The organism is Methylobacterium aquaticum, from assembly GCF_001043915.1.
Classification (GTDB): Bacteria; Pseudomonadota; Alphaproteobacteria; order Rhizobiales; family Beijerinckiaceae; genus Methylobacterium; species Methylobacterium aquaticum.
The window spans coordinates 1-55,409 of record NZ_LABX01000154.1 but is presented as its reverse complement, the minus strand read 5'-3'; the positions used below and the strand labels follow the sequence as shown (position 1 = coordinate 55,409).

The following is a 55,409-nucleotide window of genomic DNA, read 5'->3' as shown; positions in this document are numbered from 1 at the left end:
GGTCTGGACCAGGGTCTGGACCAGGGTCTGGACCACTTGGCCGACCCGCAGGTCCTCGACCCGGGCCGGGCGCCCGTCGATCATCACCGGCACGTCGGGTGGGTAGGCGATGCGCAGGTCGTTGACGATGATGCTGCCGAAGCCCCGGATGGTGCCGACGACGCCGGTGCCGCCGATGCCGCGGTCGCCCTCCTCGTCGGGCCCCGGCCGGATGCCGGTCCCGCCGATGCCCTGATCGAGGACCTTGTCGCCGGTAGACCGTGCGGGCCCCGTGACCGCGAGCCCGCTCGCACCGAAGAGGAGGCGCAGCAGACCGCGCCGGGTGACGGAGGAGGCGCGTGGCATCGGCCGTTCCCTCACGCCTTCGGCGCGGGGCGGGAGGCGTCCTCGGCATAGATGTAGATGCCGAAGTTCCAGCGCGCCTCGCCGCCCGGATCGGTCTGGCAGGCGGCATGCGCCTCGCGGTTGGCCTGCTGCAACGCCTCCATGGCGATCTCCCGCGCCCGCGTCTCCAGCCGCCGCGCCAGCTCGGGCGACAGCCCGTCGTAATGCACGGCCCGTTCGAGGAAGCGCGGCTTCTCCTCCAGGATATTGGTGACCGCGGCGGCGATGTGGTCGTGGAGGTTGCGGCCGAAATAATAGAGCTGCTGGCTGCCGCCGCCGCTCGGCACGAAGGCCGCCTCGGCCAGCACGATGCGCTCCTGGTCGTCGAGGGTGACGAGGCCGCGGTCGAGCCACTCGTCCAGCACCGCCCGCGGGCGCAGGTCCCGGGTCACCGAGGCGACCAGGCTCTCGAAGGACGGGCCGCTCTCCGCCACCCTTGGCAGGGCTATGGGCCGGCCGTCGGCATCCGTGAAGTCCGGCGCGGCGACCCAGCGGGCGATGATCCGGCTGGTGCGCGAGACCGAGGCCGGCACCGCACTCACCGGCGCGCCGGCGCCGCGCAGGCGCCGCACTTCCTTGCGGTGGATGCCGGTGAGCAGGCTCACCCGGCTGTCGGTCTGGTCCTTGCCGGGCAGGGCGAAGTCGTACTCGGCGACGTTCACGTAAAGCTCGCGCAACAGGTCGGTCAGCGCCGGGAAGGTGATCCCGCTGCGCACGAACAAGCGCACCAGCGGGCGCAGCAGCCGGGCGAGGGGGGCCTGCAACGCGCCCGCATCCGGCGGCACTCTCGGGGACGGCTCTGACATCCGGGTCGTTGTAGCCCAGGCGCCGTGGGACACAATCCCACGACCACCCGACGCACGACGATTTTCGATTGACGTGGGAATTTTGCCCACATAGACATCGGGGCGTGGTCAGATTTCCCACACCGCCAGCTGCCGCAGGACCCACCGATGGCCAGACCTCTCCCCCTTCCTCTCGTCTGCCGGTCCGCCGAGCCGCTCCGGATCGCGCTGGCTTCCCCCGCAGCCGCCGCCCGGCGCCGGTCCGTGGCGCGGCTGCCCCTCGCGATGCTGATGCGCGGCCTCGCGGTCATGGCCGGTTTGGGAGTGCCGGTGGCGGCGGCGACGCTGGCTGGCCCCGTCCATCCCATGCCGTTCGTGTCCACCCGCTGACCAAGGAGTTCGCCCCCATGCTCGAAGCCCTGCGCCGCGACCGGCCCCGTTCCGCCCGCATCGGCCGGGCCGTCCCGGCCCCGGCGATCCGGGGCCCCCGCCTTGCCGACTCCCGTCGCTCCCGGAGCGAGCCGACGGATGGCGGCGAAGCCCTGATCGTCGTCGCCCTCTGCCTCGTCATCGGCGGCGCCATCCTGCTGGTCGCCCTCCAGGCGATCGTCATTGTCCAGAACCTCTGAAGTCCGGTCCGGACGGCGATCGGCGTCAGGTCGGCCGACACCCGACGGCGCGGCCTGCCCCATGCCGGACCCCGCAAGGGCCGGACTCTTCAAGGCCGGCCTCCTCAAGAGACTCGCACGAAACGGTATCCCGATGACCAGACTGACCGACACGCTCGGCCTTGCCGGCACGCTCGCCCTCACGGTGGCCCTCGCCGTCCCGGCCGCCGCCGCCGACCTGCCGCGCCGGGTTGCCGCGCCGCAGGCTTTCACCCCCGTCGCGGTCTTCACCTGGACCGGCTTCTATGCCGGCGTGACGGCAGGCGCCGGATTCGGCGGCGGCGGCTCCTTCACCGACGCCACCTACGGCACCGTGACCCCTGGCAGCCGCGACGCCGCCTTCGTGGGAGGTGGCCAGATCGGCTACAACTATCAGTTTACACCGGGCTCCGGCCTCGTGATCGGCGCCGAGGCCGACATCCAGGGCACGACCTTCGGGCACGCGCCCAGCGGCCTCGTCGGCACCACGACGTTCACCGATGTCGGCCCCAGCCTCGACTGGTTCGGGACGGTGCGCGGGCGGATCGGCTATGCCTTCGACCGCTTCCTGGTCTACGGCACCGGCGGTTTCGCGTATGGCGGCGGAAGTCGCCCTGCGACCGCTTCCGTCTACACCGGCACCCTGCCCGGGACCTTCCGCACCGGTTGGACCGCGGGAGGGGGCATCGACTACGCCATCACCGAGCGCCTGAGCGCCCGGATCGAGGCGCTCTACGTCGGCCTCGACCGCAATGGCGGCAGCGGCGGCCTCGTCTACGACGCCGGGACCAACGCCTATGTCGGCCTTGGCAAGCCCAAGGCAGAGTTCGGCGTGGTACGCGCCGGCCTGAACTACCGGTTCTCGACGGACTGATATCCCCCCGAGCGTCAGGACGTTCGAGAGGTGAGCCAAGACGCAAAGTTCCGGTTTAGGCGCGAAGTTCCGCCCTGGGACGTGAAGGATACCAACGAGGCCGCCTCCAAAACAGGGGCGGTCTTGTTGCCGTTCGTGCGATTACATCGATCGCTGAGAACGTTCGGGGGCCTGCCGAACCCACGCAGTCGCGCCTTTTCCCCTGTTCCGGGGCTATCTCAGTGTCGGGGACTCGCCGCGGTCTTGCGCCTCGGTGATCGTGCGTCATCCCCTCGACGACCTTTCCGTCCACCCCGTCCGGCAGGGCGATCTGGCTCATGCCGGCGGTGGGACGGGTCCCGTGCCTGTGCTTCGTGCCGGGCGGGATGCACACCACGTCGCCGGGGTGATCTCCTGGACCGGGCCACCCCATCGCTCCACCCGTCCGGCCCCGGCCGTGACGATCAGCGTCTGCCCGAGCGGGTGCGTGTGCCAGGCCGTGCGGGCCTCGGGCTCGAAGGTGACCAGCCCGCCCGACATTCGGGAACGCTCGGTCTCCCTCAGCATCGAGTCGACCCGGACCGAGCCGGTGGACCCCTCCGGCGAGCCCTTGGTCGAGGGCTGGGAGCCGCTCCGCTGGACGGTCACCGGCTTGTCCGTGGGGCTGGCGCACAAGGGTAGGCCCACTCCGCCAGCGAGGATCACGGTCGGGGCGAGCGAGGACGCCCCGACCGGGATGTACATGGTCCTGCTCCCTTCAGGGTGCTCAGGCCGCGTCGGGCATGCGGTCGAGGAGCTTGTCGAGCGTGATCGGGTAGTTCCGCACGCGGATGCCTGTGGCGTTGTAGACCGCGTTCGCCACCGCCGCGCCGACCCCGCAGATGCCGAGTTCGCCCACGCCCTTCGCCTTCATCGGCGAGGACATCGTGTCGACCTCGTCGAGGAAGACCACCTCCTGGTGCGGGATGTCGGCGTGGACCGGCACCTCGTACCCGGCGAGGTCGTGGTTGGCGAAGAAGCCGCGCGTGGTGTCGACCGCGAGCTCCTCCATCAGGGCAGCGCCGGTGCCCATCACCATCCCGCCAATGACCTGGCTGCGGGCGGACTTCGGGTTGAGGATGCGCCCAGCCGCACAGACCGCCAACATCCGCCGGACCCGGATCTCCGCCGTGTCGGCGTCGACACCGACCTCGACGAAATGCGCCCCGAAGGTCGATTGCTGCTGCTTCTTCGAAATGTCGCCGAACTCGATGGTATCCTGGGCCGAGAGTTCGCCCTTGCTCGCCGCCTCGCCGAGCGGCACCGCGCGGTTGCCGGCCCGCACCTGCCCGTCAACGAAGACGGCGTCGGCGGAGTTGATGCCGAGACGCTGCGCCACGGCTTCGCGCAGCTTCACGCAGGCGGCGTAGACGCCGGCCGTCGAGGAGTTGCCGCCGAACTGCCCACCGGAACCCGAGGAAGCCGGAAACGCGGAGTCGCCCAGACGCACCACGACCCGGTCGAGCGGCACACCCATCATCTCGGCCGCCGTCTGGGCGATGATGGTGTAGCTGCCGGTACCGATGTCGGTCATGTCGGTCTCTACCGTGACCGTGCCGGACCCATCCAGCCGCACCCGCGCGCCGGACTTCATCACCATGTTGTTGCGGAACGCCGCCGCCATGCCGAGGCCGACGAGCCATTGCCCGTCGCGGACCTGGCCTGGCTTCGCGTTGCGCTTGGACCAGCCGAACTTCTCGGCGCCGCGCGTGAGGCAGCCCACGAGGTCGCGGTGCGAGAAGGGCCTCTTCGGATCCGACGGGTCGACCTGGGTGTCGTTGCGGATGCGGAACTCGACCGGGTCGAGCCCGAGCTTCTCCGCCATCTCGTCCATGGCGACCTCCAGGACCATCAGGCCGGGGGCCTCGCCTGGGGCGCGCATGGCGTTGCCCTCGGGCAGGTCGAGATGGGCGAGCTTCAGGGCGGTCAGGCGGTTCGCCCCTGCATAGAGCAGCTTCGTCTGGTTCACCGCCGTCTCGGGATCGCCGTCGGGCAGGTTCCCCGAGGTGCTCTCGTGCGCGATGGCCGTGATGGTGCCGTCCTTCGTCGCGCCGATCCGCACCCGCTGGATCGTGGCGGGCCGGTGCGTGGTGTTGTTCATGACGAGCGGACGGGTCAGCGCCACCTTCACGGGACGCCTGGCCGCCTTGGCCCCGAGCGCCGCCAGCACCGCGTCGGCGCGCACGAACAGCTTCCCGCCGAACCCGCCACCGACATAGGGGGAATCGAGCCGGACGTTCTCCTTCGGCACGCCGAGGATCTTGGCGAGGCTGCCATGGCCCCAGGCGATCATCTGGTTCGAGGTCCAGAGGGTGACCTTGTCGCCGTCCCACGCCGCGATGGTCGCGTGCGGCTCCATCATCGCGTGGCTCTCGTCGGCGGTGGAGTAGGTCTCGTCGAACTGCACCGGAGCTTGGGCGAAGGCGCCCTCGAAGTCGCCGACACGCTCCTCGCCATTGCCGCCGCTGCCCTCGCCGCTATCGCCCGGCACGGGCTTGGCGCGTTTCGCCTCCGCGGCGAGGTCGAACTGACCGGATACAGGGGCGTAGTCGATCGTCACCAGGAAGGCCGCGGCCCGGGCCTGCTCGAAGGTCTCGGCCACCACCACGGCGATGGCCTGATGGTAATGCTGCACCTCGTCGCCGCCGAACAGGTACGCAGCGTTCATCTTGCCCCGCTCCATGCGGGGATGCTCAAGGGTCGTCACGATGGCGAGGACGCCGGGCGCCCGCTTGGCCGCCGACGTGTCGATGCGGCGCACGCGCCCCTTGGCGATGCCGGCGCCGACGACGTAGCCGTAGGCCTGGTTCGCCGCCACGTCGTGGCGCTCGTAGGCGTAGGGCGCCGTGCCGGTGGTCTTGTACTTGCCATCGATGCGGTCGGTCGGCTTGCCCACGACCTTGAGTTGGTCGATGGGGTTCTGGCCCGCCGGGGTGTCGAACTTCATGGCTCAGGCCCTCGCTTGGTTGAGCGCCGCCGCGAGCGTGCGCTCGGCGAGCTTCAGCTTGTAGGCGTTGTCCTCGGTCGGCTTGGCGCCGGCGAAGACCTTGTCGGTGACCGCCTTGGCGCCGCGCGGCAGGTCGGCCTCGGCCGCCTCGACCCGCCAGGGTTTGTGCGCGACGCCGCCGAAGGCGACGTGCCCGCTGCCGTCCTTGCCGAGGATGGCCGCCACCGAGACCAGCGCGTAGGCGTAGGAAGCCCGGTCGCGGACCTTGCGGTAGATGTGCGTGCCGGCGACCGGCTTCGGCAGCGTCACCGCCGTGATGAGCTCGCCGGGCTTCAGCGTCGTGTCGATCTCGGGCTTGTCCCCGGGCAGGCGATGGAAGTCGGCGATGGCGATCTTCCGCTCGGCCCCCTTGGCGTCGACCGTCTCGACGGTGGCATCGAGCACCCGCATGGCCACAGCCATGTCGCCCGGATGGGTCGCGATGCAGGCATCGCTGGAGCCGATGACGGCGAGCGACCGGCTCACGCCGTCGAGCGCCGAGCAACCCGAGCCCGGCTGGCGCTTGTTGCAGGCCTGGGCGGTGTCGTAGAAGTACGGGCAGCGGGTCCGCTGGAGCAGGTTGCCGGCGGTGGTCGCCTTGTTGCGCAGCTGGCCGGAGGCTCCGGCAAGCAGCGCCCGGCTCAGAACCCCGTAATCCTTCCGGACCCGCGCGTCGGCGGCGAGGTCGGTGTTGCGCACCAGGGCGCCGATGCGCAGGCCGCCCTCCGGCGTCGTCTCGACCTGGTCGAGGCCCAGACCATTCACGTCGACGAGGTGCGTCGGCGTCTCGATCTGGAGCTTCATCAGGTCGAGCAGGTTGGTTCCGCCGGCGATGAACTTGGCGTTCGGCGTGCGCGCGACCGCGGCCGCCGCCTCGGCCGGGTTCGACGGGCGCTCGTAGGTGAAGGACTTCATGCGGGCCTCCCGGCGACCTCGGTCATCGCCTCGACGATGTTGGAGTAGGCGCCGCAGCGGCAGATGTTGCCGCTCATGCGCTCGCGGATCTCGGCCTCGGTGACCTGCATCGGCGCGGTAAGGTCGGCGGTGACGTGGCTGGGGATGCCGGCCTTGATCTCGGCGAGCACCGCCACGCCGGAGCAGATCTGGCCCGGCGTGCAGTAGCCGCACTGGTAGCCGTCGTGCTTCACGAACGCCGCCTGCATCGGGTGCAGGGCGTCGGGCTGGCCCAGCCCCTCGATGGTGGTGATGTCCGAGCCCTGGTGCATGACCGCAAGCGTCAGGCAGGCGTTGATGCGCCGCCCGTCGACGATCATCGTGCAGGCGCCGCACTGGCCGTGGTCGCAGCCCTTCTTCGAACCGGTCAGGTGCAGGTGCTCGCGCGCCGCGTCGAGCAGGCTGGTGCGGGTATCGAGCTCAAGCTCCCGGCGCTGCCCGTTCACGGTGAGCGACACTTTCGCCATCACGGGCTTGTCGGTGCCGGCGGCGGCCGCGTTGGCGCGGGCGCCGGCTGGCGTGGCGGCCAGGACCGCCGCGGCGGATGCTCCGACCATCAGGTCTCTCCGATTCAATGAGATGTCTCCGGGACGACCCATGATGGCCTCCGAGCTTGCGGGGGATGACCGACCGAAGGTCGTGCATCGTTCAGGGGATGCCCGGGCAACCCGGCGAGCTTGGATAGGCTCCAAGGTACGGCACTTGGCCGCAACGATGAGCTTCCGTTTCTACGTCGACTTATGAGCGTGGCTTATGGATCCGCGCGTCGTCGTGTGGGGCCAGGGACGACGGGCTCGGCCGGGGATGGGCGATGGCGAGACAGGATAGGCCCGACCTGCTCTCCTTCGCGACCGTGGCGAGTGAGGGCCGCTTTACCCGCGCCGCCGAGCGCCTCGGCGTCACGCAGTCGGCGCTGAGCCACGCCAAGACCGGGTTGGAGACGCGGGTCGGGATGCGCCTGCAAGAGCATGTTCCGACGAAGTGGATACCGGTTCGTCGTAGAAAATGCGGCAAAATCAAAGAGCTGGAGTAGGTTCGTGATTGCACCGCGATCGTGAACCGCTCTCGGCGGCGTCGCCCCCCGGTTCTCGCCAAGCGAGGTCGAACTCAGCGCGGTGATGGAGTTCCGGGACACGCCTGCGGGGAGTGGGCTTGCCCCTTCTGTGGTTCCTGCCGCCTGACCTTCGCGAAGTGAGCAAGAACCACAAGAACGGGGCGAGCCCGTTACCAGAGGAGCGGGTGCCGGAAGACCTCCACCCGGTCTCCCTCCATCACGCCCGTCACCGCCTCCGGCAGCTCGGCGAGCCCGTCGCTGCCGGTGAGCGAGGACAGGATTCCGGCCCCGTCGCGGGGGAACTTCACCGCCTCGACCGCCCCGTCGGCCCCGCGCCGGAGCGAGACGCGGACATATTCCCGCCGCCCGGCCTTCTTGGCGTAGCGGAAGGCGGCCCGGGCGGGCTGGCTCGGGGAGGGTTCGAGCAGGGCGCCGCCGAGGCGGGCGAGCAGCGGGCGGACCACGACGAGCAGCGTGACGTAGACCGCGACCGGATTGCCCGGCAGGCCGACGAAGGCGGCGTCGCCGACGAGCCCCATCGCGACCGGGCGGCCGGGCTTGATCGCGAGGCGCCAGAACACCAGCCGGCCCGCGGCCTCCACCGCCGCCTTGACGTGATCCTCCTCCCCGGTCGAGACGCCGCCGGAGGTGAGGATCAGATCGTGGCCGGCCGCGGCTCCCCGCAGGCGGTCGGGCAGGATGGCGGGATCGTCGCGCAGGATGCCGAGATCGCTCACCGCGGCCCCGAGGCGGCGCAGCAGCGCGACGAGCAGCACCCGGTTCGAATCGTGGATCGCGCCCGGCCGCAGCGGCGCCCCCGGCTCGGCGAGCTCGTCGCCGGTCGAGAACACCGCGACCCGCAGGCGGCGGCGCACCGCGATCCGGTCGTGGCCGGTAGCGGCGGCAAGCGCCAGATCGGGCGGGGTCAGGCGGCGGCCGGCCGGAATCACCAGGCCGCCCCGGGCGACGTCCTCCCCGGCACGGCGCCGGTTGGCGCCGGGTTTCAGCCCGGCGGGCAGCGCGACCGCATCGCCCTGGCGCCGCACATCCTCTTGCATGAACACGGTGTCGGCGCCGGGCGGCATCGGCGCCCCGGTGAAGATCCGCATCGCGGACCCCGCGACGCCCACCGCCCCGGGAGCGGCGCCGGCCGGCAGGCGCCCGCGCACCGGCAGCACGGTCTCGGACCCGGCGGCGAGATCGGCGAAGCGCACCGCGTAGCCGTCGACGGCGGAATTGTCGAAGGGCGGCAGGTCGAGGCCGGCAAGAACGTCGGCGGCGGCGATCCGCCCGTCGGCCTCCGGCAGCGGCACGGTCTCGATCCCGGCGAGCACCGGCAGCCGCTGGCCGATGATCGCCGCGGCATCCTCGACCGAGAGCAGCGGGCCACCGAAGGCGAAGCAGTCGTCAGTCAGCTGCGCCATGAGGGGTCCCCTTCCGGGCTTCCAGCCTCTCCAGGATTGCGGCGAGGGGCTCCGACCGCGCCAGCACGATATCGGCGACCGCCTCCACCGCGTCGAGGGGGACGATGGGCCGGCCGGCCTCCGGGAAAGGATGGTCGCTCGCCACCGCGACGATGCGGGGATCGTCCGGATGGAGCGGCGGGCGGCCATTGGCGTGGCGGTAGACTTCGAGCTTGGGATGAGCCTCGCGCTTGAAGCCCTCGATCACCACGAGGTCGCAGGGCCCGAACCGGCGCAGCAGATCGGGCAGGCGCGCCTCCTCGGCGACCTCGCGGATCTGCACGACCCGGCGGCGCGACGAGACGATCACCTCGCCGGCGCCGGCCTCCCGGTGGCGGAAGGAATCCTTGCCCGGCTGGTCGACGTCGAAGGCGTGATGGGCGTGCTTGAGCGTCGCCACGCGCAGGCCCCGGGCGCGCAAGGCCGGGATCAGCCGGACGAGGAGCGTCGTCTTGCCGGCGCCGGACCAGCCGGCGAGGCCGATGACCCGCACCGCTACCGTCCCGCCCGGGTGAAGCCGAGGCCGGCGAGGTCGGCGGCGAGAGCCTCGTCGTCGAGGAGGGCCAGGAAGGCCGCCAGGGCCGGCGCGTCGCGGCGCTCCGCCCGGTAGGCGAAGTCGTAATGCTCCTCGGTGAGGGCCGAGAAGCCGAGGCCGTAATCCCGCGCCACCGTCGCGATCGCCACGCCCCAATCGGCCCGTCCCTGCGCCACCGCCGCCGCGACGGCGTTGTGGGAGCGCGGCTGGTTCCAGTAGCCGGCGGGCCGGGCGCCGTTCAGGAGCCCGTCGACCAGGGCCCGGGTGCCGGCGCCGGTGTTGCGGTTGACCATCACGGCCCCCTCGTCGGCGACCAGCGCGGACACGGCAGCTTGCGCCGAGGCGCCCTCGAAGCGGGGATCGCCCGGGCGAAACACCACCCCTTGCAGCCGGCGCCACCCTGGGGCCAGGGCGAGGCCGGGGGTGAGGTAGGGCGCGTTGTAGCGGCCCGTCTCGGGATCGAGCAGGTGCATCGCGGCAAGGTCGCATTCGCCGCGGCGCAAGGCGGCGAGCCCTCCGGCGGAGCCGACCCAGAGGGTGCGGGCCGAGACGCCGCGGGCGGCAAGATGCCCGACCAGCCGGTCGAGCCCGAGGCAGTGGCTGCCGACGATCGTCAGGTCCGGCGGGCGCGTCGCCCGGCCGATCCGGGACACGCGCACGGTCTCGCTGGCCTCGATCCCGGCCCGGTTCGCCGGCACCGCGAAGAACCCGTCGGCCTGCGAGAACGCCGTGACGGCGCCCGAGCCCTTGGCGAGCGGCAGAGCCACGAGACCCTCCGCCCCCCGCGAGAGCGCCGCCATCACGTATTCGGTGCGGCCCAGCTCGGAGCTGAAGCGCTGCGGCAGGCGCGCCTCGACGCTCTCCTCCTCCCGCGCGGGAAGGGCGGCCAGCGCCCGGATCAGCGGCACCACGAATTCGTGGAAGGTGAACATCGCCGAGGTCGGAAAGCCCGGCAGCACCACCACCGGCACGTCGCCGGCCCGCGCCAGGCAGAGCGGCTTGCCGGGCTTCAGCGCCACGCCGTGGACCAGGATGCCGGGCTCCCCGAGCCGCGACAGGATCCGGTGCGAGACGTCGCCGGCCCCCTTCGAGGTCCCGCCCGACAGGACGACGAGGTCGGCGGTCGCGAGGGCCGTCCGCAGCGCCGATTCGAGCGCCGCCTCGTCGTCCGGGACGATGCCGCCCGGCAGCGCAAGGCCGCCATTCTCGGTCACGCTCGCCGCCACGATGGCGCCGTTCGAATCGTAGAGCCGGGCCGGAGCCAGGGGGCGGCCCGGCGCCACCAGCTCGTCGCCGGTGGAGAGCACCGCGACGCGGGGGCGGCGCACGACCGCGACGTCGGCGAGGCCACAGGCCGCCAGCATCCCGATTTCCCGGGCGGTGACCAGGGTGCCGCGGCGCAGGACCGTCTCGCCCCGCGCCATGTCGGCGCCGGCATAGCCGACGAACCGGCCGGGCCCTGCCGGCTGCGCGAGGGCGATCGCCGGCTCGGGCCCGTCCTCGAACTCCGTCGCCTCGATCATCACCACCGCGTCGGCCCCGCGGGGCAGCACGCCGCCGGTGGCGATCGGCGTCGCGGTGCCGGGGCCGACGAGGAGGGATGGCGCGACCCCGCAGGCGAGGATCTCGGCGTTCAGGACGAGGCGGCGCGGCTCCGCCGGGCTCGCTCCCTCGGTGTCGGCGCTGCGCAGCGCGAACCCGTCCACCAGGGCGCGGTCGAAGGGCGGCACGTCGATCGGCGAGGCGATGTCGGCGGCAAGCACCCGGCCCAGCGCCTCCCGCAGGGGCACGGTCTCGGGCGGCAGGGGAGCATGCGGCACGGCCTCGCGCCAGCGTGCCATCGCCTCGTCCCGGCTCACCACCGCCAGGAACTGCTCCTGGCGGGAGGCGGCGGCGAGGCGCGCGAGGAAGGGATCGGCGGGAGGCAGGGTCACAGCGGCAGCACCTCGACGGGGGTCCCGGCCGGATAGCCCTCATGCGCCGGCGGCACCAGCAGGGCGACATCGGCCCGGGCCAGGCGGTGAAGCGGGATCTCGGCACCGCCGAGGGGCTCGGCCCCCGCCGGGACGCGGCGCAGGAACACCACCTCGGTCAGGCCGATGGCGGAGGCGACCTTGCGGGTGAGCGGCAGGCGCACCGGGACATCCGGCGCGGCGCCCGCGAGGGCGTCGAGCAGCGGCCGGCCGAGGGCGAGCCAGGCCGCCAGGGCGGCATCCGGCCGGCCCGGCAGCAGCAGCACCGGCCGCCCCGCCGCCTCGCCGAAGCCGGCGGTCTCGCCGGGCCGCAGGGCGATGCCGTGGGCGTGCAGGCGCCCGGCCTGCGCGAGCGCCGCCGCGCTCCCGTCGCGCCGCCCGGGCCCGGTGCCGCCGATCACCACCAGAGCGTCGGCCCCCGGCGCCCGCATGGCTGCCGCAAGGGTGTCAATCTCCGCCGGCCGCGCCCCGCTCTCGGCGCTGCCCCCCCGGGCGTTGATCCAGGCGTGCAGGACCGGGGACAGGGTGTCGGGCGTCGCGGCGAGGAGCCGCCAATGCGGGCGGCGCACGGCCACGCGGCCGAAGCCCGCCGCCAGGGCGAGGCCATGGAGCGCGCCGACCCGTTCGCCCGCGGCGAGGATCCGGGTGCCGGCCGGGATCTCGGCGCCGGGGGCCCGCGTGCCCTCACCCGCAGCGGCCTCGGTCTCGATCTCGCGCGGGTCGGCGCCGAGCGCCGCCGTCATCCGCGGGTCGGCGCCAAGCGCCGCCATCATCCGCGGGTCGGCGCCAAGCGCCTCGGGCGGCAGCAGCGCGTCGGTGCCCGGAGGAAGCGTCTCGCCGGACTCGACCCAGAGGGGTGGTGCCACGAGCCGGACCGGCGCAGAGGGCGAGGCGCCGACGCTGTCCGCCGCCCGCACCGCCCAGCCGTCGCGCAACGCGGTCCGGTCCTCTGGTTGTCCGGCCTCGACCGTAAGGTCCCCGGCCACCACGGCGCCGAGGGCCGCGGCCGGGCCCAGCGACACCGGCGCGACCGGCCGCGCCAAGGCGACGAGCGCCGCCGCCGCGTCGGCGACAGGCATCAGCGCGGTCGTGGACGCCCGGGGGATCACCGGCGGGCGCCCGGAGGCGAGGGCGAGGCCATGCGGCTGTCCTGGTCCCGGAACGGAGGGTTGAGCCGATGCGGCAAGCGCCGGCCAGGATCAAGGTTTCGGCACCCGGCGAAGAACCCGGCGGAGAAAATGTCGCGGACGGGCGACCCCGGCCCGGTGCCCGCCCGGAGCGCACGGCTGTGCGGGGACAAGGAAAGACGCGGGTTCCCCGAACGGCCCCGCAAGGGATGCCGGCACAGGCAGGTGGCCGGGGGGTTACGGCGACGCCTCCCGCTCCGCCACCCCGATATCCGCATCGGTCACGGCCTCGATCGGCTTGCCGATCTTGAGCGCCCGGGTCGGCTGCCCGGCGCGCATCAGCAGGATCACGGTCTCGGTGTCCGGGCAGCCGGGATCGGCGCAGGCGATCTCGTTCACCGAGACCGCATCCTCCTGCGCGAGCGCCAGGACCCGGCGGACCTGCTCCGTCAGGGATTGGCGCGCCGAGGCCCGTTCCCGGGCCCGGGCGCGCAAGGTCTTGAGGCTCGGGAACACGGCCAGGTCAGGCCGCGCCCGCGCCCCAGGCCGGGAACGGGTCCGGCAGGGCCCGATCCGCTCGCACCGGGCCGTCCTCCGTGCCGACGAGGCAGTCATCGAGGGCGCGGCGGATCGCCGCCTCGTCGAAGCCGGTGCCGATGAACACCAGTTCCTGGCGCCGGTCGCCCCATACGTCGCTCCAGTTTCGCGCGAGCATCTCTCGCGATTCCTGATGCTCGGGCCAGCGCGACCGCGGCACCGCGGCCCACCACCGGCCGAGCGGCGTCACCCGCGCGGCGGCGCCGGCGAGCGAGAGTTCCCCGACCCAGTCGGGCCGGGTCGCGAGCCAGAAGTGGCCCTTGGCCCGGATCAGGCCCGGCCAGGTCTCCTTCGTGAAGGCGTCGAAACGCGCCGGATGGAACGGCCGGCGCGCCCGGTAGACGAAGGAGGCGATGCCGTATTCCTCGGTCTCGGGCACGTGCTCGGCGGCGCCATAGAGTTCCCGGTACCAGAGCGGGTGGGTCTGCGCCCGCTCCTCGCTGAACAGCCCGGTCTCCAGCACGGCACCGAGCGGGACCTGGCCGAACCCGGCCTCGACGATCCGGGCATCGCCGTTGAGGCCGCGCACGACCTTGCGCACGAGATCGCGCTGCTCCGCCGAGACGTCGCCGGCCTTGTTGATGACCACCACGTCGGCGAACTCGATCTGCTCGACCAGCAGGTCGACCAGGGTGCGCGTATCCTCCTCGCCGGCGGTCTCGCCACGGTCGCGCAGGAAGTCATGCGAGCCGTAATCGCGCAGGAGGTTCACGGCGTCCACCACCGTCACCATCGCGTCGAGGCGGGCGATGTCCGACAGCGACTGGCCGTCCTCGTCGCGGAACGAGAAGGTGCTGGCGACCGGCAGCGGCTCCGAGATGCCGGTGCTCTCGATCAGGAGGGCGTCGAAACGGCCCTCCTCGGCCAGCCGGCGCACCTCGCGCATCAGGTCGTCGCGCAGGGTGCAGCAGATGCAGCCATTGGTCAGCTCGACCAGGCGCTCGTCGGTCCGCGACAGGCCGGCCTCGCCGGCCCGGACCAGATCGGCATCGATGTTCACCTCGCTCATGTCGTTGACGATCACCGCGACCCGCCGCCCCTCGCGGTTGGCCAGGACGTGGTTGAGCAGGGTCGTCTTGCCGGCGCCGAGGAAGCCGGACAGGACGGTGACGGGCAGGCGGGCATCGCTCATGGGAACCTCCGGGTGTTGTAACAATATAACATCACCCGTTCTGTCAAGGCGTCCGATGCCGGGGCGGTCCCCGTGGCGTTCCGGCGCCTTCCCGGCGCGGGGGCCGGCGCGTAGACCCGGCCTGCTCCGCCGGGACCCTGCCGCATGCCGATCGCGCGCCGCCTCGCCCTCGCCACCCTGGCGTGCTGCCTCGCCGTCACCGCCCGCGCCGAGGCGCCGATGCGCGGCCATGGCGGTCCGGTCCGGGCGCTCGCCGTGACGGCGGACGGGACCCGGGCGCTCTCCGGCAGCTTCGACGCCTCGGCGATCCTGTGGTCGGTCGAGGACGGGGCGGCGCTGCGGGTGCTGCGCTCCCATGACGGGGCGGTGAACGCGGTGGCGCTCCTGCCCGATGGCGGGCTCGTCACCGGGGGCGAGGATGGGCGGATCGCCCTCTGGCGCGACGGTTCGGAGCCGGAGCGGATCGTCGTCACCCATGCCGGCCCGGTCTCGGGCGTCGCGGTGGCGCCGGACGGGCGGCGGATCGCGTCGTCGTCCTGGGACGGCACCGCCCGGATCACGCCCCTCGACGGCGGTCCCGCCCTGGTGCGTACCGGCCACCAGGGCAACGTGAATGGGGTCGCTTTCCTGCCCGACGGGCGCCTCGTCACCGCGGGCTACGACGCGACGGTGCGGATCTGGCCGGAGGTGGGGCCGGCGGTCACGGTGCCGTTCGACACGCCGGTCAACGCCGTGGTCGCCGCCCCCGACGGCGAGATCGCGGCGGCCGGCGCCGACGGGACGCTGTCCCTGCTGCGGCCGGATGGCGGCCTTCGGGCGCGCCTCGAGGTCGGCCCCCGGCCGGTGGTGGCCCTGGCGCTCTCGCCCGATGGGCGGACCCTCGCCGCCGCCACGGTCGGCGGGGCGGTCGCGATCGTCGACCGTGCCGGGGCGCAGGTGCGGCTCACCCTGGTCGGGCCCGGCCTGCCGGTCTGGTCGCTCGCCTTCCGCGGCGACGACGAACTCGTCACCGGCGGCGGCGACCGGCTGGTGCGGCTTTGGAACCTCCGCACCGGCGAGCCGATCGGTCCGCTCGCCATGGCCCGCCCGGCGGACGCGCTGGCGGCTTACGCGGGCGACCGGGGCGCCGAGGTGTTTCGCGCCTGCGAAGCCTGCCACACCCTGACGCCGGAGGGTGGCAACCGCGCCGGACCGACCCTGCACGGCGTGTTCGGCCGCCGGATCGCGACGGTGCCCGACTACCCCTATTCCCCGGCCTTCCGGCGGCTCGACATCGTGTGGACGCCCGAGACCGTGGCCCGCCTGTTCGAGATCGGCCCCGCCCGCTTCACCCCCGGCACCAAGATGCCGGAACAGACGATCACGACGGCGGAGGACCGGGCGGCCCTGGTGCGGTTCCTGGAGCGGGCGACGCGGTGAGGCTCAGCCCTGCCGCGCCCGGATGTAATCCTCCGAGGTCCGCGGCCGGTTTTCTTCCGCCGCGTGCGGGTCGAAGCCTGCGGTGAGAACGTGCGAGACCCGGCAGGTGTCGCACATCATCAGCGCCTTGATCCGCTCCTCGCCGGCCTGGCCGGCGAACATCCAGTGGCGGTCGCGCAGGCGGCCGACCACGCGCTCGATGGTGCTGCGGGTGCCGAACGCCTTGCCGCAGGCGATGCAGTCGAACGGCTCCTCCTCCTTGAGGACCCGGCGGGGCGCGGCCCAGGCGGCGAAGTCGAGCTGCGGTACGAGGCCGATCGCGTCCTCCGGGCAGGTCGCGGCGCACAGCCCGCATTGCACGCAGGCGCTCTCGGCGAAGGTCAGGCGCGGGCGGTCGGGATCGTCGGCGAGCGCCCCCGTCGGGCAGGCGCCGACGCAGGCGTGGCAGAGGGTGCAAGCGTCGGTCTTGAAGGCGAGGCCGCCGAAGGGCGCGCCGGCATCGAGCGGCACCCGGTCGACGGGTCGCGGCGCGGCATGGTGCAGCTCCGAGACCGCGAAGCGCAGGACGCTCCGCACATCGCCATCCGGCATGAAGCGCGACGGGACGGGGGCGGGCGTGCCGCGCGCGCCCAGCGCCAGGGCGTCGCCCAAGGCATCCGGGTCGTCGGTCTCGATCAGCGAGACCACGCGGCCGCCCGCCTCCGGGCCATAGCCCAGGGCCTCGGCCACCGCGTCGAAGCGGGAGGCATTGCGGACGAGGGCCGCGATGTCGTGATGCGGCTTGTCCCGGACGAGGAAGCGCACCGCGCTCGCGCCATACGCGAAGGCGGCCGCGATCGTCTCGGGGCCGACCTGGGTCACCTCGTTGACCGGGAACGGCAGCACGTCGGCCGGCAGCCCGTCACCGAAGCGGGCGAGCGCGTCGATCAGGGGGGCGCCGTGCGCCTCGTCGTGGACCAGCAGCACCGGGGCGGTGCCGCCCGCCTTGTGGAAGGCGGTGAGCAGGGTGCGCAGGCGCCGCATCAGTGCGTCGGCGGGCGGCAGGGCATAGGCGGCGGCCCCGGTCGGGCAGACGGCGGCGCAGGAGCCGCAGCCGGCGCAGATATGCGGGTCGATCGCCACGTGATCGCCCGCAGGCTGGATGGCGCCGGTCGGGCAGACGTCGAGGCAGCGGGTGCAGCCGGTGACGCGTGAGCGCGAATGGGCACAGAGATCGGCGTGAAAGTCGACGAAGCGGGTCTTGTCGAATGTCCCGACGAGGTGGGACGCCTCGAACAGCACCCGCTCCACCGCCGCCGGATCGCGCGGATCGGCGCGCAGATAGCCGCTGCGCAAGCCGTCGGCCGGGAAGAGTGGCGGGCCGCCGGTAAGGTCGATGACGCTATCGCAGGTCGAGGTCGCCCCGTCCCGGCTCGGCCCGAATTCGAGCCTGCGGCGCGAGGAGGGCAGCGGCAGGGCGGTGTCGTCGACCCGCAACGAGAAGGCGCCGAGATGGCCGGTCGCCGCCCGCACGGTCCCCTTCAGCACCGGGATCTCGCCGGAGCGGGGCGGCGCCACGTCGCCGGGGCGGGAGAGCAGAACCGTCACATCGAGATGGTCGGCGAGCCGCAATCCGGCCTCGATCGCGACCTCGTCGCGGCCATAGACGAGCGCCACGCCCCGGCTCTCGAAGGTCACGTTCGCGGGCGCCGGCATCGGCTCGGCGGCGGCGGCCAGCAGAGCCGCCATCTTGGGGCCCGCCCGGTCTCCTTGCGCCGACCAGCCGGCATTCTCGCGGAGATTGGCGAAGACGACCCGGTCCTCGGCGCCCAGCTCCTCCGCCACCTCGCGGAAGAGCGGCGCCTTGAGGGTGCAGGAGACGGTGACGGGCGCGCCGGACGCCAGCGCCGCCCGCACCCGTTCCAGCTCGCGACCGCAGAGCTGGTCGCCCGTCTCCAACCGTCCGCCGCAGGCCCTGCCGATCGCCGCCGTGTCGAGCGGCATGCTGCCCTCGCAGGAACAGGCGATCACGATCCGATCCGACACCACGCGCGTCTCCGAGCAGGCACGGCCCCCGGGTCCCGGGTCTCGGCTCCCCTGGGGCGTCATGCCTCTTGTTCACAGGTCAAGCGCTATATACGAGCCGTTCAAAAGAACGAACCGACACGTGCGCGCAGGCAACGCCATCTCCCTCATGACCCCCGTGGATCCGCCCGGCCTGATGCTCCCCCCGGCCTTCCGGCTGATGCGCCTGCCGGCGTTGCCCGAGACGGCGCATGACCAGGCCTGCGCGCTCGCCGAACGGGACGATGAGGCCGCCGGGACCCTGGTGGTCGGCATCCGGTCCGGCCTCGTCGAGGCGGCGGTGGTGCTGGCGCCGGAGGAGCCGCTGTCGATCGCCCGCCATGCCGGGCTCGTTGGCCTGACGGCTTTGGCGGAGACGGTCGGCAGCCACGCACCGCCCGACAAGCCGCTGACGCTCGATGCGGGCGGCACCCTGTTCTTCGACCGCGCCCGCCTCGGCGGCGGGCGCCTTGCCTGGCCGCCTGCCTGTCCCGACGCGGCCGTCCCGGACTGGATGGTCTTCTCCTGGATGCTGATCGCCTCGAAGCGCGAGGCGGGCGATCCCGGCCACACCCCCGACTCGACCTCGCTGGAGGAGGAGGGCTTCGAGGCCGGTGCCGAGGCGCTGGTCGAGAGCTTCGCCCGCCACCTGCTGCGCGGGCTCTCGCTCTGGGCCGAGGACGGTCCTGCGGCGGCTGTCGCACGGGCCCGGGATGTCCTCGACGCCGATCCCACGGCGCTGCGCCTCGACGGCGCCGGCTGGTTCGATCCGGCCCGGGGAGGCCCGCGCCTGTGAGCCTCAAGCTGCCCCGCACCCTGCGGCTCGACCCCTCCGACACCCTGGTCTTCCCGCACGCCGCCCCGCCCGGCGAATGGGCGGTGACCGGCAGCTTCCTGTTCCTCGACGGGGATCCGGCGGTGCTGGCCGGCAAGGAGCGGGCGGCGTTCCGGGCCGGCTTCCTCGGCATCGATTCCTTCGGCTTCTCGACCCTGGTGGTGGTGAGCGCGGCGAGCGAGGCCGAGCGCGATGCGGCGGCCGAGGCGCTGGCGGCCCAGTTCGAGGCCCGCCTCGGCGCACCGGACCGGGCGAGCGCCCGCGCCGCCGCCCGCGAGGAGATCGCCGTGGCCGAATCGCTCTGCGGCCCGCCGGTCGGCACGGTGCTGGCCTTGCACCGGACGCTGGAGGACGGCGAGATCCGCGAGCGCTTCCGGGCGCTGCGCCCGCGGGAGGGCGCCGTGCCCGGCAGCGACCGGCGCCACGCCTATGCCCGTGCCTTCGACTTCTACGAGACCGACGAGCCGCCCGAGGAGCGGCTCGACCTCGCGGGCCTGCTCACCGGCAAGCCGCACGACGATCCGCCATGACGGTCGTCCCGACGCCCGTCTCCCCGACGTCCAAGAAGGGGCGCGAGCGGGAGACGGTGCCTCGTCACCCATCGTCATGAGACGCCCCCCACTCAAACCGGCTCTGGAAACCCGCCATGCCTGAATTCTGGGTCTCGAGCGGCCATCACCTCACCCGGCGGGACGCGGGCGGCGGCCTCGTCGTCACCGACGAATTGCTGCTGGCCTATCTCGCCCGGCCCGAACTGGTGCCGCCGGCGGATGCCTGCCCGGCCGAACGCGCGCTCCATGCCGCCTTGCTCGGCGATCCCCGCCGCCCGGTGACGGCGGCGGAGGTCGCGGCCCTGGCCGATGCCGATGCCCGCGAGAACTGGGGGGTGATCCTCGCCTTCCGTGATCGCCTGCTCGCCGCCCCCACCGTCGAGGCAGCCTATCTCGATCTCGTGCGGCGGGGGACGGCTGGCACGCCGCCGCTCTTCCTCAACCAGCTCGTCCACCTGATCCTGCGCAACGCGCTCGACGGCTGCGACGCCCCCCATACCCTGCGCGCGGCCGAGCTGTTCTTCCGCCCGCAGCGGGCTGCGGTCAGCGACGGCGCGCTGCTGCTGGCCGATGCCGAGCTGGTCGACGAGGCCGAGGGTGCGCGCGGGCGATCGCCCCTCGTGGCGATGCTCGGGCGTGAGCCGGTCTCCGAACTCGACGTGCTCACCTCGGACAATGCCTGGACCTATTGGAGCCGGTCCGACGCCTTCAGCATGGCACTCAACCTCGGCGCGGATCCGAGGAGCCGCGACGGGCTCGCGCGGGCGATCGAGGCGTTCGTCCACCACCTGCTGGCGGTCGAGGTCGCGGTCGCGCCGATCCCCGCGATCGAGGACAGGGACTGGCGCTGGTTCGTCGGGCTCGACGCCGAAGCGACGCGGATCGGCAATGCCCTGTGGCGCGGCGAGCCGGTCGAGGCCGCCACGGGCGAGCGGGTGATCGCCCTGTTCCGGCTCACGATCCGCGATCCGGCGCGGGCCGACCCGCGGGTCGGCGACCGCCCGGTCTACCTGATGCTCGCCATGAATCCGGACCGGATCGTGACGATGAAGCCGCAGAACCTGATCGCCGGCCTGCCGGTTGTCGCGACGGGAGGGGCCTGATGAGCACGCAACTGATCGCCGTCGGGGTCGTCGTCGCCAGGCGCACGCTGAAAGGGCCTTGGGCGAGCCATGCCTGGCTGCCGGTGGCGGTGCTGCCGGGGCAGCCCGGCACCGCGCCCTGGACCCGCCTGTCGGTCTCCGACGACGAGGAGACCTTCTACGCCGGGTCCTATGAGATCGAGCTGCACCCGGCCGAGACGGCGCATTACGGCGACAACCTCGCGGCGGCCCGGCCCTCGCTCTGGGTCGCCTTGCGCGAGACGGGGCCTGAAACCTACGCGGTCGCGACCGTGACCGCCGATCCCTACGAGGGCGAAGCGCTGGCGGAGGGCATCGGCGAGATCGTCGAGGCGGTGCCGATGCCGCCCGAGATCCAGGCGGAGGTCGGCGCCTTCTACCGGGCGTTCCACGTCGAGCGGGTGTTTCACAAGCGCAAGCGCGACCGGGCCGATCCGGAGGCGCTCGCGCGCCAGGGGACGAATCAGGGCGGCGGCGTGCGGCGTCGGCCGGAGGAGCCATGAGCGACGGCTTCCTCGCCCGCTGGTCGCGGCGCAAGCGCGACGAGGCGCGTCGGGTCCCGGAGCCCCCGACGGCCGCGCCCGATTCCGCATCGCCGGTCGCGGTGCCGGCCGAGCAGGAAGGCTCCCTGAGCCCCGAGGAGCTGGCCCGGCTCCCCTCCCTCGATGCGCTGACCGCGGCGACCGACCTCGCGCCCTTCCTGCGCGCCGGGGTGCCGCGGGCTCTGCGCAATGCGGCGTTGCGCCGGATGTGGTCGCTCGATCCGACGATCCGGGACTTCGTCAGCGAGGCGCGGGAATACGCCTATGACTGGAACACCCCCGGCGGGGTGCCGGGCACCGGCGGCGCGATCTCGGCCGAGGACGTGCGGGTGATGGTCGACACGGTGTTCGGGGGTGGGGCGGAGACAGCGCCCGCGGCCGATGCCAAAGAAGCAAGCGCTCCCGCAGATGGCGCCTCTTTCCCCTCTTCCCGCGGGCGGGGAGAGGGCTCTGTCGACCCTGTCCTCGACGGAGCGAGCCCAAAGGGCGAGGACGAGGGGGGGAGTCCGGATGACGCGCGTCCGGCACGTCCTCGCTCCGACTGCGCCGGCGCTCCTTTCGCCCCCGACGAGGAGGGAAAAAGCCTCTCCCAGCCCGCCGGGAGAGGAGAGGTCCCGCTCGTTTCCCGTTCCCCGGACAGCCTTCCGTTTGCGGGGGACCGTGAACCGAGCCGCGCGCCAGAGTTCTCCTCGAGAGAGGGACGCCCCCGTCTCGCGTCGGATCGCGCCGACTCCCCCTCCCCGTCCCGCCTGCGACGCCATGGCGGGGCGCTCCCGATTTGAAGCGTTAGAAAGTCGAATTGCGCTCGATCGGGTTCCCGCTATGGTGCGGACAATGGGACGTTGCATCCTCCACATGAAGGAGGAGCGCGACAGCCGGCAGGCCCCGATGGCGGAGTTGTGTGGCGCGAGGTGACGGTGAACCAGGAGCCCGATCCGGTCGACGAGATCGATGCTCTGCGCGCGCAGGAATACGACCTGCTGGCGGCTCTCCTCGGCCGTGCGCCGGTGCCGGAGCTGCTGGCGTCCTTGCGGTGCCTGGAGACCGACGCGTCGCCCCTGGGTCCGACCCCTCTCAGCAAAGCGCATGCCAGCCTCGGCCGCGCGGCCCGTGAGGCCGAGGCCCGCGAGATCGGCCGCGACTACTTCGCCCTGTTCGTCGGCGTCGGGCGCGGGCTGATCATGCCGTATGCCTCCTATTACCTCACCGGCTTCCTGAACGAGCGCCCGCTCGCGCGGGTGCGCCAGGATCTCGCTGCGCTGGGGCTCGAGCGGGACCCCGCTTCAAGCGAGCCGGAGGACCATGCCGCGACCCTGCTCGAAGTGATGGCCCATCTCGCGGCGAAGCGCCTGCCGGCGGAGCCCGGGGCGGATCATCGCTTCTTCGAGCGGCATCTCAGGCCGTGGATCGGGCGCCTCTTTACCGACGTTGCAGCGCAGGCCGGGACACCCTTCTACCGTGCCGTCGGCGAACTCGGCGAGGTGTTCACGACGATCGAGGCCGAGGCTTTCGCCATGGAGGCGTAAGCCGACCCCAAAAATGGAGCAGGCGTAAGCCGACCTTGAAACGGAGCAGGCGTAAGCCGACCGAACACTCAGCAGGCGTGAGCCGACCAAGGAACGACCAGACGCAAGCCGATCCGACACAAGCCCGGACATGAATCGCGCCGGGACGCGGACACAGGGAGGAGAGCCGCGATGCGGCAGAGTGACAAGACCCGGAAGGACGGCGAGGGCGGAATCGGGCGGCGGCAGTTCTTCCGTGCGCTCGGCGGCGGCACCGCCGCGGCGGCGGCGGCGGTCGCCTCCGTGCCGCTGACGCCCACCGAGGCCCAGGCCTACGACCCGGGCAATGCCGAGACCCGGTCGCGCTACCGCGAGACCGACCACGTCAAGGCTTTCTACCGCACCAACGGCTACGAGACGCTGAAGAAGTGAGACCCGCGATGCTGACCAAGCGCAGAAGCGGCGTCGCAGGCCGCAGCAACCACCAGGCCCTCGCCGCGGGCCTCACCGCTCCCACCCTCGACCGCCGCGGCTTCCTGCGGAAATCGGGTCTGGCCGCCGGCGGCCTCGCGGCCCTCGGCACGGTCCGGCTCGGCGCGGTGCGCCCGGCTCAGGCCGCCGGCGCGTCGGCCGATCCGGCGCAAGCCGTGATCCGCAAGAACGTCTGCACCCATTGCTCCGTCGGCTGCACCGTCACGGCGGAAGTCGTCAACGGGGTCTGGGTCGGCCAGGAGCCGTCCTGGGCAAGCCCGATCAACCGCGGGGCGCATTGCGCCAAAGGCGCGGCGATCCGCGAGCTGGTCCACAGCGACCGCCGCCTGCGCTACCCGATGAAGGTCGTGAACGGCGAGTGGCAACGCATCTCCTGGGATCAGGCGCTCACCGAGATCACCGACAAGCTCCAGGCGATCCGCACCAAGAACGGCGCGGATTCGGTCTACTGGCTCGGCTCGGCCAAGTTCACCAACGAAGCTGCCTATCTGTTCCGCAAGTTCGCGGCCTATTGGGGCACCAACAACGTCGACCACCAGGCGCGCATCTGCCACTCGACCACGGTGGCGGGCGTCGCCAACACCTGGGGCTACGGCGCCCAGACGAATTCCTACAACGACATCCGCAACGCCAAGACGATGATCATCCTCGGCGGCAACCCGGCCGAGGCGCATCCGATCTCCATGCAGCACGTGCTGTCGGGCAAGGAAATCAACCGCGCCAACATGATCGTCATCGATCCCCGCTTCACCCGCACGGCGGCGCACGCGACCGAATACGTCCGCATCCGCTCGGGCACCGACATTCCGGTGATCTGGGGCATCCTCTGGCACATCTTCCAGAACGGGTGGGAGGACAAGGACTTCATCGCGCAGCGCGTCTACGCGATGGATGATGTCCGCAAGGAAGTCGCCAAGTGGACGCCCGACGAGGTCGAGCGGGTCTCCGGCGTGCCGGGCGAGCAGCTCAAGCGCGTCGCCGAGCTGTTTGCCAAGGAGAAGCCCGCGACGCTGATCTGGTGCATGGGTGCGACCCAGCACACGGTCGGCACCGCCAACGTGCGGGCGCTCTGCATCCTGTGCCTCGCCACCGGCAATGTCGGCAAGCCGGGGACGGGGGCCAACATCTTCCGCGGCCACACCAACGTCCAGGGCGCCACCGACCTTGGCCTCGATGTGACGACGCTGCCGCTCTATTACGGCCTCGTCGAGGGCGGCTGGAAGCACTGGGCCCGGGTCTGGGAGGTCGAGTACGCCTGGCTGCAATCGCGCTTCGATGAAGTCCCCGCCAGCGCCGGCCGCAAGGCCCGCTCGCGCAAGGAGAACATGGAGACCCCCGGTCTCACCTCGACCCGGTGGTTCGACGCGGTGAGCCTGCCGGCCGATCAGGTCGACCAGCGCACGCCGCTGAAGGCCATGATGGTGTTCGGCCATGGCGGCAACACCGTGACCCGGATGCCCGAGGCGGTGAAGGGCATGGCGGAGCTGGACCTGCTCGTCGTCGCCGATCCGCACCCGACCACCTTCGCGGCGATGGATGCCCGCCGGGACAACACCTACCTCCTGCCGATCTGCACCTCGCTGGAGATGGACGGGTCGCGCACGGCCTCGAACCGCTCGCTGCAATGGGGCGAGCAGATCGTGAAGCCGGCCTTCGAGTCGAAGACCGACTACGAGGTGATCTACCGGATGGCGAGCAGGCTCGGCTTCGCCGACAGCTTGTTCAAGAACATCAAGGTGGTGGACGGGATTCCGGTCGCCGAGGACCTGCTGCGGGAGATCAACCGCGGCGGCTGGTCGACAGGCTATTGTGGCCAGAGCCCCGAGCGCCTGAAGGCGCACATGAAGAACCAGCACAAGTTCGACCTCGTCACCTTGCGGGCGCCGAAGGACGATCCGGAGGTCGGCGGCGATTATTACGGCCTGCCCTGGCCGTGCTGGGGCAAGCCGGAGATCCGGCATCCGGGCACCCATATCCTCTACAACACCGCGCTTCACGTGAAGGAGGGTGGCGGCACCTTCCGGGCCCGGTTCGGCACCGAGCGCAACGGGCAGACGCTGCTCGCCGAGGAGTCCTTCTCCAAAGGCTCCGACCTCACCGACGGCTACCCGGAATTCACCTTCGGGGTGTTCCGCAAGCTCGGCTGGGACAAGGACCTGACGGCGGACGAGCTCGCGACGATCCAGCGCATCGGCGGCAACACCCCGGACGCGGTGAGCTGGGCCACCGATCTGTCGGGCGGCATCCAGCGGGTCTGCCTCGATCACGGCGTGATCCCGTTCGGCAACGGCAAGGCCCGGGCCAATGCCTGGAACCTGCCCGACCCGGTGCCGGTCCATCGCGAGCCGATCTACTCGCCGCGGCCCGACCTCGTCGCCAAGTACCCGACGCGGCCCGACGAGCGGCAGTTCCGCATGCCCAATGTCGGCTTCTCGGTGCAGAAGGCGGCGATCGATCGCGGGATCGCCAAGCAGTTCCCGATCATCCTGTCGTCGGGCCGCCTCGTCGAATACGAGGGCGGCGGCGAGGAGACCCGGTCGAATCCCTGGCTCGCCGAGTTGCAGCAGGACATGTTCGTCGAGGTCAATACCCAGGACGCCGCCGAGCGCGGCATCAAGGACGGGCAGTTCGTCTGGGTCTACGGGCCGGAGAACACCGCCAAGACCAAGGTGAAGGCCCTGGTCACCGACCGCGTCGCCAGGGGCGTCGCCTGGATGCCGTTCCACTTCTCGGGCTGGTACCAGGGCAAGGACATGCGCGGCTTCTACCCGAAGGGCGCCGACCCGGTGGTGCTGGGTGAGAGCGTCAACACCGTCACCACCTACGGCTTCGATCCCGTCACGGGCATGCAGGAGACCAAGGTGACCCTCTGTCAGATCAGCGCGGCGTAAGGGGGATCCTGATGGCCAGAATGAAGTTCCTCTGCGACGCCGACCGCTGCATCGAGTGCAACGCCTGCGTCACCGCCTGCAAGAACGAGCACGAGGTGCCGTGGGGCATCAACCGCCGCCGGGTCATCACCCTCAACGACGGCAAGCCCGGCGAGCGCTCGGTCTCGATGGCCTGCATGCACTGCACCGACGCGCCCTGCGCGGCGGTATGCCCGGTGAACTGCTTCTACACCACGGCCGATGCCGTGGTGCTGCATTCCAAGGACCTGTGCATCGGCTGCGGCTACTGCTTCTACGCCTGCCCGTTCGGAGCGCCGCAATATCCGCGGGTCGGCAATTTCGGTTCCCGCGGCAAGATGGACAAGTGCACCTACTGCTCGGGCGGCCCGGAGCCCGACCTCTCGGTCGCCGAGTACGAGAAATACGGCTCGAACCGCCTGGCGGAAGGCAAGCTGCCGCTCTGCGCCGAGATGTGCTCGACCAAGTCGCTGCTCGCCGGCGACGGCGAGATGATCGCCCAGATCTACAAGGAGCGGGTGATCAAGCGCGGCTACGGCTCGGGCGCCTGGGGCTGGAAGACGGCCTACCGCGAGACGATCGCGATCTGAGGGACTTCGATGCGCAGGCTGACCTCCCTCCTCCTCCTGGCGGCGACCCTCGCCCTGACGGCGCCCGCCGTCGCCCAGGTGCGCGCGCCCGACGGCGCGCCCAACCCCACCGCCTCCTCGGTCAACGAGGAAATGCTGTTCAAGCAGGATCCGACGATCCACGGCCGGATCTCGATTCCGAACGCCACCGCCGCCAACCTGATCCAGCCGCAGGGGCGGGAATGGCGTCAGTTCCGCGAAGCCTGGCTGCCGTGGATCGGTGCCCTCGCGGTGCTCGGCATGCTCGGCGCTCTCGCCGCGTTCTACTTCACCCGCGGCCGCATCCGCCTCGAGCACAGCGAGGAATCGGGCAAGAAGATCCTGCGCTTCAACAGCTTCGAGCGCTTCTCGCACTGGATGACGGCGAGCTGCTTCATCGTGCTGTCGCTGTCGGGGCTGAACTACATCTTCGGCAAGCGGCTGCTAATGCCGTTGATCGGGCCGGAGGCGTTCGCGACGCTGGCCCAATATGCGAAGTACGCGCATATCTACCTCGCCTGGCCGTTCATGCTCGGCGTGCTGTTCATGCTGGTCCTGTGGATCAAGGACAACATCCCGGGCCGGATCGACTGGATCTGGCTCAAGCAGGGCGGCGGCCTCCTCGGCGACGCGCATCCGAGCGCCGGGCGCTTCAATGCCGGCCAGAAGATGATTTTTTGGATGGTCGTCGGCTTCGGCTTCGCCATGGGCGCCACCGGCCTGATGATGATCTTCCCGTTCGCCGTCACCGACATCAACGGGATGCAGGTCATGCAGGTGATCCATTCGCTGATCGGCGTCGTGTTCATCGCCGGCATCCTGGCGCACATCTATATCGGCTCCCTCGGCATGGAGGGCGCCTACGACGCCATGGGCAGCGGTGAGGTGGATCTCGCCTGGGCCAAGGTCCACCACGATCTCTGGGTCAAGGAACAGCAGGCCAAGACCGCGAGCGGGCCGCAGCTCGGCCGCGGTCAGGTGCCGGCGGAATAGAGCGGGGTGGAGAGAGCGATGAAAGCCTTCCTGGTCGCGGTAGCGGCGGCCCTGGTGCTGGCGAGCGCGGCGAGTTTCTTGCTCGCCGAGAACCAGCGTTTCGCCTACCAGGCTTTCGCCACCTCCGGCGCGCGGGTCTCGGATCCGGGCACCAACCTCGTCGGCCCGCGCTGGACCGGCGATATCGCGGAGCCCGGCAAGGCCGGCCACAAGGCGGAGGCGGGCTCGTGAGCCGGACCAGCATCGTCGTCCTCGCCGCCGCGATCCTCGCCGTGAGCGTGGGCAGCCCGCATGCGGCCGGCCCGCCGGCCAACCTGTGCCAGGAACTCGTCGCCTTCGTGCATCCGAAAGCGCCGGACGCCGCCCCGAGCGCTCCGCAACCCGCGACCGCCGCCGTGCAGGCGCCCGACCGCGGCGCCGCGCAGCTGCCGAGCAGCGGCGCCGGCGAGACGCAGCAGAAATCGGGCCTGAGCGGCCCGGTGGCCCAGACCGGGCCCGGCGCCTCGGGGCCGCAGGGGCAGGCTCAGGCGCAGTCCCAGGCCGCCCCGGCTCCGGCCGGGACGCCGGCGCAGAAGAAGCCGAGCCCCGAGCAGATCGCTCAGGTCGATGCCGCGGCGGAGGCGAACGACATCCGGGCCTGCCGGGCGGCGGCGCAGTCGATCCGGCGTGCCGGGGTGGTGATGCCGGCGCCGTTGCTCGCGCTGTCGGCGTTGGATCCGACGTTCTTCGCGGCACAGTGAGACTCCTGGCGGCACAGTGAGAATCCTGCGTCTTCGACGATCCTCACAGCCGGGATAACCGCTTCCGCCGGACGGTGATCCCGGATGGATCCATCCGGCTTCGCTCAGGCGCCGCGCGGATTGATGAGACGGCGTTCGGAAGAATTCTTCCGGATGCCATCTCGACGTCATCCTCGGTCATCGGCCTCGCAGGAGGGCGGCGACACGTCGAACTGGCTTCCCGGCCCCGTCGCTCGCGGCCGGGCCCGCGAGCGCATCGATGCGTCGGCCTCTCGGGCCCCGGGAACTCACGGCCGCCCGGTCAGCCACGTCTTCGCCCGCACCAGATCCGCCTGCGACAGGCCGTGTCCGGCGGGCAGCACCTCGTGGGTGACCCGTGCGCCCGCCGCGGTGAGCAGCCCGGCGAGATGCGCGGCATTGTCCGCCGGCACGATCGGGTCCATCCGGCCCGACAGGATCAGGACCGGCTCACCGGCGAGCCGCCCGGGCGGCGGAGCGGAGAGCGGCACCATCGCCCGCAGCAGCACCGCCCCGGCGAGCACGCCCGGATGCAGCAGCATCAGGGCGGCGGCGATGTTGGCGCCGTTCGAGAAGCCGACGGCGAGCGGCGCCGCAAGACCGTATTCCTCCCGCGCTGCCGCGACGAAGCCCGCCAGGTCGCCGGCCCGGCGCAGCACGTCGGCCTCGTCGAACACGCCCTCGGCGAGGCGCCGGAAGAAGCGCGGCGCGCCGCCCTCCAGCACCTGGCCCCGGGGCGATAGCAGGGCCGCCCCGGGCGACAGGGCCCGGCCGAGGGGCAGGAGGTCGTCCTCGTCGCCCCCGGTGCCGTGCAGGAGCAGGAGCGGCACCGCATCCGGATCGGCGGCGGGTTCGAAGCGGTGCTGGAACGACAGGGCGGCCATCGGATCCCTCCGGGCGGTGGTGTCAGCTGTTGAAGAGGGCCGCGACCCGCTGCGTCTCGCGGGCGAGCAGGAAGGCGTCGCCCGCCACCGCCACGAAGCCGAAGCCGGCCTCGAAATCGGCCTTGGCGCCGGTCTCGTTGAAGTTGAGCAGGCCCGCCGCCTTGCCGGCCCCGCGGATCCGCGGCAGGGCCGCGGAGATCGCCGCGCGCACCGGAGCGGCGCCGGGCTCCCCGAGATGGCCCATGCTGGCGGCGAGATCGTTCGGCCCGATGAAGACGCCGTCGACCCCCTCGATTGCGGCGATCGCGCCGGCGGCCTCCAGCGCCTCCTTGGTCTCGACCTGCACGATCACGCAGACCTCGTCGCCCGAGCGGGCATGGTAATCCGGCCGCAATCCGTAGCCGGTCGCCCGGGAGGTGCCGGCAAAGCCCCGGATGCCGTGCGGCGGATAGCGCGTCGCCGCGACGGCCCGGCGCGCCTCCTCGGCATTCTGCACGAACGGGAACATCAGCGAGCGGGCGCCCTGGTCGAGCAGGCGCTTGACCATCACCGGCTCGTTCCACGGCACCCGCACCACCGGCTCGGCGGTGCCGCCCTCGGCCGCCCGCAGGTGATCGACGACCTGGATCAGGTCGTTGGGCGAATGCTCCATGTCGATCAGCATCCAGGCGAAGCCGGCGCCGGCGGCGAGTTCGGTGATGCCCGGCGAGCCGGTGGTCATCCACAGGCCGGGCAGCCGGCGGCCCTCGGCGAGGCCGCGCTTGAACGGGTTGTCGAAGGATTTCATGGCGTCTCCTCCCTGGTTCTGGTGCCGGCTCAGACGGCCGGCTTCAGGTGCTTGAACATGTGGCTGCGCGCCTCGGCGTCGAATTCCGCCTTGAAGGGGAAGCGGTCCTTCAGGGCGACGGCCCTGGCGGCGGCAGGCCGCGCGGCGATCGCGTCGTGATGGCGCTTGAGGTTCGGGACGGCGTCGAAGGCGCCCTCGCCCAGCACGAAGGGCACCATCCGGGCCCAGCCCCAGACCGCCATGTCGACGATGCCGTAAGCCTCGCCCACCATCCACTCGCGCCCGGCGAGGTGCCGGTCGAGCACGCCGTAATGGCGCTTCGCCTCGAACTGGTAGCGCTCGTTGGCGTAAGGCACCTTTTCGGGGGCGAAATGGCGGAAATGCACCGCCTGGCCGGAGAACGGCCCGATGCCGGTCGCGACGAACATCAGCCAGGACAGGAGCGCGCTGCGCTCGGCGGCAGGGGGCAGGAACTGGCCGGTCTTCTCGGCGAGGTAGAGCAGGATCGCGTTCGAATCGAACACCACGGTGCCATCGTCGACGATCACCGGCACCTTGCCGTTCGGGTTGAGCGCGAGGAATTCGGCGGAGAACTGCTCGCCCTTGCGGGTATCGACCGCCACCGGCTCGTAGGCGAGCCCCGCCTCCTCCAGGAAGAGCGCGACCTTGGTCGGGTTGGGCGAGCCGTTGAAGTAGAAGGTGATCATCGGGGCCTCCGGGGAGCGGCGGGGAGCCGCGCGCCACAGGGCCCCAGATACCGGCTGGGATCAATCGGACGGCCCGAAACCCAGCGTTGCCGTGCGGGGCCTGGACTCCGGGCGCCGATCCGCCATGGTGCGGGATCGACCCCGCAGAAAGCCCCCTGCCCTGTTCCTCACCCCCGACGAGTGGAGCGCGCTCCAGCTCAGCCTGCTGGTGGCGGGCGTGGCGACGCTGGCGAGCCTGCTGCCGGGCCTCACCGTGGCGTATCTCCTCGCCCGCCGGGAGTTCCGCGGCCGGGCGCTCCTCGACGGGCTGGTCCACCTGCCGCTGATCCTGCCGCCGGTGGTGACCGGCTACCTGCTGCTCCTCGCCTTCGGGCGGCGCGGGTGGCTCGGGCCGGCCTTGGCGGAGATCGGCATCGTGTTCTCGTTCCGCTGGACCGGGGCGGCGCTCGCCTGCGCGGTGATGGGGTTCCCGCTGATGGTCCGGGCGATGCGGCTGTCCCTCGAGGCGGTCGACCGCAAGCTGGAGCAGGCCGCCGGCACGCTCGGGGCCTCGCCGGTCGCGGTGTTCCTCGTCGTGACGCTGCCGCTCTCCCTGCCGGGCATCCTCGCCGGGGCGGTGCTGGCCTTCGCCAAGGCGATGGGGGAGTTCGGCGCCACCATCACCTTCGTGTCGAACATCCCGGGCGAGACCCAGACCCTGCCATCCGCGATCTACACCCTGACCCAGGTGCCGGGGGGCGAGGCGGGCGCCCTGCGCCTCACCCTGGTCTCGGTCGCCCTGTCGATGGCGGCGCTCCTTGCCTCCGAGTGGCTGGCCCGGCGGGCCCGGCGCAGGCTGGGCGCATGATCGAGGTCGCGATCCGGCACAGCCGCGGCGCCTTCACGCTCGACGCGGCCTTCACGGCGGAAGGGCGGGTCACCGCGCTGTTCGGCCGCTCCGGCTCCGGCAAGTCGACCCTCGTCGACGTGATCGCCGGGCTCGTGCGGCCGGATCACGGGCGGGTGGTGGTCGACGGTGTCCGGCTGGTCGATACGGCCGCAGGCATCCGGGTGCCGGTGCACCGGCGCCGGATCGGCTACGTCTTCCAGGAGGCGCGGCTGCTGCCGCATCTCAGCGTGCGGCAGAACCTGCTGTTCGGGCGCTGGTTCGCCCGCGACCGAGCGGGCGGCCCGAGCCTCGCGGCGGTGGCCGATCTCCTGGGGCTCACCCCCCTGCTCGACCGGAGGCCGGCCGGGCTGTCGGGCGGGGAGCGCCAGCGGGTGGCGATCGGCCGGGCCCTGCTCGCCCGCCCGCGGCTCCTCTTGATGGACGAGCCGCTTTCGGCCCTCGACGAGGCGCGCAAGGCCGAGATCCTGCCCTACGTGGCGCGCCTGCGCGACGAGGCGCGGGTCCCGATCGTCTATGTCAGCCACGCAATCGCCGAGGTGGCGCGCCTCGCCGACACGGTGGTGGTGCTGGATCAGGGACGGGTGGCGGCCTGCGGCCCCGCGGCCGACGTGCTGCGCCGGGGCGCCCTGTTCCCGGGCCGCGAGACCGGGGAGACCGGCGCCCTCCTGCATCTGCGGGTCGCCGCCCACGACGACGCTTTCGGCCTCACCCGGCTCGACGGGCCGCCCGGCTGCCTGACCGTGCCGCGCCTCGACCGGCCGGTCGGAACCGGGTTGCGGGTGCGGGTGCGGGCCCGCGACGTGCTGGTGGCGTGCGAGGCGCCGCGCTCCTTGAGCGCCCGCAACGTCCTCCCGGGCACCGTCACCGCCGTGACCCCGGGCGACGGCGCCCATGCGCGGGTGGAGATCGCCTGCGGCGGGGCGAGCCTGGTCGCCGAGGTGACGCGGCTCGCCGTCCGCGACCTCGCCCTCGTGCCGGGACTGCCGGTCCTGGCGATCGTCAAGAGCGTCGCCTTCGACGAGGAGACGATCGGGGCGGTGGAGATCTGACCACGCCCCCGGGCACGGGAGCCCGTCCGGGGAGATCCCCTCCGACGCCATAAAGGAAAGCCCGGCCTCCCGGCCGGGCTTCTCACCAATCGACCAGTCCGTCGCGCTCAGGCGTTGGACTGGATCCAGCGGGACAGGTCGCCCTTCGGCTTGGCGCCGACCATCTGACCGGACAGCTCGCCGCCCTTGAAGATCATCAGCGTCGGAATCGAGCGGATGCCGTACTGGGCCGAGATCCCGGGATTCTCGTCCACGTTGACCTTGGCGATCTTCACCCGGCCGTTCATCTCGCTGGAGATCTCCTCCAGCGCCGGGCCGATCGCCCGGCACGGGCCGCACCACTCGGCCCAGAAATCCACCACGACGGGCTCCGCCGATTGCAGGACGTCCTGCTCGAAGCTCGCGTCGGTCACCTTCACGGTTGCCATCGCCAAAATCCTTCCGGTCGAGAAGCCGGCCACCTCTGCGGGCCGGTCCGCGTGAGCAGGAACGTAAGAACCGCGCGCGGGCCGATCAAGCGCAACCGTCGCGCCATCCCCGCTCTGCTCGTGCGCCGGCGCACCCCCGGGGTCAGGCCAGCGTGGCGAGGGCGGCGTCGCATTCCTCCGGCGTCAGGCGCCGCACCACCGGTCCCGCGGTCCAGACCAGGAGCGGGTGCAAGGCCCGGCTCGGATAGATCGTCGCCAGGAGGCGCGCATAGAGCGCGACCTGCGCCGCCTGCCCGCGCGGGATCGGCGCCCTCTCCAGGGGAGGCCGGCCGGTCTTGAAGTCGACGAGCCAGACCGCCGCCTCGGTCACGGCGATCCGGTCGACCCGGCCATGCACCGGGCGCGGAACGCCTCCGACCACGATGTGGCCGGCGAGCGTCACCTCGGCCCGGGCCGCCGGCCCGAACAGCACCGCGAGATCGGGATCGTCGAGGAGCCGCAGGGCTTGCGCCGCGATGGCGGCGCGCTGCCTCGGATCGAGGCCCGGGGCGCGGGCAGCCACGAAAGCCTCCGCGGCCGCCGGCCGGCGCTCGGGCGCGAGGCCCGGCAGATGCTCCAGCAGGGAATGGACCAGCACGCCGCGGCGGCGGGCCGCCGGGTCGCTGGAGCGGGCCTCCGAGCGGCGCGGCTCATCGGCCGCCCCCAGACCGGAGGGGCGCAAGGGTGGCAGCGGCTCGGCCTCGGGCATCACCGGACGGTGCAGCCAGTCCGGCACCGCCTCGGCTTCGGGCACGGGCACGGCCGTCGCGGGCGGCTCCGGCAGGGCGGCGCCTTCGCGCCAGCTCTCCGCCGGGCCGTAGGGCATCTCCGCCACCGCGACGCCGCCGAACTGATGCACCAGGCCGCGGCGGATCATCTCGCACCAGGCTTCGGCCGGGGTCTCCTTGTCGTTGCCGGAATAGGGCGCGATCACCAGCCGGTCCTTGGCCCGGGTCATGGCGACGTAGAGCAGGCGGTTATGCTCCTCCCCGGCCTTGGCGTGGAGCGCGTCGCGCGCCGCCGCGACGCCTGAACTGTCATGGGCCTTGGCACTCGACCAGACCGGCACGGTGCTGCCGTCCTCGAGCCGGATCGGAATCAGGGGCGGGTCGCGCCCGAGGGCGTCGCAGCCGTCGAGCACCAGCACCAGGGGCGCCTCCAGGCCCTTGGCCCCGTGCACCGTCATCACCCGCACCTCGTCGCGGGCGGAATCGAGGTCGCGCTTCACCGTGTGGCCGCCGGCATCGCGCCCGCCGCTCGGGGCGTAGCGGGACAGGAACCCGGTCAGCGAGGGCGCGTCCGGCCCGGCCTCGGCCTGGGCGGCGGCGGTGAGGAAGACGTCGATGGCGTCCCCCGCCTCGCCGCCGAGGCGCCGGACCAGGAGCGCCCGGCCCCCCAGCGGCCCGAGCAGCTCGGCGTAGAAGCCGAACGGCCCGTGCGCCCGGGCGAGGGCCGCCCAGCCATCGAGTGCCGCGGCGCCGCGCAGGGCCGCCGGATCGCCGGACTCGGCATGACGGCGTAGCGCCGCGACGAGCGACTCGGCCGGGTCGCGCCCGGCCGCGATGCCGACGAGATCGTCGTCGGTGAGGCCGACCAGCGGCGTCTTGAGCGCGGTGGCGAGCGTCAGGTCGTCCTGCGGCAGCAGGGCGGCGCGGCCAGCCGCCACGAGGTCGAGGACCGCGATATGGGCGGCGATGTCGAGGCGATCCTGGCCGGCCACCGGCACGTCCTCGGCCTTGAGCGCCCGGATCACGCCCTCGAAGGCCGCCGAGCGCTTGCGCACCAGGATCAGCACCTCGCCGGGCCGCCAGACCCGGCCGGTTTCGTCGCCCTTGGTGGTCCAGAGCCGCACCGCCCTGGCGACCCGGCGGGCGGTCACGAGGGCCGGCGCCCCGGCCTCGATCGCGTCGACCGGATGGGTCCAGGCGTCGGGCTCCGCCTCGGCGCTCGGCCGCTCGACCGGCCACAATTCGATCTGGCCCGGCGCCCGCACCCGGGCGGTGGAATGCACGGTGCCGATTGCGGTGTCGCCGAAGGACAGGCCGCGATAGTGATCGGCGAGCGCGAAGGTCGCGTCGACCGCCCGCAGCACCCCGATCGCCGAGCGGAACGACAGGGTCAGGCCGACATCGGCGAAGGGCAGCCCCGCCGCTTCCGATTCCCTGCGCCAGGCCCGCCGCGTGGTCTCGAACTCCTCCGGGGCGGCTCCTTGAAAGCTGTAGATCGACTGCTTCGGGTCGCCGACGGCGAAGCGGGTGCGGGCAAGCCCGTTGCCCGCGTCGCGGGCCCCCTCCCCGGCGCAGAAATCCTCGGTGATCCGGCGCAGGATCTCCCATTGCTGCGGGTTGGTGTCCTGCGCCTCGTCGATCAGCACGTGGTCGACGCCGCGGTCGAGCTTGTACAGCACCCAGGCCGAATCGACCCGCGTCAGCAGGTCGAGGGTTTTGTGGATCAGGTCGTCGAAATCGAGGGCGCCGAGGCGGGCCTTCTGCGCCTCCATCCGGCGGTGGATCTCGGCCGCCAGGGTGAACAGGGCCTCGGTGCGGGCATAGGCCCGGGCGGCCTTGAGGTGGTCGCGCAAGCCCGCGAGCCGCGCCTGCTCGGCGAGCAGGGCCTCCTTGGCGTCGGCCGGCACCGCCTTGGTGCCCAAGGACGAGGCGGCGTAGGCGTCACCCTCGCCCTCGTCCTTGAAGAACGCCGCCAGGGTGAGGGTCAGCCGGGCCGGGCCGGAGGCGGAGGCGGCGAGCGCCAGCGCGTCGGCGCGCTTCTCGTCGGTGGCCTTGCCCGTGCGCAACGCCGCGATCAGCCCGGCGAGGTCGGGGCCGCCGTCGAGCATCCTGGCCTCGATCGTCGCCAGGGTCTCGCCGCGGGCCAATCCCAGCGCGTCCCGCAGGGCGTCGAGGCGGGCCGGCAGCCCGTCCGGATGGCCGATCACGCCGCGATTCTGCACCGCCGCCGTCATCGCCCGGCGCAAGGCGTCGCCCGCCGCCTCGGGGGCGACGAGGGCGAGCGCCGCGGCGAGGTCCGGATGGCGCGTATCGACCGCGTCGGCCAGCACGTTGTCGATCGTCCGGTCGATCGCCTCGCGGGTCTGGGCCTCGTCCAGCACCACGAAACGGGCCGGGACGTTGGCCTCGAACGGCACGAGATGCAGCAGCCGCTCGCAGAGGGCGTGCAGGGTCTCGATCTTGAGCCCGCCGGGCGTCTCGACGGCGCGGGCGAACAGGCGCCGGGCCCGCCGCAGGGTGGCGCCGTCCGGCGCCTCGCCCTCCAGCGCCGTCAGCTCCGCGCGGAGCGCCGCCTCGTCGAGGGTGACCCAGCGGCCGAGGCGCTCGAACACCCGGATCGCCATGTTGGCGGCAGCGGCCTTGGTGAAGGTGAGGCACAGGATCTTGGCCGGGGCGGCGCCGTGCAGCAGCAGGCGCACCACCCGGTCGGTGAGCACCTTGGTCTTGCCCGCCCCCGCATTGGCCGACACCCAGGCCGAGGCCCGCGGATCCGCGGCCCGCCTTTGCGCCTCCTGCGTCAGCCCGTCGACGACGAACCCCTCGATCCCCATCCGCACTCCCGCCGATTCTACACGGCCATTCTGCCGCGCTCGCATTCAACGGGGCGTTGCCTCAAGCGGGATCGCCGGGCGGTGCACAGGGATTTGAGAGAGCGTGGCGGCTGGGGCACAGGGATGCCGGCGCGTCCGATCCGGCGAGACGCGCCCTTACGTCCGCTCCGCCACAGGCTTCCCGCCATGCCGCTGGCGCAAGGCGTTGATCTGCTCCTCGGCCTGGCGGAAGGCGGCGAGGCTCGGGCCGGTGAGTTCGCGGGCGCTCGGCAGGCGGATCTTCATCGGATCGACGAAGCGGCCGTTGATCGCGACCTCGTAATGGACGTGGGGACCGGTCGAGAGGCCGGTGGTGCCGACCGCGCCGATCACCTGGCCGAGGCGCACCCGGGCGCCCGGCGCGATGCCGTGGGCGATCCGCGCCATGTGGTTGTAGGCGGTGGTGTAGCCGTTGGCGTGCTGGATCTCGACCCGGTTGCCGTAGCCCGAGCGGGCCCCGGCCGAGATCACCGTGCCGTCGCCGGTCGCCATGATCGGGGTGCCGCGGGTCGCCGCCCAGTCGACGCCGTTATGCGGCCGGTAATAGCCGAGGATCGGGTGCAGGCGGGCGCCGAAGGGCGACGAGATCCGCCCCTCCGCCACCGGGCGGCGCATCAGGAATTTCTGGCTCGAACGGCCGTTCGGGTCGAGATAGTCGACCTCGGACGAGCCCGGCACCCGGTAGCGGTAGAGGCCGTAGGTCTCGTCATGGACGCGCAGGCCCACGAAGAGCAGTTCCGGCCTGGCATCGTCGTCCTCGGTGAAGACCAGTTCGGCCCGGTCGCCCGGGGTGGTGCGCTGCTGCAAGTCGGTGCTTGTCGCCAGCGCCATCACCATCTCCTCGATGATCGGGCGCGGCACGCCGTTCTTGAGCGCGGTGCCGTAGAGGCTCTCGTAGAGGGTGACGCCGGATTCGTCGGCCTCGGCCTGAGAAGCGCCGGCGCGGGGCGGTGCCACCGAGACGAAGCCGCCGCGGTCGTTGGCCGCCACGATCTCCTGGACGCCGTCCTCGCCGTAGAGGGTGACCCGGACGATGCCGCGCTCGCCGGCCTTGCCGTCAGGGCCTTTGCCGTCGCCCTCGGGGGCGACGAGCAGGCGCACGTGCTGGCCCTCGGGCAGATCGCCCTTGGCCCGGGCGCTGAGGCTGCCCAGCATCGCGGACAGGCGGGCCGGGTCGGCGCCGTTGCGCTTCAGGAGATCCGCCAGGCTCTGGTCCTTGGCGAGCACGAGGTCGCGCTCCTCGAACAGCCGGGCCCCGGCGCCCTCCCCGCCGGTGCCGGTCTCGGCGATCTCGGTCAGGTTCTCGGGCAGGATGCGGACCTCGATGTTGCGGAAGCGCGCCTCCATCGCAGGATCGTCGGGCAACGCCGCCGGCCGCAAGGCCCGGGAGAGCAGGCGCTCGGCCGGGAAGGCCGGCGGCAGCGACCCGCCGGAAAGGTTCTGGGTCTCGGCCACCAAAGCGTCGACCTCGTCGTCGGTGAGGGCCGGCGCGCCCTCCTCCAGCGACGCCTCGGCGAGGGGGCTGCGGGTCAGGGTCACGGCGGTCTCGGCCGGGTCGGTGTCGCCCTCGGCCACGGCCGGCGCCTCGATCCGGGCGCTGCGCAGGGGATCGAAGGGCGGGACCGGCACGTCGGGCGCGCGCAACGGCAGCTCGGTGGCCATCTGCACGTAGGCGTGGACGCGGATCACCTCGCGATCGCCGGCGCGCTCGGTCATCGGCGCCTTGAAGGCGGTCTTGGCCGCCACGATCATCTCGTCGCGCACCAGCCGGTCGCCCTTGCGGGCGACCTCGCCGGACCCGCCCTCGCCGTGCGGCGGCAGCGCCCGTTCCGGCAGGGCCGCCACCACGCCGTCGGCAGCGGCCAGGTAGAGCGAGATTCCAATCAGCCCGGCGCCGGTCACGCCGGTGAGCAGGCTGCCGGCGAGCCAGCGCAGGTTGAGGGCCTGCCGGGGCGGCCGCGACGCGGCGGGAGCAGCGGGAAGGGAGGGCGCGTCGACGAAAGCGGACAAGGAAGCGGGCCCTGGATTCAGGCGGAAGGCTGAACGCCGCCCTTGGCGCCGAAACCGTGACCGTTTTGAGACGCGGGCCCTGCCCTTATACCAACGGCCCAAGATGCTGACGCATCGGGCCGTTGACCCATCTCGAATTTTCGATGTCAAGCCAGAGGCTTGGCGAAAATTCGAGAACAGAACCAAAGGTCGTTTTCAACGACCGTTGGTATTACTCCGCGGCGGCGCGGGCCGCGTAGCCGAGCCGGACGTTCAACTCGTCGATCAGCGCGCTTGCGGCCTCCGCGATGACGGTGCCGGGCGGGAAGATCGCCGAGGCGCCGGCCTGGCGGAGCGCCGCGAAATCGCCCGGCGGGATCACGCCGCCGACCACGATCATCACGTCGGGCCGGCCGGCCTCGTCGAGGGCCCGCTTCAATTCCGGCACCAGGGTGAGATGGCCGGCGGCCAGCGACGAGACGCCGACGATGTGGACGTCGTTCTCCACCGCCTGGCGCGCCGCCTCCTCGGGGGTGGCGAAGAGCGGCCCGATATCGACGTCGAAGCCGAGATCGGCGAAGGCCGAGGCGATCACCTTCTGGCCGCGGTCGTGCCCGTCCTGGCCCATCTTGGCGACCAGGATGCGGGGACGGCGCCCATCCGCCTCCTCGAACGCCTCGACCTGTCCGCGCACCCGCTCGACCGCCGCCGACATGCCGCCCATCTCCCGCTTGTAGACGCCCGAGATCGCCCGGATCTCGGCCCGGTGCCGGCCCCAGGCCCGCTCCAGAGCCTCCGAGATCTCGCCCACCGTGGCCTTCGCCCGCGCCGCCTCGACGGCCAGCGCCAGCAGGTTGCCGGAGCCTTGCGCCGCCTCGGTGAGGGCCGCCAGCCGCGCCGCGACTGCCTGGCCGTCGCGCTCGGCGCGCAGGCGCTTCAGCTTGTCGATCTGGAGGGTGCGGACATTGCCGTTATCGACCCGCAGGAGATCGATCGCCCGGTCGCCATCCGGCTTGTAGCGGTTGACGCCGACGATGACCTGCTGGCCCGAATCGATCCGCGCCTGGGTGCGGGCCGCCGCCTCCTCGATGCGCAGCTTCGGGATGCCGGCCTCGATCGCCTTGGCCATGCCGCCCAAAGCCTCGACTTCGCGGATATGGGAAGAGGCCCGGGCGACGAGGTCCTGGGTCAGCCGCTCGACGTAATAGGAGCCGCCCCACGGATCGATGATCCGGGTGGTGCCGCTCTCCTGTTGCAGGAACAGCTGGGTGTTGCGGGCGATGCGGGCCGAGAAGTCGGTCGGCAGCGCCAGCGCCTCGTCGAGCGCGTTGGTGTGCAGCGACTGGGTGCCCCCTTGCGTCGCCGCCATCGCCTCGACGCAGGTGCGGGTGACGTTGTTGAACACGTCCTGCGCCGTCAGCGACCAGCCCGAGGTCTGCGAGTGGGTGCGCAACGCCAGCGACTTGTCGGATTTCGGGGAGAAGTCCTTGACCAGGGAGGCCCAGAGCAGGCGCGCCGCCCGCATCTTGGCCACCTCCATGAAGAAGTTCATCCCGATCGCCCAGAAGAACGACAGACGGGGAGCGAACTTGTCGATGTCGAGCCCCGCCGCCATCCCGGCACGGATATACTCGACGCCGTCGGCGAGCGTGTAGGCCAGTTCGAGGTCCTGCGTCGCCCCGGCCTCCTGCATGTGGTAGCCGGAGATCGAGATCGAGTTGAACTTCGGCATGTTGGCCGAGGTATAGGCGAAGATGTCCGAGATGATCCGCATCGACCCGGCCGGCGGGTAGATGTAGGTGTTGCGGACCATGAACTCCTTGAGGATGTCGTTCTGGATCGTGCCGGCGAGTTTTTCCGGCGGAACACCCTGCTCCTCGGCCGCGACGATGTAGAGGGCGAGAACCGGCAGCACCGCGCCGTTCATCGTCATCGACACGGTCATCTGGTCGAGGGGAATCCCCGAAAAGAGCGTCCGCATGTCGTAGATCGAATCGATCGCCACGCCCGCCATGCCGACATCGCCCGACACCCGCGGATGGTCGGAATCGTAGCCGCGATGGGTGGCGAGGTCGAAAGCGACCGACAGGCCCTTCTGCCCGGCCGCGAGGTTGCGGCGGTAGAAGGCGTTCGAATCCTCCGCCGTGGAGAAGCCGGCATATTGCCGGATCGTCCAGGGCTGGGTCGCGTACATGGTGGGATAGGGGCCGCGCAGGAACGGCGCGATGCCCGGATAGGAGCCGGCGAGGTCGATCCCGTCCCGGTCCTGCGGGCCGTAAGACGCCTTCACGGGAATGCCCTCGGGAGTCATCCAGGGCTCGGCGGCGGTCGCAGCCGCGGCTTGATGGGCCGCAGCGGCCGGCGCGAAGGCGATTTCCGAGAAATCCGGGATGCGGGTCATCGGCCTGCGGCTCTCATGGCTGGCGTTCCTGTCGCCAAACTTATAGGAGCGGGTGCTGCTGCGGCCAATGGGTGGAAGGTCGGAGACGCGGCGCGATCAGCGCGCCTCCTCACCCCCCGCGACCCGGCCGCGGGCCCGCGCCCGGACCCAGTCGCGCCGGCGCTGGTCCGCCTTCGACTCGGCCGCTTCCCGATCCGCCGGGACGGTGGCGTAGAAATCCTCGACCGCTGCGCCGCCATGGATGCGCTGACCGCGGCCGGCCTCGTGACGCAGCCGCCAGCAGCCGAGCCCCTGCCGTTCGCCGTCGCTCCGGGCGCGGGTGCAGGCTTCCGCCCGGTTGGCCCGGGGCGAGGCCTCGGCCTGCCCCGCGAGGGCGACGAGCGCGAAGGGGGCGAAGATGGCGAGACAAGACAGAGACGGCTTGCGGAGCATTCCGGACCTTTCGTATGGGGAGGCCCCGAGCGTAGAGATCCGCCTCGATGCCCGCAACCTCCCCGAGCATCCGGCCGTGACGCAGCCGGACAGCGCCGCGCGGCTCTGGGCACCGCTCGCGGCCTTCGCGGAGGTCGAGGAGCGGCTCGGAGCCTGGGCGATGGCCCGGGGCCCGCTCTCGGCCGGCGTCTACGAGTTCCTCCGCTTCGGCGTGAAGCAGGGCTGGGCCTGCCTGTTCGGCGGGGCCTTGTGTGGCCTCCTGATCCTCACCCACCTCGCCTATCCGGCCGGCGCGCCGATCGCCCGCTACGATGTTCTGACGCTCGCGGCGGTCGTCATCCAGGCGGCGATGCTGGCCTTCCGCCTCGAGACCTGGGGTGAGGCCAAGGTGATCCTGGTCTTCCACGCGGTCGGCACCGCCATGGAGCTGTACAAGACGCAAATGGGCTCCTGGGTCTATCCCGAACCCAATCTGTTGCGCCTCGGCGGCGTGCCGCTCTTCACCGGCTTCCTGTATGCCAGCGTCGGCTCCTATCTCGCCCGGGTGTGGCGCCTGTTCGATTTCCGCTTCACCCGCCACCCGCCGCTCTGGGCCCTCGTCACCCTGTCGCTGGCGATCTACATCAACTTCTTCACGCAGCACGTCGTGATCGACCTGCGCCTCGGGCTGTTCGCGGCTGCGGCTGCCCTGTTCGGGCCGTCAGTGATCCATTTCAAGGTCTGGCGGGTCCACCGGCGCATGCCGCTCCTCCTCGGCCTGCTCCTTGTCACGGTGTTCATCTGGTTTGCCGAGAATATCGGCACGGCGACCCGAGGCTGGATCTACCCGCACCAGGCTGCCGGCTGGGCCGCGGTGTCGCCGCAGAAATTCGGCTCGTGGTTCCTGCTGATGATCATCTCCTACACGCTGGTCGCGCTGGCGAGCCGGCCCAAGCCCCTCGGCATGCACCTGGCGGGCGCCGACATTGACGCGCCGCCCGCCCGGCCCACTTCCTCTCCGGCAAGCTCAGCCGGCGCGAGCCCCCTCTCGGCAAAGCCTCTTTCGGAGTGACGAAACCGGTGCCCGATCGCTTCCTGCGGATCGCCGTCACGGCGAGCCTTCTGCTGCTCGCTCTGTTCGTGGCGCAACCCTACGTCACGAGTCTGCTGTTCTCCGCCGACACGCCCCGGGCGGTGACGGCGCGGGGCGACCTGTCGCCGATCGAAGCCTCGACCGTGGCCCTGTTCGAGCGCGCGGCGCCGTCCGTGGTCTATGTCTTCGCCCGTCAGCCGCAAGGCGCGGTGACCTTCGATCCCGAGACCGGGGAGCGCCGGCAGGGCGGCGGCGAGCAGACCGGCTCGGGCTTCGTCTGGGACGCGGCCGGCCATGTCGTCACCAACAACCACGTCATCCAGGGCGGCGGCGACATCCAGGTCCGGCTCTCCACCGGCGAGGTGGTGCCCGCCACCGTGGCCGGCACCGATCCGAATTACGACCTCGCCGTCCTGAAGCTCGGGCGCGTCACCGCGAGCCCGCCGCCGATCGCCATCGGCACCTCCGGCGACCTCAAGGTCGGGCAGTTCACCTATGCCATCGGCAACCCGTTCGGTCTCGACCACACCCTGACCACCGGCGTGGTGAGCGCGCTCCAGCGCCGGCTGCCGACCGCGGAGGGGCGCGAACTGTCCGGGGTGATCCAGACCGACGCGGCGATCAACCCGGGCAATTCGGGCGGGCCGCTGCTCGATTCCGCCGGGCGGCTGATCGGGGTCAACACCGCGATCTTCTCGCCCTCGGGCGCCAGCGCCGGCATCGGCTTCGCGATTCCCGTCGACGTGGTCAACCGGGTGGTGCCGAACCTGATCCGCACCGGCCGCACCCCGAATCCGGGCATCGGCATCGTGGCGGCGAGCGAGGATGCGGCGGCGCGGCTCGGCATCGACGGCATCGTGGTGGTGCGGGTCCTGCCGGGCTCCCCCGCGGCCCAGGCCGGCCTCCAGGGCGTCGATGTGGCGACAGGCGAACTCGGCGACATCATCATGGGGGTGAACGGCCGCCCGGTGCGGCGACTGGCCGATCTCACGGCAGCGCTCCAGACCGCCGGTGTCGGAAGCCGCGTCTCGCTCCAGGTCGAGCGCGACGGGCGGGCGATCACCGTCACGGTCACTCCGGCGGATATGGGTCAGCGCCGGCGCTGACCCCTCGGCCGGCTTTATCTCGCGAAACCCGCGACCGCCTTGGCGACAGCGGCCCGGGTCGCGCTGCGGCACCGGAGGCGCTATCCTGGCGCCGACCTGCCGCGGAGCCCGTCCCGTGACCCAACGCCTTCTCGTCGCCCTTTTCCTCACGGTCGCCGCTCTGCCGGCTGCCGCGGGCGAGCGCGGCGCCCGCCTCCCCCGCCTGTGCCCGCAGGACGCGCCGTCCGGCGTGCGCCTGCCCGACCGGCCCGATTGCCGCGAGGCCCCCCCGGCCGCCGTTCGGGCCACGGCCCCGGGCTTCGTCGATCTCGGCAACGGCACCGCGCTGCGCGTCAGCGGGCGGGCCGTCTACGAGATGGGCTATACCGGGCGCTAAGCAGATTTTGCCGAAGCGATCACCGGTTCGGGGGCAAAAATCTGCGTCAAAGCAAGAGACTAGAGCGCTTCACGATCGCACTGCCATCGCGAAGCTTCTCTTTCTCTTCGATTTTGCCGCATTTTCTACGACGAACCGGTATCCACTTCGTCGGAAAGTGCTCTAAGCGGACGAAGCGTGGGCCCGCCAACGCACGTCTGCTCAGCCCGTGCGATCGGGATCGGGCCGGACCGCTCCCCGGACCCTGCCGCTCCGGAACCGTCCGGGCCTCCGCCGCATTCGCTGTACCGAGGCGTGACGGAGGGCACGATGATCCTGGCAGCTTGCGAGGGCCGGCACTGGCAATACGAGATCGCCGAGCATGCCGACGGCTACGTCGTGCGGATGCGCGACCTCGATACCGGCGATATTGAGGAGAACGGCGAGACGGTGTTCCGCACCATGCCGGTCGCCTTTGCCTTCGCGGAGATGTCCGCCGCCTTCGACCGCTTCACCGCCTCGACCGACGAGGAGCCGGACGACGTTCAGATGGCGACCGACTTCGCGGTGCGCGAGCAGATCTTCTGCGATCTCAGCAGCCGCCTGTGCGACGGCGGCGTGGCCGGCACCCTGGTCCAGGCGTGGGACCGCCAGCCGGCGGAGGGGCTGCGGCTGACGCTGCACTGAACGGCACGACCCGGCCTCACGACCCGAGCCGCTTGAGCACGTCCCGCGCCGCCCGCTCGCCGTCGAGCGTCGCCCCGCCCACCGTCATCGCCGCGCCCCCCGCCGCAGCCTCGCCGGCAAGGAAGATCCGCTCAGCGACCGGCAGGTGCAGGGCCTCGCGGGCAGCGAGGTGCCCGGGCCGGGCAAGGGAGTAGCTGCCGCGGGAGAACGGGTCGGTCCACCAGGGGGCGAGGCGGCCTGCGGTGACGGCGGCGCGGATCTCCGCCCCGAAGACGCTCACCAGATGGTCGGTCGCCGCGGCGAGCGCCGCCCTCTCGCCGGCCTCGCACAGGGCGCGGGCCCCGTCGCCGCCGCAATGCAGCACCGCCAGCGGCTTCCCGAACGGCTGCATCTCCAGATAAGCGGTGAGGCCGGGCGTGCCGCTTTGCAGGATCACGGCGTCGCGCAGGTCTTGAGGGCGCCAGCGGGCGAGGTCGAGGGCGAGGCCGATCTTGGTATAGGCGCCCATCGTCAGACCGGCCACCGCCTCGGCATTCGGCGCCGGCAAGGCGGGGATGAAGCGCAACGCTTCCGAGGCCAGCACCCCGATTGGCACCGTCACGATGGCGCAGGCCGCCCGCAAGGTGCCGCGCGGCGTCTCGACGGCGACGCCCGGGCCGCGCCAGTCGATGCCCGTGACGGGCGTGTCCAGCCGCACCGGCAGATCGGCATAATGCCGGGCCACCAGGGCGCCGTAGCCGTCGACCCAGATGTCGTCCCCGGACCAGAGCTGGTCGTAATCGGCGGCCGAGACCCGGTCCGGCTCCTCGCCGAGGGTGAGGCGGGTGAGCCCGGTGGCGGCGGCCCGCGCCGCCTCGTCCTCCCCGGCCACGGCCTGCGCCACGGAGCGGTCCGGACCGGCCGGATGGTCGAGAAGGGCGCTCACCCGGCCGAAGCCCGACCGGCGCTGGCGGCGCTCGGCCTCGCTCGCCCGCACGCCGTCCCGCACCAGCACCGGCCAGGAACCTGTGGCATCGTCGCTGGTGCGGACACCTGCTGCCCGCACGATCTCCCGCCACGGATTGCGCTCGGCCCAGTGCACGTATTGCCCGCCGGCATCGAAGCTGCGCCCGGGCCCGAGGGCGGTCTCGGTGAAGGCCCGCCCGCCGATGCGCCCGCGCGCCTCCAGCACCACGACGCTGTGGCCGCCGTGCCGGATCGCCGCCGCGGCGGCGAGGCCGGCGGCTCCCGCGCCGATCACCGCGACGTCAGCATCCGCGGCGGCGCGCGCCCTGGACGATGCGGCCAGGATCGCGGCCCCGGCCAGCAGCGAGCGACGCGACAGCGTCATCCCGGTTCTCCGCTTGGTTGTCGTCCGTCCTCACTTCGGCGGCACCGGAGGCCCGGCAAGGGCGGAGGGCGGGCGGGACCGCGTGGCAAAATGGCGCCCGGCCGGTCTCCGGGGCCGTCAGCCGCCGCGGGCGACGATGGCCTCGATGTTGCGTTCCGCCAGGGCCGAGATCGTCAGCGACGGGTTGACGGCGCCGGCCGAGCCTGGCAGCAGGGCGCCGTCCATGACGTAGAGGCCGGGCTGGCCGATCACCCGTCCGTAGCCGTCCGTGGCCTTGCCGATGACGGCGCCGCCGAGGGGATGGGCAGTCCAGTTCATGCCGCTGACATCCCCGATGAAGGGGACGGCCCCCGGGATCGTGTTCGAGGCGGTGGCGATCCGGTTGTTGACCTTGCGGCAAGCCGCGAGCGCGTCGGCATTGCCGTTCGGAGCCCAGTCCAGGGTGACGCCGCCGCTGCCCGGATCATACGCGAAAGTGCCGCGGTTCGACTGGTCGAACACCATCCCGAGCGACGGGATGATGCTGATGTTGAGGGGAACGCCCGGGACGTACCAGTTCTCCAGGGTGACCGGCAGGCCCGCCGCCGTCTCGTGGATCATCGAGGCGCTCGGCGTGCCCTCGGTCAGGCCGGTGATCCGCCCGAGGCTGCGCACCACCAGCACGTCGCCGTTGGTGCCCCAGCCGGCCCCGATATGCTCGTTGAGGTTCGGCAGGCTGCGCGTGGCCCGCGCCTTGACCAGGAGGTTCGAGGTGCCGATCGAGCCCGCAGCGAGGAACAGCCGGTCGCAGGCGATGGTCTGCGTCGCGAGCTGCCGCCCGTCCGGGCTGCGCAGCAGGCCCTGCACGACATAGCGCCCGCCGCTCTGGCCAATGGCCAGGATCTCGAAGCCCGGGAAGATCCGCGCCCGCCCGGTCGCCTCGGCGTAGCGCAGGTAGTTCTGGTTGAGGTCGAACTTGGCGCCGTTGCTGTTGCCGTGGTTCGAGGCGCCGACCGTCGCCGAGGGCCGGCTGGCCAGGCGCGTCTCGGCCCGCACCACGTCCCAGTTGAAGATCGAATCGATCCGGGAGGGCGTGTAGCCTGCCGCCGCCACCTGGCGGTCCCATTCCCGCGAATGACCGAATGCCTGGGTGGCATAGACGTCGGCCGGCATCGGGCTGAGCCGCAGCATCTGGCGCACCCGCGGGTAGTAGACGCGATCGAGTTCGGCATAGGGCACGACGCCACCGAACAGGGCATCGAAATACGCCTGGCGCGGCTGGATCATGACACCGGTGAACACCAGCGAGCCGCCGCCCACGCAGGCGGCGCGCCACGCCGTCATGGTCGGATACTCGGTGGCGTCGACGATACCGCCGAAGGAATCCATATACGCCGTGTTGCCGGCGATCATGCGGGCGGAGCGCCGGAACCAGAACGCCCGGCCATCCGGCAGGGTGTCGTTGGAAAAGATCGGGCGCCAGGGGTTGTTGGGCCAGCGGAACCCGCGCTCGACGATCGTGACCGGCTGCCCGGCCTGGGCCAGGCGCAGGGCCGTGATGGCACCGCCGAAGCCCGACCCGATCACCAGGTTGGGGGTATAGCTCGGCGGCACCGACAGACCCTGGAAGATCTCCGGCACCAGGGCCCGGTAATTCGGCGCGAAGAACTGCGCCTCTGCGTCCTGCGCCTTGAGCGCACTGCCCATCGCTGCTCCGCCGAGAGCAAGCAGAGCTTGTCTACGGTTGAACCCAGCCATCGTCGTCGACTCGCTTCGAAATGATCTGACGCATCGTCATATAAATCGAATCGCAGATCGGGTCAGTATTAATTATCATAAACCCACATCATGTGATGAATATTTTATTGATACATCACAGGCGAAGCCCTGGATCGCAGCGACCCGGTTGAAGCAATGACAGCGCTGACCGGCTCCGGTTGATCGCCCCGCACGGCACTCGCGCGGCAGATGCCGGCTCCGTTCGCCAAAGCAGACGCGCCATCGCCGCAAAAAAACTGACGGCGATGCGGTATCGGGTTCGCGACCGGCGACCAGCGCTGTTGGATCGGTTGGAGGAAGCGACGGATGATTGTCGTCGGGCTGATTGCGGGCGCTCTGCTGATCCTGGGTGGATGGCACTGGACGAAGCTCGAAAGCATCGTTCGGCCGAGAATTCCGAAGATGGCGGAGGAGGAGTTTCGTGTCGCCGTCTGGTATTGGGTTTGGCATCGGGACATGCCCGACAGAGCGCGGCATCATGCTGTCAGGATGACAGTCGCCGGCACGATGGCGACGCTCCTGATGAGCATCGTCATCTGGCAGGCCGTGCACCCTGCATTCGCGATCGTCTGGGCAGGCGCTGCCATGTACGGACTTTTCGACGTTTTGTGGAAGTTCCGGACGTTCGAGCGCGAGCGCCGCTCGCCGATTGCCTGACGGCACGCCGCGATCACGGCTCGCTCAGGTCCCGGGCAGGGCGTTTTGCAATGACAATCACAGGACATGACACAAGAGGCGGCCGCGTGTGCGAGAGCGACGGCCGCCCTCACGCCCGCGCCACGAACCCCATCCGCCCCTGATTGTGCCCGAGATTCCGCGGCATTCGCTCCGCCGCGAAGCCGGCCTCCCGGAGCCGGGCCAGCATCCCGGCCTCGTCGTAGCGGGCAAGCCCGAGCCTCCGGCGCAAGGCGCGGTAATCGGAGAGGCACGTGCGGGCGAGGCCGAGGAGGGCGGCCCAGAGAAAACCGTCCCGCCGCGCGAAGGCGAGGAGCGCGGTCGCGTCCGCCACGGCGCCGAGATGCGGCGGGATCACGTCGGCCAGGATCAGGCAGGCGCCGGGCTTCAGCAGGCGGCGCCAGTCCCGCAGGCAGGCATCCAGTTCCGGCCCGGTGAGGTATTGCGCCAGGGAGTTCGCCACCACGAGATCGAGGCTGGCGGCCGGCAGGGCGGCGAGATCGTCGGGGGCCAGGACCGTGATGGCGGGGCAGGCCGCGAAGCGCTGCGCGAGGGCGAGGCGCTGGCGCGGTGAGGCGTCGCAGAGATAGAGCCGGCGGCACGCCCCGGCGATCCGGTCGGCGGACAGCGCCTCGCCGCTTCCATGGTCGAGGACGACCGCGCCCGGATGCGGCACCAGGGCGACGATCTCCCGGGCCAGCCCGGCATAGTGCCGGGCCTTGTGGCGGTCATTGACGTAGATCGGGTTGTCCCGGTCCCAGAAATCCCGCCAGGAGGAGACCACCTGACTCTCCCGCGTCGGAGCAAGGGTGCGGCGTCAGCCGCCGATGAGCAGGACCGAGACCGCCCGGTCGATCGAGAGATAGAACACCGCGAAGGCGACGGCCGCGGCCAGCGCGAACTCTGCGGCGTCATTCGGCAAGGCGCGCAGCTCGCGCAGGGTCTCGCGGCCGTAGAGGGCGCCGAGCCAGGCCAGCGTCAGCACCACCGGCATCGCGAACAGGAACGACCAGGTGCTCTCGACGCGGCTCGCCGCGGGATCGATCAGCGCGCGGATGTTGCGCACCCACGGCGCCTGGATCGCGGCCGCCAGCGTCGTCACCCAGGCCAGCCCCACGGCGATGCCGAGATGAGTGGTGAAGGTGCGGTGCAGGCGCGTGAAGCTGTCGGTGGCGGCGTGGTCGGTCACTGGTTCAAGCCCCGAATCGCGGCCCCGCGACGATCATTCATCGTCGTCGCTCCAGGGCGGTGGACGGCCGGGAGAATCGGCCGCGAGTTCGGGTTTTTTGTGGCTGCGGCCGGAGCCGGCCGCAACCTTTTTCGACGTCAGGCGTTGCCGCCCTTGGTCTGGCGCATGAGGCTGACGAAGCGGTCGAACAGGTAGTGGCTGTCCTGCGGGCCCGGGGACGCCTCTGGGTGGTGCTGCACCGAGAAGGCCGGGCGGTCGGTGAGCGACAGGCCGCAATTCGAGCCGTCGAACAGCGAGACATGGGTCTCCACGGCATTGGCCGGCAGGCTCGACGGATCGACCGCGAAGCCGTGGTTCATCGAGACGATCTCGACCTTGCCGGTGGTGTGGTCCTTCACCGGGTGGTTGGCGCCGTGATGGCCCTGGCTCATCTTCACCGTGCGGCCGCCGAGCGCCAGGCCCATCAGCTGGTGGCCGAGGCAGATGCCGAAGGTCGGAACCTTCCGGTCGAGGAGCGCGCGGATCACCGGCACGGCGTATTCGCCGGTCGCCGCCGGATCGCCCGGGCCGTTCGACAGGAACACGCCGTCCGGCTTCAGGGCCAGCACCTCCTCGGCGCTCGCGGTCGCCGGCACCACGGTGACGTCGCAGCCGGCCTCCGCCAGCAGGCGCAGGATGTTGCGCTTCACGCCGTAATCGATCGCCACGACCTTGAGGCCCTCGCCCGGGGCGCGGCTGCCATAGCCGACCGGGTGCTGCCACACGGTCTCGCCCCAGCCCTTCGCCTCGCGGCTCGTCACCGGCGGCACCAGGTCGAGGCCCTCCATCGGCGGCAGCGCGGCGGCCTTGGCCGTCAGCGCCTCGCGGTCGAACCGGCCCTGCGGGTCGTTGGCCAGGATGGCGTTCGGCATGCCGCGGTCGCGGATCAGCGCGGTGAGCGCCCGGGTGTCGATGCCGGTGATGCCGACGATGCCGCGGGCCTTCAGCCAGCCGTCGAGGTGGCGCGAGGAGCGCCAGTTCGACGGGTTCGTCACCGCCGAGGCGATGACCGCGCCGCGCACGCCGGAGGCCGGCGCCGCGTCGAGGCTCTCCAGGTCCTCGTCGTTGGTGCCGACATTGCCGATATGCGGGAAGGTGAAGGTGACGATCTGCCCGGCATAGGATGGATCGGTGAGGATCTCCTGGTAGCCGGTCATCGCGGTGTTGAAGCAGACCTCGCCGGCGGCCTCGCCGGTGGCACCGATGCCGAAACCCTCCAGGACCGTGCCGTCGGCGAGCACCAGGAGGGCGGTCGCGACGGGCTCGGCCCAGCCTTCGGGTTGCGCGGGGGCGGCCGCGTCGTCTTGCAGCATGATCGTGAACTCGCTTATGTCGCGGCCGGGCACGGCCGACGGGCGCGGCCGGCTGTTTACGAGGCCGGCGGCGGCCCGGTCAATCTGGGGACGCCCCGCTATCCCCTCAAGTGCCTCACCGTTCAAGTGCCCAGCACGACAACCAGAAGACCAGGAGACCGGCATGCTGCGCCAGCGCCTCACCGCCGAGATGAAGGAAGCCATGAAGGCCGGCGACAAGGCGAAGCTCGCCACCGTCCGGCTGATCCAGGCGGCGCTCAAGGACAGGGACATCGAGGCCCGCGGCCTCGGCAAGGAGCCGCTCTCCGAGGAGGAGATCTTCTCGCTGCTCCAGAAGATGATCAAGCAGCGCACCGAATCGGCCGGCGTCTACGAGCAGGGCGGCCGACCCGAACTCGCCGAGGGCGAGCGCGCAGAGGTGGCGATCATCGCCCAGTTCCTGCCCCAGCAGATGGACGAGGACGAGACCCGCGCGGCGATCCAGGCCGCCATCGCGGAGACCGGCGCCGCCTCGCCGAAGGATATGGGCAAGGTGATCGCCGCCCTGAAGGGCCAGTATGCCGGCCGGATGGACTTCGCCAAGGCGAGCGGCCTCGTCAAGACGATGCTGGCCTGACGCGATCCGGCCTCGATTGCGGATCCCGGACACGCCCCGGGATCACCCGGCCCCTCTCGGACCCGGCATCAGCCGAGATCCGGGAGCGGTACCGTGACTCCCGCGAGGGACGCCGCCTCCGGCCGCAAGGTCGCGTCCCGGGACAGTTCCGTCACGTCGCGACAGACCCCCTCGACCGGCGACCGGTGCATCCAGGCCCCGCGCTCCTGCGCGTCGACCACCCAGTATTCCCGCACCCCGTGCCGCGCGTAGAACGCCGCCTTGCGGCGCCGGTCATCGGCGAGGCTCGAGGCCGCGACCTCGATCACCAGCGGGATCTCCGGCCCCTCGATGGTGCAGAACCCCTCCGGCGAGGCGCGGCGGGCGCTCACCGGAGCGAGAAGAAGGTCCGGCGCCAGCAGCAGGCCCGGCCCGAGCTGGAGCGTGCCCTCGATGCCGAGATCGATCGTCGCCGGGAGAGGACGGACGAGACGGCGCATCAGCGCGTTCTTCACGACGTCATGCGCGAAGCCCTTCGCCGCCATCTCGACCAGCTCGCCATCCAGGAGTTCGACCCGCTCGTCCTCATGCAGGATTCCGGCAGCCAGCATCAGCCGCAGGTCTTCGGCCGTGAAGCGGCGAGGAAGCGGCGCGTCGAGCTTATCTGGCCAGGTGCGGAATGGCACGCCATCCGCGGTTGACCCTCCGTCGCTCGCGCATCCGTCAATTGACAGGCACGGCCGGCCACCGCGAAGTTGTTATAGCTAAAAGGTGCGAACCGATCGCCCCCGGGCGGTGCCCCACGCGCCTGCCCTCCCGCAGGCTAACCGACGGAAACGCCCATGATACGCCTGAACGTGAACGGCTCCGTGCGCGAGGTCGAGGTGGAGCCCGACACGCCACTGCTCTGGGTGATCCGCGAGCAGGTCGGCCTCACCGGCACCAAATATGGCTGCGGCATCGCCCAGTGCGGCGCCTGCACGGTCCACATTGATGGGCAGGCGGTGCGCTCCTGCTCGATGCCGGTCTCGGCCGTCGAGCCGAACCAGAGGATCGTCACCATCGAGGGCTTGAGCCCCGACAGGTCCCATCCGGTGCAGAAGGCGTGGGCGGCGCTCGACGTGCCGCAATGCGGCTTCTGCCAGTCCGGCATGATCATGGCCGCCGCCGCCCTGCTGGCGCAGAATCGCAAGCCCAGCGAGGCCGAGATCCGCCAGGAGATCACCAATATCTGCCGCTGCGGCACCTATGGCCGGGTGCTCGCCGGCATCGCGCTTGCCGCCGAGGGCGGCGAGACCGGCCGCGGCTGAGGGGACACGCCATGACCATGACCGCCTCCCCCGCCCTTTCCCGCCGCTTCTTCCTCGCCGGGTCCGCCGCCGCGGCCGGCGGCCTGGCCCTCGGCTTCGACCTGGCCGGTGCGCAGGCCGCGCCCGGTGCGACCTCGCCCGAGGTCAATGCCTGGGTGGTGGTGCGCCCGGACGAGACCGTGGTGATCCGCATCGCCCGCTCGGAGATGGGCCAGGGCACGCTGACCGGCCTTGCCCAGCTCGTCGCCGAGGAACTCGGCTGCGACTGGACCAAGGTCACGACCGAGTACCCGACCCCGGGCCAGAACCTCGCCCGCGGCCGCGCCTGGGGCGATTTCTCCACCGGCGGCAGCCGCGGCATCCGTGAATCCTACGTCGCCGTCCGCCAGGGCGGGGCCGCCGCCCGGACGATGCTGGTCGCAGCGGCCGCCCAGGAATGGACGGTTCCGCCCGGCGAGTGCCGGGTCGAGCGCGGGGTCATCCGCCATCCGGCATCCGGCCGCTCCACCACCTTCGGCAAGGTCGCGGAGGCCGCCGGGCGGATGGAGCCGCCGAAGGACGTGGTCCTGAAGGACCCGAAGGACTGGATCATCGCCGGCAAGCCGCTGAAACGCCTCGATACGGTGGAGAAGACCGACGGCTCGCAGATCTACGGCATCGACCTGATGCTGCCGGGCATGCTCAACGCGGCGATCCGCGACTGCCCGGTGGTCGGCGGCACGGTGAAGAGCGTCGATGCCGCCTCCGTGGAAAAGATGCCCGGCGTGCGCAAGGTGGTGCGGGTCGGCGACAGCGCCGTCGCGGTGGTGGCCGATACGTTCTGGCGCGCCAAGAAGGCGGTCGAGGCGCTCGCGATCGTCTGGGACGAGGGGCCGAACGCCAAAGTCTCGAGCGAGACCATCGCGGCGATGCTGAAGGAGGGCCTCGACGCGCCGGAAGCCTTCATCGGCAACAAGGCCGGGGATGCTGGCGCTGCGCTTAAGGGCGCCGCCAAGGTCGTCGAGGCGACCTATGCCTACCCGTTCCAGAACCACGCCACGATGGAGCCGATGAACGCGACGGCGCGCTGGACGCCGGAGCGGTGCGAGGTCTGGACTCCGACCCAGAACGGCGAGGCGGCTCTCGCCGCGACGGCCGAGGCGGCCGGCCTCCCGGCCCGGCAATGCGACGTCTACAAGATTCACCTCGGCGGCGGCTTCGGCCGGCGCGGCGCCACCCATGACTGGGTGCGCCAGGCGGTGCTGATCGCGAAGGAACTCCCCGGGACCCCGGTCAAGCTGATCTGGACCCGCGAGGAGGACATGACCCATGGCCGCTACCACCCGGTCACCCAGTGCCGGATGCGGGCGGCGCTCGACGAGAGCGGCAACCTCACCGGCCTGCACATGCGGATCTCCGGTCAGTCGATCCTGGCCGGCATCATTCCGGGACGCTTGGGCGCAGACGGCAAGGACCCGGTGGTGTTCCAGGGCCTCAATCCCGGCGGGGCGGAGGCGGCCATCGGTTACACGATCCCGAACCTCCTCATCGACCACGCGATGCGCAACCCACCGATCATCCCGGGCTTCTGGCGCGGCGTGAACACCAACCCGAACGCGATCTACCTCGAATGCTTCCTCGACGAGGTGGCGCATGCGGCCGGGAAAGACCCGCTCGCCTTCCGGCGCAAGCTGATGGAGAAGCATCCGAAGCACCTCGCCGTGCTGAACGCGGTGGCCGAGCGGATCGGCTGGGACACCAAGCCGCCTTCAGGTGTGCATCGGGGCCTCGCCCAGATCATGGGCTTCGGCAGCTACGTGGCGGCCGCGGCGGAAGTGTCGGTCGGCGATGACGGCAAGATCAAGGTGCACCGCATCGTCGCCGCCACCGATCCGGGCGTCGCGGTCAATCCGCAGCAGATCGAGGCGCAGGTCGCCGGGTCCTTCGTCTACGGGCTGTCGGCGGCGCTCTACGGCGAGTGCACGGTGAAGGACGGACGGATCGAGCAGACCAACTTCGACACCTACCCGGTGCTCCGCCTCGACGAGATGCCGAAGGTGGAGGCGATCCTGATGCCGTCGGGCGGCTTCATCGGCGGCGTCGGCGAGCCGACGATCGCCGTGGCGGCGCCCGCCGTACTCAACGCGGTCTTCGCCGCCACCGGCAAGCGGGTGCGTCAGATTCCGGCGAGCCGCACGGACCTGAAGCGCGCGTGAGGACCGCTCTTCTGCTCGTCCTGCTCGCCGCCGTCACCCCGGCGGCGGCCTCGCCGCCGGGCGCCTCGTCCTGCTCGGGGTGCCACGGCGGCCCGGGTGGGGCGGTGCCGGGCCTCGCCGGCCACTCGGCCGAGGACATCGCGGCATCGCTCGCGGCGTTCCGGTCGGGTGCCCGCCCGGCCACGGTGATGACCCGAATCGCCAAGGGGTTCTCGGACGAGGAGAGCCGGGCGATCGCCGCATGGATCGCGGGAGGAGGCCGGTGACGACGATCGGC

Annotated in this window: 53 protein-coding genes and 2 pseudogenes; 28 read left to right on the top strand and 27 right to left on the bottom strand. The window is 71.7% G+C overall.

The window, feature by feature from the left end; translation table 11 throughout:
• Together VP06_RS19680 and VP06_RS19675 are read right to left on the bottom strand one after the other, a co-directional pair.
• Positions 1-345, bottom strand: a pseudogene (locus VP06_RS19680) (DUF5666 domain-containing protein); the annotation flags it as partial.
• A gap of 11 nt (positions 346-356) precedes the next feature.
• Positions 357-1,190 carry a DUF6502 family protein gene (locus VP06_RS19675; RefSeq protein ID WP_048465480.1) on the bottom strand — a complete coding sequence of 278 codons (834 nt, stop codon included), beginning with the start codon at positions 1,188-1,190 and terminating at the stop codon, positions 357-359.
• A 147-nt stretch (positions 1,191-1,337) separates the two neighbouring features.
• On the opposite strand from VP06_RS19675, the gene VP06_RS19670 reads away from it, so the two are divergent.
• The 3 genes from VP06_RS19670 (at position 1,338) to VP06_RS19660 (ending at position 2,690) form a co-directional block, all read left to right on the top strand.
• Positions 1,338-1,559, top strand: coding sequence for a hypothetical protein (locus tag VP06_RS19670; RefSeq protein WP_048465479.1), 222 nt, complete (start codon positions 1,338-1,340; stop codon positions 1,557-1,559).
• Positions 1,560-1,576: 17 nt separating this feature from the next.
• Positions 1,577-1,798 carry a hypothetical protein gene (locus tag VP06_RS19665; RefSeq protein WP_048465478.1) on the top strand — a complete coding sequence of 74 codons (222 nt, stop codon included), beginning with the start codon at positions 1,577-1,579 and terminating at the stop codon, positions 1,796-1,798.
• Positions 1,799-1,931: 133 nt separating this feature from the next.
• A complete protein-coding gene (locus VP06_RS19660; RefSeq protein ID WP_048465477.1) occupies positions 1,932-2,690 on the top strand; it encodes an outer membrane protein in 759 nt (252 codons plus the stop codon).
• Positions 2,691-2,903: 213 nt separating this feature from the next.
• Here VP06_RS19660 and VP06_RS19655 read toward each other — a convergent pair.
• From VP06_RS19655 to paoA, 4 genes and pseudogenes are all read right to left on the bottom strand, one after another.
• A pseudogene (locus VP06_RS19655) lies at positions 2,904-3,317 on the bottom strand ((R)-mandelonitrile lyase).
• Between the two features lie 118 nt (positions 3,318-3,435).
• A complete protein-coding gene (paoC, locus tag VP06_RS19650; RefSeq protein WP_048465476.1) occupies positions 3,436-5,655 on the bottom strand; it encodes an aldehyde oxidoreductase molybdenum-binding subunit PaoC in 2,220 nt (739 codons plus the stop codon).
• 3 nt (positions 5,656-5,658) lie between these two features.
• Complete coding sequence (locus tag VP06_RS19645; RefSeq protein ID WP_048465475.1) at positions 5,659-6,609, bottom strand: FAD binding domain-containing protein; 951 nt, start codon at positions 6,607-6,609, stop codon at positions 5,659-5,661.
• Entirely contained in the window at positions 6,606-7,205 is a 600-nt protein-coding gene (gene paoA / locus VP06_RS19640; RefSeq protein WP_048465474.1) for an aldehyde dehydrogenase iron-sulfur subunit PaoA, read from the bottom strand. Before paoA ends, VP06_RS19645 begins: the two co-directional genes overlap by 4 nt.
• A 254-nt stretch (positions 7,206-7,459) precedes the next feature.
• On the opposite strand from paoA, the gene VP06_RS19635 reads away from it, so the two are divergent.
• Positions 7,460-7,681: a helix-turn-helix domain-containing protein gene (locus VP06_RS19635; RefSeq protein WP_048465473.1), complete on the top strand. Its 222-nt coding sequence runs from the start codon at positions 7,460-7,462 to the stop codon at positions 7,679-7,681.
• Positions 7,682-7,872: 191 nt separating this feature from the next.
• Here the strand turns inward: VP06_RS19635 and VP06_RS19630 are convergent, their stop codons facing one another.
• From VP06_RS19630 to zigA, 6 genes are all read right to left on the bottom strand, one after another.
• Complete coding sequence (locus tag VP06_RS19630; protein ID WP_048465472.1) at positions 7,873-9,126, bottom strand: molybdopterin molybdotransferase MoeA; 1,254 nt, start codon at positions 9,124-9,126, stop codon at positions 7,873-7,875.
• Positions 9,110-9,658, bottom strand: coding sequence for a molybdopterin-guanine dinucleotide biosynthesis protein B (gene mobB, locus VP06_RS19625; protein WP_048465471.1), 549 nt, complete (start codon positions 9,656-9,658; stop codon positions 9,110-9,112). Before mobB ends, VP06_RS19630 begins: the two co-directional genes overlap by 17 nt.
• A 2-nt stretch (positions 9,659-9,660) precedes the next feature.
• A complete protein-coding gene (locus tag VP06_RS19620) occupies positions 9,661-11,634 on the bottom strand; it encodes a molybdopterin biosynthesis protein (protein ID WP_425350932.1) in 1,974 nt (657 codons plus the stop codon).
• Positions 11,631-12,752 carry a molybdopterin-binding protein gene (locus VP06_RS19615; protein WP_048465470.1) on the bottom strand — a complete coding sequence of 374 codons (1,122 nt, stop codon included), beginning with the start codon at positions 12,750-12,752 and terminating at the stop codon, positions 11,631-11,633. The genes VP06_RS19620 and VP06_RS19615 overlap by 4 nt, the downstream gene beginning before the upstream one ends.
• Before the next feature lie 285 nt (positions 12,753-13,037).
• Positions 13,038-13,316 carry a hypothetical protein gene (locus VP06_RS19610; RefSeq protein ID WP_053081929.1) on the bottom strand — a complete coding sequence of 93 codons (279 nt, stop codon included), beginning with the start codon at positions 13,314-13,316 and terminating at the stop codon, positions 13,038-13,040.
• A gap of 7 nt (positions 13,317-13,323) precedes the next feature.
• Positions 13,324-14,529 (bottom strand): zinc metallochaperone GTPase ZigA, encoded by a 1,206-nt coding sequence (zigA, locus tag VP06_RS19605; protein ID WP_048465469.1) that lies wholly within the window; start codon positions 14,527-14,529, stop codon positions 13,324-13,326.
• 144 nt (positions 14,530-14,673) lie between these two features.
• Between zigA and VP06_RS19600 the strand changes: the two genes are divergently transcribed.
• A complete protein-coding gene (locus VP06_RS19600) occupies positions 14,674-15,948 on the top strand; it encodes a c-type cytochrome (protein WP_048465468.1) in 1,275 nt (424 codons plus the stop codon).
• Positions 15,949-15,951: 3 nt separating this feature from the next.
• On the opposite strand, the gene VP06_RS19595 is transcribed toward VP06_RS19600, so the two are convergent.
• On the bottom strand, positions 15,952-17,931 hold the full coding sequence (locus VP06_RS19595) for a 4Fe-4S binding protein (RefSeq protein ID WP_048465487.1): 1,980 nt from the start codon (positions 17,929-17,931) through the stop codon (positions 15,952-15,954).
• Positions 17,932-18,148: 217 nt separating this feature from the next.
• Here VP06_RS19595 and VP06_RS19590 point away from each other — a divergent pair, with 217 nt between their 5' ends.
• The 12 genes from VP06_RS19590 (at position 18,149) to VP06_RS19535 (ending at position 28,287) form a co-directional block, all read left to right on the top strand.
• Entirely contained in the window at positions 18,149-18,787 is a 639-nt protein-coding gene (locus VP06_RS19590) for a biotin/lipoate--protein ligase family protein (RefSeq protein WP_245291242.1), read from the top strand.
• Entirely contained in the window at positions 18,784-19,356 is a 573-nt protein-coding gene (locus VP06_RS19585) for a DUF6505 family protein (RefSeq protein ID WP_048465467.1), read from the top strand. The genes VP06_RS19590 and VP06_RS19585 overlap by 4 nt, the downstream gene beginning before the upstream one ends.
• 116 nt (positions 19,357-19,472) lie before the next feature.
• The gene (locus VP06_RS19580; protein WP_048465466.1) at positions 19,473-20,480 is read left to right on the top strand and encodes a DUF6352 family protein; all 1,008 of its coding nucleotides are present in this window, start codon (positions 19,473-19,475) and stop codon (positions 20,478-20,480) included.
• Positions 20,480-21,001 (top strand): DUF3305 domain-containing protein, encoded by a 522-nt coding sequence (locus tag VP06_RS19575; RefSeq protein WP_048465465.1) that lies wholly within the window; start codon positions 20,480-20,482, stop codon positions 20,999-21,001. The genes VP06_RS19580 and VP06_RS19575 overlap by 1 nt, the downstream gene beginning before the upstream one ends.
• Positions 20,998-21,822, top strand: coding sequence for a DUF3306 domain-containing protein (locus VP06_RS33815; protein ID WP_053081926.1), 825 nt, complete (start codon positions 20,998-21,000; stop codon positions 21,820-21,822). Before VP06_RS19575 ends, VP06_RS33815 begins: the two co-directional genes overlap by 4 nt.
• 135 nt (positions 21,823-21,957) lie before the next feature.
• The gene (locus tag VP06_RS19565; protein ID WP_245291241.1) at positions 21,958-22,566 is read left to right on the top strand and encodes a TorD/DmsD family molecular chaperone; all 609 of its coding nucleotides are present in this window, start codon (positions 21,958-21,960) and stop codon (positions 22,564-22,566) included.
• A gap of 171 nt (positions 22,567-22,737) precedes the next feature.
• Positions 22,738-22,977, top strand: a complete 240-nt coding sequence (locus VP06_RS19560) for a formate dehydrogenase (protein ID WP_048465464.1) — start codon at positions 22,738-22,740, stop codon at positions 22,975-22,977.
• An 8-nt stretch (positions 22,978-22,985) separates the two neighbouring features.
• Positions 22,986-25,928: a formate dehydrogenase subunit alpha gene (locus VP06_RS19555; protein WP_048465463.1), complete on the top strand. Its 2,943-nt coding sequence runs from the start codon at positions 22,986-22,988 to the stop codon at positions 25,926-25,928.
• Positions 25,929-25,939: 11 nt separating this feature from the next.
• Positions 25,940-26,536 carry a formate dehydrogenase FDH3 subunit beta gene (fdh3B, locus tag VP06_RS19550; RefSeq protein ID WP_048465462.1) on the top strand — a complete coding sequence of 199 codons (597 nt, stop codon included), beginning with the start codon at positions 25,940-25,942 and terminating at the stop codon, positions 26,534-26,536.
• 9 nt (positions 26,537-26,545) lie between these two features.
• Positions 26,546-27,547, top strand: a complete 1,002-nt coding sequence (locus tag VP06_RS19545; RefSeq protein WP_048465461.1) for a formate dehydrogenase subunit gamma — start codon at positions 26,546-26,548, stop codon at positions 27,545-27,547.
• Between the two features lie 18 nt (positions 27,548-27,565).
• Positions 27,566-27,778: a hypothetical protein gene (locus VP06_RS19540; protein WP_048465460.1), complete on the top strand. Its 213-nt coding sequence runs from the start codon at positions 27,566-27,568 to the stop codon at positions 27,776-27,778.
• Positions 27,775-28,287 (top strand): hypothetical protein, encoded by a 513-nt coding sequence (locus VP06_RS19535; RefSeq protein ID WP_048465459.1) that lies wholly within the window; start codon positions 27,775-27,777, stop codon positions 28,285-28,287. Before VP06_RS19540 ends, VP06_RS19535 begins: the two co-directional genes overlap by 4 nt.
• Before the next feature lie 287 nt (positions 28,288-28,574).
• Here VP06_RS19535 and VP06_RS19530 read toward each other — a convergent pair whose 3' ends face one another.
• The 3 genes from VP06_RS19530 to VP06_RS19520 are packed head-to-tail and all read right to left on the bottom strand — an operon-like array spanning position 28,575 to position 30,683.
• A complete protein-coding gene (locus tag VP06_RS19530) occupies positions 28,575-29,189 on the bottom strand; it encodes an alpha/beta hydrolase (RefSeq protein WP_048465458.1) in 615 nt (204 codons plus the stop codon).
• Between the two features lie 22 nt (positions 29,190-29,211).
• Positions 29,212-29,976, bottom strand: coding sequence for an HpcH/HpaI aldolase family protein (locus VP06_RS19525; RefSeq protein WP_048465457.1), 765 nt, complete (start codon positions 29,974-29,976; stop codon positions 29,212-29,214).
• A 29-nt stretch (positions 29,977-30,005) separates the two neighbouring features.
• Positions 30,006-30,683 (bottom strand): glutathione S-transferase family protein, encoded by a 678-nt coding sequence (locus tag VP06_RS19520; protein ID WP_048465456.1) that lies wholly within the window; start codon positions 30,681-30,683, stop codon positions 30,006-30,008.
• Positions 30,684-30,807: 124 nt separating this feature from the next.
• Between VP06_RS19520 and modB the strand changes: the two genes are divergently transcribed.
• Both modB and modC read left to right on the top strand, forming a co-directional pair.
• Complete coding sequence (gene modB / locus VP06_RS19515; RefSeq protein ID WP_048465455.1) at positions 30,808-31,530, top strand: molybdate ABC transporter permease subunit; 723 nt, start codon at positions 30,808-30,810, stop codon at positions 31,528-31,530.
• The gene (gene modC, locus VP06_RS19510; protein ID WP_048465483.1) at positions 31,527-32,621 is read left to right on the top strand and encodes a molybdenum ABC transporter ATP-binding protein; all 1,095 of its coding nucleotides are present in this window, start codon (positions 31,527-31,529) and stop codon (positions 32,619-32,621) included. Before modB ends, modC begins: the two co-directional genes overlap by 4 nt.
• Positions 32,622-32,728: 107 nt before the next feature.
• On the opposite strand, the gene trxA is transcribed toward modC, so the two are convergent.
• From trxA to VP06_RS19485, 5 genes are all read right to left on the bottom strand, one after another.
• Complete coding sequence (gene trxA, locus VP06_RS19505) at positions 32,729-33,049, bottom strand: thioredoxin (RefSeq protein ID WP_048465454.1); 321 nt, start codon at positions 33,047-33,049, stop codon at positions 32,729-32,731.
• Positions 33,050-33,191: 142 nt separating this feature from the next.
• Positions 33,192-36,647 carry a double-strand break repair helicase AddA gene (addA, locus tag VP06_RS19500; protein WP_048465453.1) on the bottom strand — a complete coding sequence of 1,152 codons (3,456 nt, stop codon included), beginning with the start codon at positions 36,645-36,647 and terminating at the stop codon, positions 33,192-33,194.
• A gap of 156 nt (positions 36,648-36,803) precedes the next feature.
• On the bottom strand, positions 36,804-38,696 hold the full coding sequence (locus VP06_RS19495; RefSeq protein WP_048465452.1) for a M23 family metallopeptidase: 1,893 nt from the start codon (positions 38,694-38,696) through the stop codon (positions 36,804-36,806).
• Positions 38,697-38,907: 211 nt separating this feature from the next.
• Positions 38,908-41,076: a methylmalonyl-CoA mutase gene (gene scpA / locus VP06_RS19490; protein WP_048465451.1), complete on the bottom strand. Its 2,169-nt coding sequence runs from the start codon at positions 41,074-41,076 to the stop codon at positions 38,908-38,910.
• A 96-nt stretch (positions 41,077-41,172) separates the two neighbouring features.
• Entirely contained in the window at positions 41,173-41,508 is a 336-nt protein-coding gene (locus VP06_RS19485) for a hypothetical protein (protein WP_048465450.1), read from the bottom strand.
• 76 nt (positions 41,509-41,584) lie between these two features.
• Here VP06_RS19485 and VP06_RS19480 point away from each other — a divergent pair, with 76 nt between their 5' ends.
• The 4 genes from VP06_RS19480 to VP06_RS19465 all read left to right on the top strand — a co-directional run bounded on the left by VP06_RS19480 (position 41,585) and on the right by VP06_RS19465 (position 44,728).
• Complete coding sequence (locus tag VP06_RS19480; RefSeq protein WP_048465482.1) at positions 41,585-42,559, top strand: DUF817 domain-containing protein; 975 nt, start codon at positions 41,585-41,587, stop codon at positions 42,557-42,559.
• An 8-nt stretch (positions 42,560-42,567) separates the two neighbouring features.
• On the top strand, positions 42,568-43,686 hold the full coding sequence (locus VP06_RS19475; protein WP_048465449.1) for a S1C family serine protease: 1,119 nt from the start codon (positions 42,568-42,570) through the stop codon (positions 43,684-43,686).
• Between the two features lie 115 nt (positions 43,687-43,801).
• Complete coding sequence (locus VP06_RS19470) at positions 43,802-44,062, top strand: hypothetical protein (RefSeq protein ID WP_048465448.1); 261 nt, start codon at positions 43,802-43,804, stop codon at positions 44,060-44,062.
• A 309-nt stretch (positions 44,063-44,371) separates the two neighbouring features.
• Entirely contained in the window at positions 44,372-44,728 is a 357-nt protein-coding gene (locus tag VP06_RS19465) for a hypothetical protein (protein WP_048465447.1), read from the top strand.
• Between the two features lie 16 nt (positions 44,729-44,744).
• Here VP06_RS19465 and VP06_RS19460 read toward each other — a convergent pair whose 3' ends face one another.
• Together VP06_RS19460 and VP06_RS19455 are read right to left on the bottom strand one after the other, a co-directional pair.
• Entirely contained in the window at positions 44,745-46,058 is a 1,314-nt protein-coding gene (locus VP06_RS19460; RefSeq protein WP_048465446.1) for a flavin monoamine oxidase family protein, read from the bottom strand.
• Positions 46,059-46,175: 117 nt separating this feature from the next.
• Positions 46,176-47,744, bottom strand: a complete 1,569-nt coding sequence (locus VP06_RS19455; protein ID WP_048465445.1) for a GMC oxidoreductase — start codon at positions 47,742-47,744, stop codon at positions 46,176-46,178.
• Positions 47,745-48,122: 378 nt separating this feature from the next.
• Between VP06_RS19455 and VP06_RS19450 the strand changes: the two genes are divergently transcribed.
• Complete coding sequence (locus tag VP06_RS19450; RefSeq protein ID WP_048465444.1) at positions 48,123-48,473, top strand: hypothetical protein; 351 nt, start codon at positions 48,123-48,125, stop codon at positions 48,471-48,473.
• Between the two features lie 109 nt (positions 48,474-48,582).
• Here the strand turns inward: VP06_RS19450 and VP06_RS19445 are convergent, their stop codons facing one another.
• The 3 genes from VP06_RS19445 to carA all read right to left on the bottom strand — a co-directional run bounded on the left by VP06_RS19445 (position 48,583) and on the right by carA (position 51,032).
• The gene (locus VP06_RS19445) at positions 48,583-49,275 is read right to left on the bottom strand and encodes a class I SAM-dependent methyltransferase (RefSeq protein WP_048465443.1); all 693 of its coding nucleotides are present in this window, start codon (positions 49,273-49,275) and stop codon (positions 48,583-48,585) included.
• Positions 49,276-49,308: 33 nt separating this feature from the next.
• Complete coding sequence (locus tag VP06_RS19440) at positions 49,309-49,680, bottom strand: hypothetical protein (RefSeq protein WP_048465442.1); 372 nt, start codon at positions 49,678-49,680, stop codon at positions 49,309-49,311.
• Positions 49,681-49,817: 137 nt separating this feature from the next.
• Positions 49,818-51,032: a glutamine-hydrolyzing carbamoyl-phosphate synthase small subunit gene (carA, locus tag VP06_RS19435; RefSeq protein WP_048465441.1), complete on the bottom strand. Its 1,215-nt coding sequence runs from the start codon at positions 51,030-51,032 to the stop codon at positions 49,818-49,820.
• A 163-nt stretch (positions 51,033-51,195) separates the two neighbouring features.
• On the opposite strand from carA, the gene VP06_RS19430 reads away from it, so the two are divergent.
• Complete coding sequence (locus VP06_RS19430) at positions 51,196-51,648, top strand: GatB/YqeY domain-containing protein (RefSeq protein ID WP_048465440.1); 453 nt, start codon at positions 51,196-51,198, stop codon at positions 51,646-51,648.
• Between the two features lie 68 nt (positions 51,649-51,716).
• Here the strand turns inward: VP06_RS19430 and VP06_RS19425 are convergent, their stop codons facing one another.
• On the bottom strand, positions 51,717-52,313 hold the full coding sequence (locus VP06_RS19425) for a Uma2 family endonuclease (protein ID WP_048465439.1): 597 nt from the start codon (positions 52,311-52,313) through the stop codon (positions 51,717-51,719).
• Between the two features lie 156 nt (positions 52,314-52,469).
• Between VP06_RS19425 and VP06_RS19420 the strand changes: the two genes are divergently transcribed.
• From VP06_RS19420 to VP06_RS19410, 3 genes are read left to right on the top strand one after another with little or no spacing between them, the layout of a single operon-like run.
• The gene (locus VP06_RS19420) at positions 52,470-52,937 is read left to right on the top strand and encodes a (2Fe-2S)-binding protein (protein WP_048465438.1); all 468 of its coding nucleotides are present in this window, start codon (positions 52,470-52,472) and stop codon (positions 52,935-52,937) included.
• Between the two features lie 17 nt (positions 52,938-52,954).
• Positions 52,955-55,132 carry a xanthine dehydrogenase family protein molybdopterin-binding subunit gene (locus VP06_RS19415; RefSeq protein WP_425350931.1) on the top strand — a complete coding sequence of 726 codons (2,178 nt, stop codon included), beginning with the start codon at positions 52,955-52,957 and terminating at the stop codon, positions 55,130-55,132.
• On the top strand, positions 55,129-55,398 hold the full coding sequence (locus VP06_RS19410) for a c-type cytochrome (RefSeq protein WP_048465436.1): 270 nt from the start codon (positions 55,129-55,131) through the stop codon (positions 55,396-55,398). Before VP06_RS19415 ends, VP06_RS19410 begins: the two co-directional genes overlap by 4 nt.
• Positions 55,399-55,409 lie beyond the last annotated feature (11 nt).

Coding starts and splice junctions, on each gene's coding strand:
- VP06_RS19675 (WP_048465480.1), bottom strand. CDS start 1,190: ATGTCAGAGCCGTCCCCGAGAGTGCCGCCGGATGCGGGCGCGTTGCAG.
- VP06_RS19670 (WP_048465479.1), top strand. CDS start 1,338: ATGGCCAGACCTCTCCCCCTTCCTCTCGTCTGCCGGTCCGCCGAGCCG.
- VP06_RS19665 (WP_048465478.1), top strand. CDS start 1,577: ATGCTCGAAGCCCTGCGCCGCGACCGGCCCCGTTCCGCCCGCATCGGC.
- VP06_RS19660 (WP_048465477.1), top strand. CDS start 1,932: ATGACCAGACTGACCGACACGCTCGGCCTTGCCGGCACGCTCGCCCTC.
- paoC (WP_048465476.1), bottom strand. CDS start 5,655: ATGAAGTTCGACACCCCGGCGGGCCAGAACCCCATCGACCAACTCAAG.
- VP06_RS19645 (WP_048465475.1), bottom strand. CDS start 6,609: ATGAAGTCCTTCACCTACGAGCGCCCGTCGAACCCGGCCGAGGCGGCG.
- paoA (WP_048465474.1), bottom strand. CDS start 7,205: ATGGTCGGAGCATCCGCCGCGGCGGTCCTGGCCGCCACGCCAGCCGGC.
- VP06_RS19635 (WP_048465473.1), top strand. CDS start 7,460: ATGGCGAGACAGGATAGGCCCGACCTGCTCTCCTTCGCGACCGTGGCG.
- VP06_RS19630 (WP_048465472.1), bottom strand. CDS start 9,126: ATGGCGCAGCTGACTGACGACTGCTTCGCCTTCGGTGGCCCGCTGCTC.
- VP06_RS19615 (WP_048465470.1), bottom strand. CDS start 12,752: ATGCCTGTCGCCGACGCGGCGGCGGCGCTCGTCGCCTTGGCGCGGCCG.
- zigA (WP_048465469.1), bottom strand. CDS start 14,529: ATGAGCGATGCCCGCCTGCCCGTCACCGTCCTGTCCGGCTTCCTCGGC.
- VP06_RS19600 (WP_048465468.1), top strand. CDS start 14,674: ATGCCGATCGCGCGCCGCCTCGCCCTCGCCACCCTGGCGTGCTGCCTC.
- VP06_RS19595 (WP_048465487.1), bottom strand. CDS start 17,931: ATGCCGCTCGACACGGCGGCGATCGGCAGGGCCTGCGGCGGACGGTTG.
- VP06_RS19590 (WP_245291242.1), top strand. CDS start 18,149: ATGCTCCCCCCGGCCTTCCGGCTGATGCGCCTGCCGGCGTTGCCCGAG.
- VP06_RS19580 (WP_048465466.1), top strand. CDS start 19,473: ATGCCTGAATTCTGGGTCTCGAGCGGCCATCACCTCACCCGGCGGGAC.
- VP06_RS19575 (WP_048465465.1), top strand. CDS start 20,480: ATGAGCACGCAACTGATCGCCGTCGGGGTCGTCGTCGCCAGGCGCACG.
- VP06_RS33815 (WP_053081926.1), top strand. CDS start 20,998: ATGAGCGACGGCTTCCTCGCCCGCTGGTCGCGGCGCAAGCGCGACGAG.
- VP06_RS19560 (WP_048465464.1), top strand. CDS start 22,738: ATGCGGCAGAGTGACAAGACCCGGAAGGACGGCGAGGGCGGAATCGGG.
- VP06_RS19555 (WP_048465463.1), top strand. CDS start 22,986: ATGCTGACCAAGCGCAGAAGCGGCGTCGCAGGCCGCAGCAACCACCAG.
- fdh3B (WP_048465462.1), top strand. CDS start 25,940: ATGGCCAGAATGAAGTTCCTCTGCGACGCCGACCGCTGCATCGAGTGC.
- VP06_RS19545 (WP_048465461.1), top strand. CDS start 26,546: ATGCGCAGGCTGACCTCCCTCCTCCTCCTGGCGGCGACCCTCGCCCTG.
- VP06_RS19540 (WP_048465460.1), top strand. CDS start 27,566: ATGAAAGCCTTCCTGGTCGCGGTAGCGGCGGCCCTGGTGCTGGCGAGC.
- VP06_RS19530 (WP_048465458.1), bottom strand. CDS start 29,189: ATGGCCGCCCTGTCGTTCCAGCACCGCTTCGAACCCGCCGCCGATCCG.
- VP06_RS19525 (WP_048465457.1), bottom strand. CDS start 29,976: ATGAAATCCTTCGACAACCCGTTCAAGCGCGGCCTCGCCGAGGGCCGC.
- VP06_RS19520 (WP_048465456.1), bottom strand. CDS start 30,683: ATGATCACCTTCTACTTCAACGGCTCGCCCAACCCGACCAAGGTCGCG.
- modB (WP_048465455.1), top strand. CDS start 30,808: ATGGTGCGGGATCGACCCCGCAGAAAGCCCCCTGCCCTGTTCCTCACC.
- modC (WP_048465483.1), top strand. CDS start 31,527: ATGATCGAGGTCGCGATCCGGCACAGCCGCGGCGCCTTCACGCTCGAC.
- trxA (WP_048465454.1), bottom strand. CDS start 33,049: ATGGCAACCGTGAAGGTGACCGACGCGAGCTTCGAGCAGGACGTCCTG.
- addA (WP_048465453.1), bottom strand. CDS start 36,647: ATGGGGATCGAGGGGTTCGTCGTCGACGGGCTGACGCAGGAGGCGCAA.
- scpA (WP_048465451.1), bottom strand. CDS start 41,076: ATGACCCGCATCCCGGATTTCTCGGAAATCGCCTTCGCGCCGGCCGCT.
- VP06_RS19485 (WP_048465450.1), bottom strand. CDS start 41,508: ATGCTCCGCAAGCCGTCTCTGTCTTGTCTCGCCATCTTCGCCCCCTTC.
- VP06_RS19465 (WP_048465447.1), top strand. CDS start 44,372: ATGATCCTGGCAGCTTGCGAGGGCCGGCACTGGCAATACGAGATCGCC.
- VP06_RS19460 (WP_048465446.1), bottom strand. CDS start 46,058: ATGACGCTGTCGCGTCGCTCGCTGCTGGCCGGGGCCGCGATCCTGGCC.
- VP06_RS19455 (WP_048465445.1), bottom strand. CDS start 47,744: ATGGGCAGTGCGCTCAAGGCGCAGGACGCAGAGGCGCAGTTCTTCGCG.
- VP06_RS19450 (WP_048465444.1), top strand. CDS start 48,123: ATGATTGTCGTCGGGCTGATTGCGGGCGCTCTGCTGATCCTGGGTGGA.
- carA (WP_048465441.1), bottom strand. CDS start 51,032: ATGCTGCAAGACGACGCGGCCGCCCCCGCGCAACCCGAAGGCTGGGCC.
- VP06_RS19430 (WP_048465440.1), top strand. CDS start 51,196: ATGCTGCGCCAGCGCCTCACCGCCGAGATGAAGGAAGCCATGAAGGCC.
- VP06_RS19420 (WP_048465438.1), top strand. CDS start 52,470: ATGATACGCCTGAACGTGAACGGCTCCGTGCGCGAGGTCGAGGTGGAG.
- VP06_RS19415 (WP_425350931.1), top strand. CDS start 52,955: ATGACCGCCTCCCCCGCCCTTTCCCGCCGCTTCTTCCTCGCCGGGTCC.